Raw genomic sequence first — 56,689 nt, 5'->3', positions numbered from 1 at the left:
GCGGCACTGCTGATCGGATCACTCAGAAATGCTTCAGCCGTTGCAAAAGCCGCCAATGAGCTCCAATTGAAATCAGGAAAAGACATCACCCTCGTACCCTGTGGCGAACAGTGGAATGAGCCAATGGAGCACGAGGATTCATTACGTCCTTCGATTGAGGATTACCTTGGTGCCGGTGCAATCTTGTCCGAACTCACTGGATGCATCTCTCCTGAAGCCACTCTATGTAAATTGGCTTTCGAACAATCTAAAGACCAGCTAAGTTATCTGATTTACGATTGCGGGAGTGGCCGGGAACTGCGTGAGCGCGGCTTTGAGGCGGACGTGCACTTCTGCAGTCAACTGAACAAAGACAATGTTGTGCCTATATTGAATAAGGATCATTTTATAAAGTATTAATCCTGCCTGAATGCATCCTGACAGTAGCGCCGGAAATGTTCATCCTTTAAAATCGCTTTTTGAAATTCATTGAGAGATTTTGAGAGTCTCACCTGATCAAGCAGCATCAGCTGATCAGTAAAAAACGACGCTTCTGTCCGGTTTCCATCTAAATCGGTTGCATACATGGAGAATGTCAGCACCATGGCTGTCGATCCACCTTTTTTGCCGGCATGCTTCAGCCATTTCCGATTCTCCGGACTGCTCATCAGCGGCTCAAGCAATGGATCCAGATGCTCATGAATCCCCTGACTGAAAAATGTTTTGTCATTGAGCTTTTTCATAAAATCGGCATAGCTTTTTGCATTTGACCGCGGCAGGCGATCAGACCAGATTTTCTGAACATCCATAATCAGGCTTTTGACCAGCTCAAGCTTTTTATCTTTTGGCAAAGGCTTTTCCAGCCACTGATTCATAACCTCAACAGCTTTCGAACGATATTCATCCATCGACATATCGCGGACCTTTGCAATGGCACCTGTCAGCGTAATATTTTGTTCCTCCATCAGTACGTAGGGAATCGCAAGCGCTGGAACAAATGGATAAATATCTTCATGGTCTGTAATCCCCATTTCAGCAGGAATGGCATTCACCCGCTCCAATCCTAAACGATGTAAAAGATAATCCGTATTCGCATTCGAACTGTAATGCATCATCCCTTCTGCAACCTGAGCCAGCGTCACAGGGTCCTGGTTGTGGATTTCTGACAGCCATGCTTCATGTGCCCCTCCGTCTGTTTTGCGGATAAAAAAGGAGTTGAGCGTTGACAGTGAAATCCTTTCAGTCGGATCAATTTCACCGGAGGCCGCCTGCTTTGCATAGGCAACAGCAATGATCATCTTTGCTGTGCTGGCAAGAGGCAGCATCTTTTCCTCCTGATACGAGACGACCGTTTCATGATTTCTTACTATCTTTATAGCTGTGAACTCCTTATTGTTCTTAATAAAATCAACAAGTGCTTTTGGTGACAGTCCACGTGTTTTCATCATCAGAAATATAACACCAAACGCGATAAATGCAACGAGCAACACAGCCCCTATCGAGACCCAATTCATTTAAAAACACTTCCTTCATAAGAATCTTGGCCAAATAGCTAAAAAATCCGTCAATGCAACTCGACGGATTTTTACACATACAAACATTATATAATCTGCTTTCCCATTTGACCAATCGCGTAATGAATCCCGTGCTGTAAAGTTTGGAAACAGTCAAATCGGGTAAGATTCACTCCGGCTTGCGTAATTTCAACTGCAAGACTGGCGGACAGTCCTACAAGAATGGTTTTAGAGCCGATTAAATCTGCAGCTGAGCCTATTTTTTCGAGCAGACTTGTGGTGAGCTGATCTACACTTCCATCAAGACCTGTCAAATCAAGAATCAAATAATCAGCTTTATATTTCGGAAGTTTATTTAACGTGCTGTAAACCAATTCCTCAGACCTTTCTTCATCGTACCTCCCTAATAAAGGGACGACGACAATACCATCCAAAACCGGAATGACAGGAGATGAGATCTGTTTAATTACTTCTCTTAAGTCTCGGGTTTTTTCTTCAACCATTTGCTCCAATTCGTGTATTCTGGCTGATTCCTTCGCTCTTGATAACTGGTGAATGTTCTTCCCTACCGTTGTGCCGGAAGGAAAATAATTAACAACCATGTGATCATGACCGTGTAACTGATCCTCTTTAATCTCAAACCAGATATTTTCATCCAGCAGCCTTGAAAACACACCTGCATAGTGCGCAGCAAGAAAAGGGCCTGTCGAGCGCTTTCCCTGCGAATGATTAATCCTGTATTCCCAGCTATTTTTAATATGGATGGAAAAAGTCTTCTTCTCTTCATTAAGGTCCACAACCTTCGCCAATCCCCAGCCTACTGCAGCATATGTATCCGTAATTTTATGAGCCGCCTCTGTAGCAGTGAGTCCATCAAAATAATCTCCCACTACGGTTCCCTGACGAAAACCAGCTACCTCAAAAACCAGATGGGACGCTTCCTGGCCGGAAATTTCTTCGATAGTATCGAAAAACTCCTTCATCGCATTGCGAACCCAGAAAACGATCCCTTCCTGACCTTCAAAATGGAAGATTCCTTTTTGCATATCCCAACCAAACTTATTTCCTTTTACATCCAGCTCCGAATCGTACCCTGTCATGTTATTCACCTTTTCATTGTGACTTAAATTCACATTTCCCTCCTAACATAACAAAAAACCAGATGAAAAGATCTATTTTTGTAAAATAAAGATGATCAGGCCTGTTCTATTACTTCCTGGTATTCGTCCCAGACAAGCTCTTGCTGATGTCGAATCTGATCACGCTGCTTTTGGAGATTACCAATGGCTCTGGTGATTTTAGCTTTTGTATCCTTCACTTTACTGATTGACTCATTAATCCGGTTATGAATCGTCCATTCTGAGAAAATATCATCGAGAAAATAGTCTGCAAATGTAATAAACGATCCTCTTTCCACGTCCAAAGATTCAATCGATGCGTCTTTAACATCTGTTAACTCAGCCTCAAAGCGACGAAGGTTCAGCTGAGCCTGATGAAGGGCATTTTTCGATTGATCCAGATCATTATGCTTCATGGCAGTGACAATCATTCCACCGCCAAGAAATGTATCCCACGTAGACATACCATGGGCAGAATTCAGTTTGCTCAACGCAAAATCCAATGATGATTCCGCAGCATGACCCGCCTGGATCGCTTCTTCAATCTCATCAAGAAGCGCACCAAGGTCTGCATATTGATTTAAATGCAGATCAATTTCCCTCGCTTCTGCAAAATCATTCAGCTTAATCCATCGCTCTTTTTCTTTTAAAAATGCTTCCCAATCAGATTCTGCTGATTCATATAATCTGAGTTTTTCTTCAATCCCGGCCAGATCACTTTTTAAATCTTCCAGCATCTGCTCATGCTCATTCAGCTTTAATTCAGCCTTAGCCGCTTCATCATACTCTTTTTCACGAAGCTCTTCGTGAGTACCACTCCACTTACGCACGACGTTCACTAAAGAAAAGCGATCCATTTTATGCAGATCAAGCTGCTCCTTAGTCAGGCTTTTTTCAAGCTCTGTTTTTTTCTCCTCATGCTCCCTGACCTGCTTTTCAACCGTCAGGAAACGCTTTTCAAGCTTGCCTTTTTCATCAACTCTTTTTCTGAGCTCAATCTGTTTTTTGTCCATATTTGTTTTCAACATAATCTCCTCCGTCATCAGTGTAGTAATGATACGGATTAAAATGGAAGAAGTTTCTGATTTAATGGAAATATTCTAACTTCTCACAGCTGACTTTGATATACTGAAATTACCATCTGAAAGGAGGACGTCTGATGGAACGTTCCAAACTTATTCAGACAAGCTGGATCATATACGGTACTGCGCTTTTTATCGGGTTGATTTTTGTTGGTTTTATCTTTGTGGAGGCAGCAGACACAGAAGCAGGTTCAGATGGTGATCAATCATATTTCGCGTTTTCAGCAGAAGAAATCAGCCTGTATGCAGGAATCTCACTCTTCTCTATCGCATTGCTTATGATCCTGTGGAACAGAATGAAACCTCCATACCATGTGGCTGCCTTAACTTTTGTTACTTCCCTTTTCCTTCATAACCTGATTCTTTCCGTTACTGTGGGGTGGGTTGGATTAGGAGCCATGATCGTGCTGATGTTCGGTACGCTTCTGACTGCGGTGATGATCGTGTATATATTTATGGCTAACCGGAGGCTGAAAAAACAACTAATTGTTGAGGGGTGATTGGATGTACTGGGAAACAATGCCTGAATGGTTCTGGATTGCTCACTATTCTTTTTTTCTCGTAACCCTTGGTACCGCTGTCTTTAGCTTATTTAAACGACAAAGGATCAAGCTGGCAGTCTTCACGATGATTGTTCTTGTGTTATTGCCTGTCGTCGGGTTCTTTTTCAGTGCTTCTCCTTCAAGGGCATTAACACAAACCGAATACAGATTTTTATTCACTCAGATTCAGGAAGGCTCAGTAACAGCCATCTTAATTACCCTTGGTTATCTGTATTTATTGTTCTGGTTAATCAGCTTTTTCATTAAAAGTGCGCCTGCTTTTATTGGCAGGACGAATGGTGAACTGAATAAATAATAAAACCTCAGCCGGCAGCTGAGGTTTTTAATGTTTTTACATTTTCAGAACTGTATCTGATCATTCCGTCTTTAATGAAATAGGATAGTCATAGCGCCGGGACCATCCGCAGACTCCTGTGGCGGAAAGGGACAGGTGAAACCATTGTGCGAAGCGCAAGGGGTTCACCGCCCGGCCACGGAAAGCGTAGGATGGTTCCGGCGCGGTTTTTTATTCCATCAAGTAAAATAAAGCAAATAAATCACAAAGGCCAACACAATCCGGTAAATCGCAAACGGAATCAAGCGGATCCGGTTAATCAGCTTCAGGAAAAATTTAATCGACACAAGCGCAAACACAAATGCACTCACAAAACCAACCGCAAAAAACGGCAGCATATCCAGCGTAAAGTACTCCCATTTACTAAGCAGCGAAATACCGCTGGCCCCCATCATAATAGGCACTGCCATAATAAACGTGAAGTCAGCAGCCGCCCGGTGGCTCAGCCCAAGCAGAACGCCTCCTGAAATCGTAGAGCCGGACCTTGAAAACCCAGGCCAAAGTGATAAACATTGAATCAATCCGATCGACAGCGCCTGCTTATATGTAATTTTATCAACCGTTTCAACCTTCGCTTTTTTGCCGCTGAAAAGATCCGCAGCAATCATCAAGAAGGCCCCAACAACAAGTCCGATCAGCACCGTTTCAAGCGAAAACAGATTTTCATCAATATAATCTTCAAACAAAAGACCAAGCACACCAGCCGGGAACAGCCCTACAATGACATGCGTCAGACGAAGCTTTCCAGTCTCTCCCCTCGTCTCTTTATTCAATCCCAACAGATCAATAAACCGCTGCTTGAAGATCACAACAACTGCTAAAATCGACCCCAGTTGAATGACGACTTTAAAGGTATTGGCGACTGGACTTCCCAGAAACTCTGAGGATTTCAACCATAGGTCATCGACAACAATCATATGCCCCGTTGAAGAAACCGGAGCAAATTCAGTTAACCCTTCCACTAAACCGAGCAAAAATGCAACAAACAGCTCCCACACACTCATTTATTTAATCTCCTTTAAATTCAGTGAATTGATGATAAGATGTAAAGAAGAAAATCATACTTTATTTTCTATGGATAAAACAGATAAAATAGACCTTAATTTGTGTCCACTATTTTACATTTATACTGGAGGCTGAACATGAACATTTTATGGGATTTTGACGGAACCCTGTTTGATACATACCCTGCTTACGCTAAACAATTACATCACGTACTGAATGGTAAGGCATCTCAGGACGAAGCCTATGCTCAATTAAAAATTTCAGCTTCCCACGCTTTAAACTTTTTTGACCTTTCTGAAGAACAATGCAATATGTACGATGACTTAGTAAAACAGATTTCTCCGGATGAGATGCTGCCTTTTGAGGGTGTGGAAGCTGTCTTGAAATCTGCTGATAAAAACGTCATTATGACACACAAAGATAAGAAGGGTGCGTTTGAGGTTCTTCAACATCATGGTTTTATGGACTACTTTACAGAAATCGTTACGATCGACCATGGCTTTCCGCGCAAACCGGATCCCGCTTCTTATCAGTACCTTCACGAAAGACATCATATTGACTTGGCAATCGGAGACCGTGAACTGGATATCATTCCGGCAAAAAAGCTCGGCATTGCAACATGTCTGTTTCAAAATGACAGCAAACTGGCAGACTTCCATCTTGAAAACTATCACGACTTTTTCCGTGTATTTAAAAATGGACTTCCCAAGTGAGAAGTACATTTTTTAGTAAATTAGATCAAGAGCTCAGGAGCCATAATCAGCTATTAACAGATTCTCTGATACTTTCAACATAACTTGCCGTGCTAACGACATTAATCAGCGGTCTTTCCACGATAATGACTTGGCTAGCGACCGATTGACCCAGCCAAAACAGTCTATCAACATAAATCGGCTGCCGATCGACAGAAATAGTCGTGCTATCGACATGATCAGAGCCATCTAAATGCACTCCTCCTTGAGAAGTCCAATTTTATTTACCCGCACTCCAATAAGCTCCGTCTTCCATATGAACAAATGGCAGGTCCGTATTCACTTTCCCGTGAATCTGATCCAGCCTGAAGTCCTCTCCCTGAAGCCACCGGGCGAAATCGAATTCAACAGGCTCCTGATTGCCGCCGAGTGCAAACCATGTTTTCATTTCATGAGGCAAATAACCTGCTGTGTGAATTGTTCCGGCCCACTGATCATAGAGCTCAGAAAAGACGCCTTTATCCTTGTCATTCATCAGACGAAACGCATCATAGGCGGTTTTGATCTGATCCCTCTGGCTGTTCATCGCCTCCATCCGCTTCATGGAGTCAACGAGATGATGACGGTTTTCTTTTGTCATGATTTCAAAGTGATTTGTGCACACATCCGCTTCTCTGACGGCAACCCCACGCGGTGACGTCTCCACTACAATCGACTGGTTGCTCTTATCAAAAACCGTATAGCTGAACGAATGTCTGTGCGGAATTTCCTTCAGCATATCAACTACTTCCTCAACGGTTGCGCAGGACTCCAAAATCAATCTGCCAATCGCACAGCAGATAAACCCATCACCCGGTTTCTTACGGTGCATAAAGTTATATCCCATTGAAAGCCCATGTTCATTCATCCCATCCATTCGTCCCGTAATACGCTGGGTAGGTCCTGCGATCGCATAACCGGTGTCGGTCGGCTGAAAAAAACTGTACCGTCCTTCATACGTTTTCGGCATATAATCATAATTTCTGATTAAATAACCTTCACCCGTTAAAAATGAGCACCCTGACCGCTTATAATCCACGCGATAACCGCCGAACTCCATCAGAATTCTTTCCATCGGCCAGTCAAGTGCATCCCGGAGTCCATTCAATTCCTCCCATTAACCAGGTGCAAATCTGACAATCGCCTGTCTCGCTTCCTCTATTTCAACCGTAAATCTCGGCTTTCTGACTCTCCACTGTTTTTCACGATTTTTGACAGTCCAGGAATCCTTCAGCTTCTCTCCCTGGAAACGACCAAAATCATAATGTGTTCCACGAAATTGCAGGATCTCGCTATAAATTGATTTCATGCTGTTCCCTCCAATATTTGGCTCCCCATCAGTCTAAAAGAGATTCATCATGAAATCAAAACATAATCATCGAGCTGTTATTCTTGATTGTTTTACTCGGAAATGAGATAACCGAAACAGAGTATTGATAACTTTCAGATAAGTGAGGGAATATCATGTCAAAAAAACCGGTTGAAATCAGTAAAGACGGTTCATTTAAACGCCAGACGAACCGTTTTGTTACACCATTTGGATCGAACGACGGCGAGCTCCCTGTTGAAGCTGGCCGCTACCGTTTACTCTGGTCTGCCGCCTGTCCATGGGCGCACCGTGCAGTCATTGTAAGAAAGGTGCTGGGTCTTGAAGATGCGATCACCCTTGGCAAAGCAAGTCCTCTTCGTCCGAAAATCGGTCGTGTTGACTGGGCATTTACGCTTGATGAAAACGATCAGGACCCGGAACTTGGAATTCAGTATGTAAGTGACGTATATCTAAAAGCAGATCCTGATTATACAGGGCGTCCGACTGTGCCTGTGATGGTCGATACCACAACTGGAAAAGCTGTGAACAATGATTACTTTAAACTGACCAATTATTTTGAAACGGCATGGCGTCCATTTCACAAAGAGGATGCACCCGATCTTTACCCAGAAGCCCTTCGTTCCCAGATTGACGAGCTGAACGAAATCATTTTCCACGAGGTGAACAACGGCGTTTATAAATGTGGGTTTGCCCAGTCACAGGAGGCATACGAAGCAGCATTTGATACACTTTTCGCCCGGCTGGATCAGCTTGAAGAACATCTGAAAACGAATCGCTTTCTCCACGGTGACTTCATTACAGATTCAGATGTCAGACTTTATACGACACTGGCGCGCTTTGATGCCGCTTATTATAACGGCTTTAACACGAACCGGAACCTGCTCCGCGAGTTCCCGAATCTGTGGGGCTATGCACGCGATCTTTATCAGACAGAAGGCTTTGGCGATACGACAGAATTTGATGCGATCAAGGAGCATTATCATCTTTCTATTACGATTAATCCTGATCAGACAGATGAGCGTATTTTGCCTAAAGGACCTGATCTTTCTGTCTGGAATGAACCGCACGATCGTGAAAGCCTGAGTAGCCGCAAAGACAAATTTCTGCGTTTCGGGGAGCAATAAGCGATGATCATACGGAACGCACGTAAAGAAGAATTATCATTCATCAGGAACCAGCGGGTTAAGGCTTATGAAGAACACAGTTCAACTATTCCAGAAGAGCATTGGTCAGCGTTAAAAAAAGCCATTTCCTCAGATGCCGATCAACAGGAAGGCGTTGATCTGATCGTTGCTGAAATAAATGGCGTTATATTAGGAAGTGTCGCCTTATTCCCTGCAAAAACGGATGCTTACGAAGGGTATGTGGATGAGCTCGACTATCCTGAAATCCGCGTCCTTGCCGTCAGCCCGGAAGCACGTGGAAAAGGTGTAGCCTCTGCTCTTATTGATGAATGCATTAAACGCACAAAAGCAAAAGGCTATGACTACATCGGCCTCCACACCGGTGAGTTTATGAAAAGTGCCATCGCTCTTTATTCAAAATACGGCTTTGAGAGAATGCCGGATTATGATTTTGAACCCGCTAATGACGGGATTATTGTGAAAGCATTCAGAAAAAAACTTTAATCAAATGAAGGCAGGCATTTAGCAAAAAAAGCTAAATGTCTGCTTTTTTAATTTGCACCTACGGGATTTTTCCCATGTGAGTTGATCTAATTGATATTTATTTCACTCTATAATATATTTAACTCATAAATATCTTAGCAACTAAGATATTTATGAAAGGAGGTTCTTATGAATTTATTTGAAGAATTACTGACGTCATTACAGAAAACAAGCGAAATGAGTATTGCCATTATGAAGCCAAGAGATAACGGAGCTGTCAATCACGGATTAATGGTATTTCTATTTATGCTCTATCATCAGGGCGAAATTAAAACAAGCGAAATATCAGACCATTTTGGCGTCACTTCCGGTGCAGCAACAGGTATAGCAGATAAACTGGAACAGCTCGGTTTGATTGAACGTGTGAGAAGTAAAAAAGACCGCCGAATTGTCATTGCAACCTTAACGGATCAAGGTAAACAGCTTGTTGAGAATAAAAAGAAAGAACACGTAGAGCTGTACCAGGAGATTTTAAATGATTTCAGTGAACAAGAAATTCGCGAAACCATTCAGTCCTTAAATAAAATCGCAACAAAAATTGACCATTACACTGCAAAACAAAAGGAGGAATAACAATGAAAATCGCTATATTTGGCGGTTCAGGACGCACGGGGATTCCCCTGATTGAACAAGCCCTACAAGAAGGTCATGAAGTAAAAGCACTTGTTAGAACCCCAGGCAAGTTGAACATAACCCATAGGAACTTAACTGTGTTCCAGGGAGATGTTACGAAACCGGAGGATATTAGAAAAACAATTGAAGGAACAGATGCAGTACTCAGCACTCTTGGTCATGTGAAAAATAGCCCTGAGCACCTTCTCACAACAGCAACACAACACATTATTTCAAGTATGAATCAGTACGGTGTCACCAGACTGGTTAGCCTGACAGGAGCCGGTGTCAGCAGTGAAAAGGATGTGCAGCAAAAACTTTTCAGCAGAATCATTCAAAAAGGGTTGAGAACGTTTGCTAAAAAGCTCTGGCTCGACTCGGTGGAACAGAAAAATATCATCATGCAATCCGGACTAGACTGGACGATCGTCAGGGCTCCAAGACTGCTGGATGGCCCTAAAACAGGCAGCTACCAAACCGGTTATTTTGTTTTTTCAAAACCAATGATTAATCGTGCGGATGTAGCGGATTTCATGCTTAAAGAAGTAACAGACAGACAACATGTACATGAGTATCCGTTAATCGGCGTTAAGTCTTAATGACCACTACAAGTGCATAACAAATAAACCGTGGCAGAATCCTGGATCATCGTGGTTCATCTTTACCACTATATCTCAGGAATTCTGTCACACTGTTTGCATTACCACTCTACCTCCTGCACAACACCAACCGGACGATCTCCCTCTGTGTAAAGTTCTGAAGGAATCACGTTAATCGTTCTGATGTTTGTCGGGTTCTTCTGCAGACGCTGAATTAATTCACTGTGCTTTTCACGATCCAGCAATAGTGTCCAGTGCTCTACCTGGTAGATCAAATCGACATACTGGTTAACAAATGGGTCATATTTAAGCCGGATTGGCACATATTGTCCCTCAAGCCCATTCAGCTTTTCATTTCCCGGGAAAACATCAACCAATTCGGCTGAACCTTCTACAAAAAACGGCTTATCTAAATGGTTGAACACTTCATAAAAAATATCTTTTCCTTCAAGTGTGATGTTGTGCTGCTTCATAAAGTCAGTGCCTTGCTCTGAAACAGGCGTGAATGCAGGCTTTACCACGTCGTATTCAACATCCCTGACGATCGCTTTTTGTAGGTCGTATCTTGACGTGATGTCATCTTCATACAGTCCAATCGCCTTCATCCGGACAAATCCGTCTAGCGCATCCTTATAAAGATCCGCAAACTTTTCACGGTCAAAATATAATGTCCAATGATCAGTATAATCCGAGCTCCACGAGGATACTCTCATCTTAAAATGCGTTTTCATTAAATGATCAGCTTCCGATCCATCCAGGTGCTGCAGCAATTGCCCCTGTCCTTCGAGCGCAAAATAACGTCCATCATACGCAAAAGGATCATACTTCACATCCCTGGCAGAAGTAGATGCTCCCTTCTCATCCATAAACATCTGTAATTCCTCTGACGGTTCAAAATCTCTGTCTTTTGTATACTTCAATACTTTCAGATCAGTGATAAATCCCGTTGCTGAGACGTCTCCAGTCCTTCGCTCCGGTGGAAAATACCCCGTCAGATAAACGTCAGCACGCTTTTTTTTCAGTTCTTCATAGAATTCCTTATATTTTTGTCGATCAAGATAAAAGGTAGATGTGCGGCCACTCTCATGCTCCGTGACATCAATCGCAAAACTGACTCCCTCACTGCCTTCACCGACACCTTTATAAGTAGTCGTCAATTCAACCGTTCCTCCCATATAAAATGGAACAGAAACATAGCTCTCTAAATCATTAAACACAACTTTAGCCGGCACTTCAGCCGTCGTTTCATCTGTATATTCTTCAATTGGATATAATAAATTCTTTGGTACTCCCTGCTTCTCCAAAGCAGAGAACGGAATTAAACGATTATGATGATCTTTTGGATTAAATGGTTCTGCTGCCTGACTTTCCGGCATACAGCTCGCTAATAGCAGTGCGAGTCCCGCAGTTACAATCAATTTATAAAACATATATAAAATTCCCTTCTTTAACACTGCAACAAGCGTAACAGAAATTTTACATAAGTTGAACGGTAAATGTCATTTTCGAAATAGAATGGTAATTATGTAACACGGGGACGGAGCGAGTGTTACATTCAACCATCTCCGTCCCCACTCTATTATTTAACAAATTTCCGAAAAGAGGTGTTGGCTATTCCACAAATCACCGCCACCCCAATGAAAGTAAACAAAAATAAAAAAGGTGACCTAGCCACTCCAAAAGCAACTTCATTTTCATATATTTCGATGTTGCCCCGGTAATGTTCAACATCAGGAACATAATTCATTGTTTTGATATACCCGATTCCTACAGTTCCGAGAAAATAGACGACATGAATGACAAAGGAAATAATGAGCGATTGCGTGATAATCTTCAATTTAAGCTACACCTCCAGACATTCAAAAACATCATTCTCACGTCTGATCCAGCCGTTACCTGTCCCGTTCTCATCAGCAGTTTTATTTAACGCGATCGCTTCCTTCAATGTCATCCAAACAGGCGTAAAATCCAGTTCTTCTTCATATTGATCTAGCTTTAAAGAGGACTGATAAGAAGCATCAATCTCACAAATATAATAGTGAGAGATCATTTCAAACAACGTATCTTCTTCAAAAAGATCCCGGTGATGCTCAATGACTTCTCCAACTTTTTCACCGACATGCGTGCACGTAAAGCCTGTTTCTTCTTTGATTTCACGGATAAGCGCCTGTTTATGCGTCTCTCCAGTCTCTACCCCACCGCCAGGCAGCTTAACGTCATGACCATTTGACAGCTCCACGAGAATCTGATTTCCTTTAAAAATAATGGCTCTTACAGCCGTTCGTATTTTCTTTTTAGATAAATCAGGCAAATGCTCCTGCTCGTAACATTTTCTAAACACCTTCCATTCCCCCATATCATTCTTTACGTAAAATACCTGGACTTTGTAATAATTCCCGGATATCATAAGATTTTTTTAAGTCAATTGCTCTTTTTTCTTTAACCGTTCAAGAATTCTTCTCTTCTGATACAGCATCGTACCTGCCTCAGCCAGATCCCCGATTAAAAACCGGTTGGAAATCGCACCAAAAAGAATGCCGGCAACAGGCACCATCTGCAGCAGCTTTTTAAAGCCGAACTGTTCTGTAAAGGTAAGGGTCACCTCTCTCCAACCCTGCAGCTGCGAAGCCATATCCCTTGATTTCGCTTCAGAATCAAACTGGGACAGCTCCTTTAAAATCGCTTCCTTTCCCACCACATCAGCGAGTGAAAACTGAAGACATTTTAAAATAAACACTCTTTCTTTTTTATCCTTCGGATCATAGCCGTGAAGCATGGCAATTTCCTGAAGGGTGGTCAGTGACATCGCAAGAATCGCTGGAATATCAATCGCCAGTGTGAACACACCACCGACTCCTGTACTTGCCCCTTGAACCGTTGCCGTCTGCTTTCTTCGCCCACCAAGCTTCAAAGATGCCTCTTTCATGACTTCAATCGGCACATGATCAAAATCAGAAAGCTGCGTCACTTCCCAGCCGGACGTCTTCTCAAGAAACCGGAACACCGCTTTTTCACTGAACAAATACCGTCCACCCGTCTGGATAAAACTGCCCAGCTCATCCAGCAGCTCACCAATTTTATTCTGAATAAACTTCGGCGTAAACTTATCCAGCAGCTTAAAAGGAAGGCGGATCAGCTTATCCCAAATCCAGCCACCCTTCTGCTCCTTCTCCCACTTTTCAATCTCTTTCAATCCTGCTAAAAGCTCCTGCTGTGACTCCATTTGCATTCCCGCCCTTTCCGTAGTGATTATGTTACGGATGAAGACTGGCTAAAGATTCAAAACGGGGACGGAGCGGGTGTTCTTTTTTCAAAAAAGGAACAACCGCTCCGTCCCCCTGATCACACCTCAATCCACCTCTCCTCCTCATGACTCCTCAAAATCGCATCCACAATCCTCATATTGTAATGACCATCCTCAAAGGTCGCAAAATGACTTCTTGCTCCCTGGTTCCTTACTGACTCATAAAATGACAGCATGAGGTTTTTCAGACAGTCCGGCCAGCCTTCCTGATGACCGCCTGGATAGTGAGCGTAAGTCCGGGCACTGTCTGTCAGCAGGCCTGGATCCTTCATTAAAAGCTGATTAGCCTCACTGCGCTTCCCGATCCACAGCTGATTAGGGCTTTCCTGATCCCATTCAAGCGTTCCGTCTGAAAGCGAAATGGTAAAGTGAAGGTGATTTTTCTTTCCGGCTGTCACCTGCGAAACGCTGAACATCCCTTTTGATCCATCTTCAAACTGCACGAGTACATTTCCAGCATCCTCTGAGCCAATTTCAACCTCTTCATACCGTCCCGCTTCTTCGTTTGAAAAAGTGGAAGAGTCTCCTTCAAGCGGTTTCTTTCTCACTGGATGAACGATGGACAAGTCTGCACATACACGCAAGATCCGCTGACCAAGTATGTGTTGCACTGTGTCACACCAGTGCGATCCGATATCCGCAACCGCTCTCGACCGCCCATTCAGGTCCGAATCCATTCTCCAGCTGTAATCTGTATCGTATAAGCACCAGTCCTGAAGATAGCCTCCTCCTATCAAATGGGGGTTTCCATATGAATGTGACGAAACCTTTACTCTGGCTTCCTCGATCATCGGATAATGCCTGTAGTTAAAGCACACACCATGCACCAGATTTTTTGATCGAGCCAATTCTAGCAGCTCTTCTGACTCCTCACTATTTAACGCCAGCGGTTTTTCTGAAAGCACATGTTTACCTGCCAGCAAAATCTTCTTATTCAGTTCATAATGCAATACATTTGGCGTACAGTTATGTACTACATCAATCTCAGGATTATGTAACAGTTCGTCAATCGAGTCATAAGCAAAAGCAAGCCGGTACTCAGCAGCAATTTCTCTGGCTTTCTCCAAAGAGCGTGACACAATCCCTGCCGCTTCAACCCCAGGCAACCGCTTAAGCGTTTCCAAATGTGCCATCGCCGAAAAACCAGTGCCCACAACAGCTGCCCGAATCATCTTTCCCATCTGCACTCCCCCTGTTCTGAAATCTACTACTATTTTAAATGATTTTGTAAGATTTTTCAGATAATAATAGGTGGAGCTTTCAAAACAGCATAAGGCGGAGCACACATATGCGCTCCGCCTTTCCAATCCATTATTTAACGGGAATCCAAATCTCGCAATAATAATCCTCACTCATCGGATCTCCATCCGGATAAACCTCAAGATCCGGCGTTCCAGCATGTTTATAGCCACTGACAGGAAACCACTCTGAATAAATTCGTTTCCACATTCCCTGAATAGCATGCGGCATCGCACCATTCACTCCGAAGACAGCCCACTTGGATGGAGGGATCTCAAGCTTTTCAAATCGCTCATTTCCTTCTCCATTATGCGAGGCGGCAACCCAGTAATCCAATAAATAAGGCCTTTCACTGCTTTTATCCACACATACACCGAGCACCCCTTTGATTTCACCATCATTCATAGCCGCAAGCTCGGCTGTCGTTCCATCCTGATTCACTTCCTGCCAGAGCTTCGGGATCTCTCTTGTATTTTCTCCGTTTTCCATCGATACCTCCCGCTTCACCCCTGTCAGTCTGATAGCCCCTTTTTCAATCATCTCAACATTCATCGCCTTTTCCCCTTCCAATGTCACCTGGATCACCAGGCGGTTATAGTATTTCAGCTTTCCACTGCCACTTTTTGCTTCTCTCGGTGAAAGACCATGCTGTTTTTTAAATGCTTTCGAAAATGCTTCAGGAGTGTCATAACCAAACTTATAAGCAGCATCAATGATTTTAATTTGATCCCTGACAATCTCGTGCGCAGCGAGCGTCAGCCTTCTTTTTCGAATATACTCCCCGACAGGCATATTCGTCAGCAGGGTAAACATTCTCTGAAAATGAAACGGCGAAACATTGGCCTGCTGTGCAATCCTCTCTGTCGACAGCTCCTCTAAAAGATGATCCTCGATATAATCAATAGATGCCTGTAAAGACTGGATCCAATTCACATTCATCACTCCCTGATTTCATCTTAATTCATCCGGGAAAAGAAAACCTGTCCGTTATTGCTATGTGTGAACAGGGTACACAAAACTCTATAAAGGTTTTATTTTATAAACGCGTAACCCCTGCTTCTATATAACTCCTGACTAACTTCCATTCATCAATGCTATTTCTTTTAAATGTCTGAAAAAATAAATGAGATCTGTCCAGCAAACTTCCGTCTATCTCCATCGTAGCGGTTATTATGACTAACGTTTCATCGTCTTTTAAAGGGAGCAACGATTTTTCGTTTATAATCCATTTCGCATCATTGTTCAGAACAAAGTCAAAACCCTGCTTCCATCCTTCTATTGATTCCTCATATCCAAAATCCACTATCTTCCCCTCATTAATTTCCCTTGCCTGATAATCTATTGAGATAATTGTTTTTAATTCACCTAAAGAACATGTTCTCCAAATGTTAAGATATGTATCGAGAAAATTCCTGAATGATTGATTCATTTTGTTCCTCCTTATCCACCATGAGTGAAGATCCCGTCACTTTTAAACAAAAAAACGAACCCCATCTTAAAAGGGTTCGTCTTTTTCCATTCATTTTCCTGCATACACATGAATCGCATTTCGTAAAAACTCTGTACCGCCTGGAATGTGTTGATCATAATAAGCGGTGAATCGCTCATCACTGACATACATATCCCCAAGTCCAGCGTGTGCTTCCTTTGAATACTGTGGCCAGGTGAAGCTGAGCCATTTTTTGTGAAGCTCAACGGCTTTTTGCGCTTCCTCTGACGCAGGGTCACCCGTCTCAAACCCGAGCTTTAGCTGTTCAAAAAAGGTTTGTTCAACCTCCTGCATTTCCTTATAGTCAGCCTCAGACAGCCCCATCATCTTTGCATTGCTGTCATCTACCACCTGATCCCCGTACTTCTCACGCACTTCTTTTCCATATTTCGCTTCATTATCCTGAATGAGTTTTTCTTTAAACCCTTCAAATTTTTCACGATCTGACATCGGAATGCCTCCTTCTTTACTTTCAATCGTCTTTTTCACGGTTGAAATGACTTGTTCAAGACGGGACTGTTTTTCAAGCAGGCGCTGATAATGCTGCTGCAAAGCCGAAACCTGATCAAATTCCGGATGATAAATAATCCGGATGATCTCCTCCAGACTCACCTCAAGCTCCCGGTAAAATAAGATCTGCTGCAGCAGATCCACTTCTCTCTGCCCGTAAATGCGGTAACCGGACGAGCTGACCCTGGCCGGCTTTAACAGCCCAATTTCATCATAATATCGCAGAGTCCGGCCGCTGACTCCCGATAACTTCGCCAGCTGATTAACGGTATATTCCATATGATCCCTCCTGACAATCTCAGCATAAGGCTTGACGCAACGTGAAGGTCAACAGGTAAAAATAAAAAATTTTAAAAAGCCATTTCGGTTTGTGAAATGGCTTTTCGGAAGGCTATTCTGGACATGAAGCGGGCTATGCCAAATGTCACAATTCTACGAAACACGCATGAAATCCTGCGAACCGCCGCCGATATTTTGCGAACCAGGCGCAACATTCTGCAAAACCCAGCACAAATTCTCTGAACCTCACCTCAAATCTTGCGAACCCCCTTACTCCTCAGCCAGCTTATAGCCGATCCGCTTAGGCGGTTCGTCCTCCTTCAGCTTCGGCAGCGCCATTAAGATGAAGCTGATCTGATTCACGTGCTGGATCAATTCAATACGCGATCCGTTATCCAGTGTCCCCATAAACCGAATCAGGCTCGGATTATAATAGCCGAGATCCTGAATATGAAACTGAACAGACTGACCATAGTTCACTAGCCTCGCTCCCACTTCATGATCTCGATCCAGCCCTTTCTCAAACTCTTTGATCATATCAACAATTTTTGTGTAAAAAGCACTCGCATAATTTTCTTCAGCCAACCGCTGTTCAATCGGCTTTATAACGGAAGGATCCGGTACATTCGGCGGTTTAAATTCCATAATAATGCACTCCTTCTTTTTGTGACCTTGTACTCTATAACTATATTTTACCACGATAAACTGAAATCGCCTCTGATCATCACACTAAAAAAACCGCCCCATCAAAGAAGCGGTTCATTATTTTAAAAACACTTCATCTCATCAGCAGATTATTCCACCACGACAATCTCCTGATTATTGTACAGCTTTTTCACATTCGCGTTGACGTTCTCTGTAACCAAGTAGGTTAACTCGCTTGTCGGACAAATAATATGATTGGAAACAGTGTCTAATTTATCTGATGTCACCATCGCGAGTATTTCAGTTGAGATATTGGCCATTTTTCTTTTAACAAGTGCTTCGGAAATGCTCGGTACGCTTATCCCAATATGGGGATCGATGTTGTATACACCCATAACATAAAGGTCAGCTCTCATTGAATCCAAAGCTTCAACAGTATCTATACCTAAATTGACCATGGATTGTTTGAATAACGTTCCGCCCACCATGATGACTTCGACATCCTGATGTTCTCCAAGCGCCATCGCGATTGGTGGACTATTGGTGATAACCGTGGCTTTTAATGATAGAGGAATTTGTTTAACAAATTGTAAGTTTGTTGTCCCTCCGTCAATCAGGATCACCATGTCATCATTAATGAAGTCCATCGCTTTTTTGGCCAGTCTCGTTTTGATGTCACTGGAAATATGCTGACGTGTAGTGAAATCAACCACAGGTGGCCCTATCCTGAGCGCACCACTATGAACTCTCTTAATTAACCCCTTTTTATCAAGCTCTTTTAAATCCCTGCGAATCGTATCTTCTGAAACGGATAATCTCCGGCTCATGTCACTTGCGATAATTTTATGTTCTTCATTTAGTATCTGCAGAATATTTTGCTGGCGTTCTTCTTTAAGCATGTTTGTTAACCCCTTTGTTCATGAAATATCATTCTTATTTTACCACATTTCATGCATTTAACAGCAACAAACATGCACAAAACGTGCTAAAAAACGCAAAAACAGGCTTTACATATTAATTGAAAGCGCTTATAATAATTAAAAACAAGCAAAAACACTTATAAGGAGGCACTAACGTGCATAAAAGAAAAATCGATATTGCGCCGTCCATTATGTGTGCGGACCTTTGCAATTTAGAGAGCAGCGTAAATGAAATTCAGGATTTAGGACTTGATCTTTTACATGTCGATGTCATTGACGGATACTTCAGCCCAAGCATGCCTCTTGGAATAGATACAATCAAACAATTAAAAACACGCACAAGCATGAAATTCGATGTGCACATTATGGCAAAAGAAAATGAGTATTTTATTCAGGAAATGATTCAGCTTGGAGCTCACCAGATTACGTTCCACTTAGAAACAAGCAATCACATAGACAGACACCTGCAGCTGGTTAAAAAAAGCGGACTGAAAGCGGGAATTGCACTAAATCCTGCCACACCGTTGTCAGAGCTTGAGTACATCCTGCCTTTATGTGACACCGTTTTACTCATGCTGATCAACCCGGGCTTCGCTACTGATAAGAACGAAAAACAAGTTTCGTATGCTGCACAAAAAGTTCAGGATCTGCGTCAACTGATTGATGCGAAAGGATTAAATACACGCATTGAAGTAGATGGAAGAGTTTCTTTTGAAACCATTCCTGAATTAGTGAAAGCTGGTGCAGATATTCTTGTCGCCGGAAGCACAAGTCTTTTTGCTGCGAACCAGAGCCTTGAGGAAAATAAAAAGCTGATGGACGAGCAAATTATGAAAGGTTTATACGAGGAGGTTAAATAAATGAACCAATACCTTGAATCAGTTGATGAGATCACGAAAGAGCTTACGACTACATTACAAAGTATTAATAAGGAAGAAGTGACACTGCTGCTCAATGAAATCAGCAAGGCTGATAAAGTATTTTTTGTTGGCGTCGGAAGAGTGCTGCTATCACTTAAGTCAGTAGCGAAAAGACTTGCACATCTCGGAGTTAACACGTATATCGTAGGCCAGATTACTGAACCTGCTATTACGGAAAAGGATTTGCTGATTGTTGGTTCAGGCAGCGGAGAAACAGCCTTCCCGCTCATCATTGCTAAAAAAGCCAAGCAGCACAATGCAAGAGTTGCCCACATTGGCGCAAACCCTGAAAGCTCTATGAGAGAATTTGCTGACGTCTTTGTTCGGATCCCAGTGACTACGAAGTTAAACAAACCTAATGAAATCCCATCCGTTCAGCCAATGACGAGTCTGTTTGAACAAAGTCTGCTGCTTCTCGGAGATACATTAGCCTTGATCATGATTAAGGAACAGCAAATTAACATGAAAAATCTTTGGGAGTTCCACGCTAACCTCGAGTGAGTGAAAATCTTTTACAAGGGAGACATGAAGATGCGCGCATTACACTTCGGAGCAGGGAATATCGGAAAAGGATTTATCGGTTATGTGCTGAGTAAGAATGGCTATGACGTTTGCTTTGTGGATGTTAACCAGCAGATGATTGACGACATTAATCAACACAACCGTTATGAGATTGAAATTCTAAGTGAAGAGCTTCGTATGGAAACGATCTCCTCTGTTACAGCTTTAAACAGTATCACCCAACAAAATGAGGTGATAGAGGGCATTGTTCATGCTGATATCATTACGACATCTGTAGGTGTACAAAATCTTTCGAAGGTCGCAGTGATTCTCGCTGAGGGATTGAAAAAACGAGTTAAATCAAATCCCAGGGAAATCAATATTATGGCGAATGAAAATGCCATTCATGCAAGTTCAACCCTGAAAGCGGAGGTTTATAAACTCTTCACTCAGGATGAGGCCGATGCCATTGACGAAATGGCTTCTTTTCCAAATACTGCGGTTGATCGATTGGCGCTGTCAAGACCAGGCGATAATGGGGATATTCCTATGGTAGAGCCATTTTACGAATGGGTTATTGATCAATCTGAAAGAATTGAAGATAACCTGCCCCTTCTTCAGGGCGTTACCTATACAAATGATTTGCTGCCTTATATTGAACGGAAGCTTTGTATCGTCAATATGGGACATGCCGCTACCGCTTACCTTGGACATTTAGCTGGATACCGCACCATCAGGGAAACGCTTGAAGATGCTGAGATCGCAATCCTGGTTAAAGGATCAATGCAGGAAGCAGCCCGTTATATTGAGATGAAATTTGATGCAAACCCTGCGGAACTGAATGATTTTATTGATAAAATTTTGAGCCGCTTTAAAAATCCCCAGGTGAATGATGATGTGAAAAGAGTAGGTAGATCCCCTATCCGTAAGCTTGGAAATAATGAAAGAATGCTTACGCCAACGTTGTCATTACATGATTCAGGGATACGTGTTAAATACCTGACAGAAGCGATTGCTGCCGGTTTTCTATTTGATGTTCCGGAGGATGAAGAGTCAGAAAAACTTCAGGAATTCATTTCTGCCAATGGAATTAACAAGGCTGTTGAAGAAATCAGTGGTGTTAAAAACATTGAACTGATTGAAGAAATAAGCAATACGTACAAGACTTTAAAGAAAAAAAGATTATCTGTTTAGTCATGAATTAGAGGAGGAACTTGAGAATGTTAGCTGATCTTTTAAAAGGAAATATTTATTTTACGGATGAATTGCCAACGTGGGAGGAATCAATAAAAGTTGCAGCTGAACCCCTCTTAAGTAAGCGCTTTATTACAGAAGATTATGTTCAGGATATGATCAAAAATGTACAGATCAACGGCTCATATATCGTGATTGCGCCTGGTATTGCCATGCCACATGCTCAAAATGAGGGAGGGGTTTTAAAGACCGGGATCTCGTTTTTAAAAGTTGAAAATAGCGTAACTTACCCTGAAGACAAAGAAGTAAACATTTTGTTTGTCCTTGCAGCTGAAGACAGTAACGGTCACCTGGAGCTGATCTCAGACCTGTCATCACTGCTGATTGACGAGGACGTCATGGAGCAGTTGAAACAGACCAAAAAAGAAGAAGAGGTTATTAGTCTGATCAATTCACTTGAATAAACAATAAAGGGGATGTGAAAGAAATGACAAACGTGGCGAACTTTGAGGAGCACAGTCATACTGAAGACAAAAAGCCGTCTGTCCGTGCAAAAATTCAGGCCGTCGGGGGATTCCTGACGAACATGGTACTCCCTAACATCGGCGCATTTATTGCATGGGGTATTTTGACCGCGCTGTTTATTCCTACTGGCTGGATTCCTAATGAACAGCTTGGTGAAATCGTCGGCCCGGCGATCACCTACCTCCTTCCATTGCTTCTTGCCTACACCGGAGGAAGAATGGTTGCCGGCCAAAGAGGAGCTGTGATGGGTGCGATCGGGGCCATTGGATTGATCGTCGGCTCTGATATTCCAATGTTTCTTGGTGCAATGATCATCGGACCTTTAGGTGGATATGTGATTAAGAAATTTGATCAGCTGATCGAAAACAGAATTCCTGCCGGTTTTGAAATGATCGTCAATAACTTCTCAATCGGTATACTCGGTTTCGGTTTGATGATCGTATCCTATCTGTTCATTGGACCCGTGATTGAAAATGTGAATGATGCCATGACCTCGGCGATTCAAGCTCTTGTACAGACAGGCTTCCTGCCACTGCTTTCGTTAGTCAATGAACCTGCGAAAGTATTATTTTTAAATAACGTTATTGATCAGGGTATTTACTATCCGCTCGGCATGCAGGATACGCTTGACGCTGGAAAATCAATCTTCTTTACAGTTGCTTCAAACCCTGGACCGGGTCTTGGACTACTGCTTGCTTTCACGCTCTTCGGAACTAAAGTCGCAAGAAGAACAGCACCTGGTGCGATCGTCATCCACTTCCTTGGCGGTATTCACGAATTGTACTTCCCGTACGTATTAATGAAACCACTTACAATTATCGGAATGATTGCCGGTGGTATGTCCGGGATTGCTGTTTTCAGCTTTTTCGATGCCGGACTTGTAGCAGGACCTAGCCCTGGCTCTATTTTCGCTTATCTTGCCCTGACACCAAGAGGAAATTTCCTCGGCATCATTTCAGGTGTCTTAGTCGCTGCTGCTGTAACGTTTGCAGTAACATCGGTTATTCTAAAGCTTGATAAAAACACAGGTGATGAAGCTGACTTAACGAGCTCAATCGCTAAATCAAAATCGATGAAGGCTGAAGGAAAACAGTTAATGAACTTTTCAGCTGACGCTTCAACAACACAGGAAATCAGCAAGATCTCGTTCGCTTGTGATGCAGGTGCTGGAAGTAGTGCATTAGGCGCGACTACGTTTAGAAAAAAGCTGCAAAAGAAAGGTATTTCCAATATCGAAGTCAAGCATTACCGTATTGAGGATGTACCTGAATCATCAGACATCATTGTTGTTCACAAGAATTTATCGGATCGCGCAAGAATGGCACACGGTGATAAGAAAATCATCACGATTGAAAGTTACCTGAATGATCCGAGTCTCGATGAGCTTTTAGATCAATTAAGTAAGGATTAAGCCTTTGCCTCTCATTTTATTCGTAAACGCAAAGCTCCCTACCAGACTTTATCACGATGAAGTCTGGTAGGGAGCTTACTTTTTATTCATTTGTCACAAATAAACGATTCTTCTAAATCGCTCAGGCTAATTGCTAAAAAATACTCCACATCTCGTCTTTATTGACCTTACGTTTTCTTACCCGCTTTGCCAATCTCTGCTCCTCAACCTGCTTACGGCGGTCATTCATCTTGCTTTCGATGAGGCTTCTGTCCTGATAGTACATCTCTACGTTCACCTGCCTTCTGTTTACAAGCTGAGTTCACCATAATTCGCAACATCATAGTCAGAATCAGCCGGCTGTTCAGCACCTTCCACACTACCTTCTTTTAATCGGAGAAGCGCTTTAACCGCTCCTCTGATCTCGGGTGTATCTGCTATCATTGTGCCCAAAAGGTCGATGTGTTTAATCGTCGTTTTGAGTTCTGAGATATCCAGATCTTCTCCAAATCTAAGCTTTCCAGCTACAATGAGCGTGACCGGTTTATCGTAGGCTGCATACTCTTCTGTGGCCCACTGTTCTTCGTTTTCAATCAGCACGTATTGTCCCTCATATGATAGGATTTCAGCCTCAATATTTGTCTTCTCATAGAGCAGATCCTCAAGATTTTCATCTACAACCACAATAGAGGTCGTCTGGATTTGATCAATCGCCTGCTCCAACTGCTCACGGGTCACATCTTTTTCGAAATAGATCGGTTTTGATGTCATGAGCTTTGCTCCTTTGAGGCGGCGCAACGTACGTGCTGAATAAGACTGTGATGAAGTCAGTAAAGTAAAACCTTCCGGGATTTTGACTGTTTCCCCGTTAACCGTGTGTGAAAGAGCGAATACAGCTGATTCCTGAGATTCATGGAAATACAACAATCCATTTACAGTGAGGTGTTCAATCTTTGTTTTTAATTGTTCAAGAGATAAGTCTTTTGCAAGAGTCAACTTTCCATTTACCGTCAGCTTAACAGAAGACTGTATTGAATCGAGGTATGCGTTATTCAGCTCATGTTTCCCATTGATTGTTCTTGGCTTTTCACCTGAATACGTTTCAGACATGCCAGTCATATGCTTTACTTTGCTTTGAATGATTCCCTGCAAATGTACCGGGGAGACTATCGAGCCAACAACATATAGTCCTTCGATTTTACCTTGAAGGTCTTCTTCTTCAATGTCATCATCGAAAATAACACTTCCAACTGTAAGTAATTGAACGGGGTCCGCAATTGACTGAAGGTATTGCCGTGACAGAACGGTTTCACCTGTAAGGGTTTGAAACTCTCCATTTATTTCAATGCTTGCCCCAACGTTTTTACTTTTTAAAGAAGATAACAAGTGAGCCGTCTCTCTCGAATAAATAATACAACCTACATTTTCAATGCTTTCGATTTCAGAGACCGTTTTCTCCGTCGCTTTCGTTAAATTGATGACTCCTACATTCCCAATTCGCTGCTTTTTCATGTTAATCTTCCTCCAATTTCTTTTTTAATTGTTTCAACGCCTGACTTAATTTGTAGCGGACCGTAGCGGCAGGCAGATGCAGCTGTTGACCAATTTCTTTACTTGATAATCCAATCCAGTACCGCTTAAAGATAATATCCTTGTATTCCTGTGACAGATCGGCAAGTAATTCAGTGACCTCAATATGAGTAAATCGCTGATCCAGTCTGATTTGCTCAAAGTCATCCTCCCACCCTGTCAGCCGCTGCTCTTTTCTCCGTTCATCAACCAGCTGATTTTTCATCACCCGGAAGAACCAGGCACGCTGTTTATAAACAGGCAGTTCCTGAAGCATACTTTCATGAGCAAGCGATTTGATCACAGCCTGCTGAATCAGGTCATCTGCTTCCTGTTCATGTCTTGCAATTGACCTGGCAAACCTGCGCAGATTAGTTTCCAATTCCAGATACAACTCACTGGACTCCATCGGCTTCACTCACTTTTTCGTGGTTTCATGTATATAACGTTTCGGCATCGGAAAGTGTTGGACCTTTTTTAAAAATAATTTTCCCCATAGAAAAAAGCTCCCCTCAAAGAGAGAAGCTTTTCACCTTAATCCTCCACCACACCAGGTGTTTTAAATCTCGGGAATTGAATAGCGATCGCAATGATTCCTGACAATGCGATCAGCATTGGATAAATACAGAACGGTACAATCTCCACAGGAGAAATGCCCGCTACACCTGCTACTGCAAGCAGCTGTGCACCGTATGGAATCAGCCCCTGCACAGAGCTTGAGAAAATATCAAGCAGACTCGCAGATCTTCTATTGTCGATACCAAAACGTTCTGAGATCTGTCTTGCAAGCGGACCTGCCGTAATAATTGAGATCGTATTGTTCGCTGTTGCGAAATTCACCGTACTTACGAGGCCGGCAATCCCTGCCTCTCCACCGCGCTTGGAATTGACTCGTTTTGTAACAGACTGAAGCAGAAATTCAATGCCGCCATTCTGTTTGATGAGTTCCACCAGTCCACCAAGTAAAATCGCAATCATCGCAAGCTCAAACATATTAGAGAATCCTGTTCCAATCAGTTCGATCAAGGTCAGCAAACTGAATTCACCAAGTCCTAGACCTACAATTCCAGCAAAAATAATACCGCCAAGCAAAACAAGAATGACGTTTGCTCCTGCAATCGCAAAGATCAGTACGCCTAAATACGGAAGCACCTGCAGGAGATTATAAGGATTCGATTCCTCCAATGAGGCACTTGATCCCGTTGTCATCACAGCGAAAATGATTGCTGTAATGATCGCAGCCGGAAGAACGATTTTAACATTTGCTTTAAACTTATCCTTCATCTTCGTTCCCTGCGTGCGTACTGCTGCAATGGTCGTATCTGAGATAATGGACAGATTATCACCAAACATCGCGCCACTCACAATCGCACCCATCGCCAGCGCAACACCGATATCTGTCTGCTCTGATACACCAAGTCCGATCGGTGCCAGCGCCACAATCGTACCTGTAGAAGTCCCCATAGAAATAGAGATAAAACATCCTATAATAAATAATCCGACGATCAACAGATTCTGCGGTAAAAAGGACAGTCCAAGATTGACCGTCGAATCTACTGCACCAGCACCATCAGCAACGGATGCAAAAGCTCCTGCTAAAAGAAAGATAATGACCATCAAAATAATATTCGGATGACCTCCACCCTTAGACAGCTGCATCACCTTCGTCTGAAAATCAGTTTTGCGATTCATCAGTAAGGCGACCAAAATCGCAATAAATAAAGCAACCAGCACAGGCATTAAATAAAAATCACCCGTGATTACACCTGAACCAATAAATAATAAAATAAATATGCCAAACGGAATCAGAGCAAGCGGATTACTCTGAGGTATTTCCTGATTCGTCATAAGAATGCACCTCCAACCTTTTGTTTTAACAAATCCTATAAACTTCAAACCTGCGGCCAAACAAAAAAGCTTCTCCCATAAGAAAAGGAAGAAGCTTTTAATCAAAAGCAAACCACTTTTCTTATCTCCCAGGCTCATGCCTGCTGGAATTGGCACAGTACTCATCCAAGTCTGCTGCCGAGGCTTCAAAGGGCCAGTCCCTCCACCTCTCTTCATAAGAAGGTCTTGCAGGTATTTAATTTATTGTTGAATGATAAAAGATTTAAAAAAGGATGTCAACGGATCTTGATAACTTCGGAAGATTCATATTATTTCGTCGCTGATTACCTGAGCGGCTGAAACCGTTTCCTTCCATAATACATTTCTAAGGGTAAAAGCAACCATCCCTATAAGCAAGCAAAATAACCCCACAAACATAAAAACCGCACCTGCACCGAATAACCTGACAAGTATCCCACCGATTAATGGGCCAACTACAACACACAAGCTGCATATGGTCTGATTAATACCTGATACTCTCCCAATATTCTCTTTCGAAGTATGCTTATGGATGATATATTGAAATCCCACCGAGTATAAACCCACACCAAGACCAATGATAGCACCGAAAATGATGGGCTGCCATAAAGGGAATCCTGCCTCAAGTAATCCAATTCCTCCAAATCCAATTCCAACGCAGGCAAGACTTCCACCCATGAGCCAACCGTAATCCCGCAGATTTGAAAATCGATTTAACAGCACAATCATGACAACGGCACCCGCTCCGGAAGAGGCAAACAGATAACCGATTAATTCAGGTTGATCAGGTGACAGCTCTCTGAACCATGTAGTGAATTGAATATCAATCATCTGGATTGTAAGTAAACCTAAAAAAGCGAGCATAAAGCTGACCCATAGTGGACGGCTGGTAAAAATGATCAGCCAGCCTTCACGCCATGAAATCCAAAAATCACCTCTATTATTGTGAGCCATAGCATAAGAATCTTTTTCAAACACTGAATATTCTCTTCTCATACTGAATAAAACAAAACACGAAATAATGAGCATTATTGCGTTGATCAAAATACATATTTGCGGTGATACTGCTCCTGCTATCACTCCTCCAATTAACGGTGCTGCAATTTTAGAAAACTGCAGCATGATTCCATTTAAAGAAAAAGCCTGGAAAAGCTGATGCTCTGGCACCACCTCTTTTACCATCCCCTGTTGAGCAGGATAATGAATCAAATTCACCACTGATCTGCACGCAATGATGAGTAGCGCGAGCCATGGACCCGAAACGAAGACCAGCATAAGCGTCAACACCACACTGATAAGATCAGCCAAAAACATCATTTTCAGCTTGTCAGTCCGGTCGGCAAACACTCCTGAGAACTGACCTAATAGCGCTTGCGGCAATGCCATTGCAACGGGAATTAAAGCGATTAAAAAAGGATCTGCCTGCCAGACGAATCCAAATAAAATCATAATCGCGACAGCATCAAAATAATTTCCCATGACAGAAATTGAATAAGACGAAAACATCTTTACAAACAAACGATTGCCCCAAATAGAACGATCTAATTTACCTGCTGACATATAACAATCACCCTGCTTCCTGATTAATATCATCAGTTTAGTGGCTCAATGTCAGAGGATGATCAAATGAACAGATTCAGACGCTGTTTTACCAGACTTACCTTTCGATCCGGCAAATACTCCCGTTTCATTTCGTCTGCATTTGCTTTTAAAAGCATAAATAATTCTTCATCCAATTTAAGTTTATCTAGTAAGAGAAGCGTGATTTCAAAGTAAAAAAAGAGATGAGATGTAAACTTTGTATTTTTCACCACATGATATCCCTGCTCTATATCCTCACGACCTTTTTTAAACGAGCCCCGCTGGAGATGGAGAATTCCAGTGATCACATAAAATATGCCAAGCTCCCTTTGCAAAGGATTATTCTGATAAAACTGTTCCATCTCAATAAATAGTCGATTAAATTCACTCGTTTCTCCACCGCATAGCAATAGAATCAACTTAAAATTCATAAGGGAAGGGTTAAATCCGTGATCAGATTTCAGCAGTTCAGGGTATTTTAACGTCATCGACTTAAACTGTCGATCAGCTTTTTTAAGGTCTTGATCCATTACAAATAAATAAAACAAACCTAATGTCTCAGCTTCAAAATGTGATCTTTCAGAAAACACCTCTTTCTCGAGTCCACGCTGAATATACTGAATGGCTTCACGAAAATTGCCAGTCTGAGTGTGATAAATATGAATCATGTAATACAGTTTTTGATCCATATTGGCATGATCATTGATGAACCAGTCAATATCAGCCTTCATAAAGGCAAAAACAGGCTTATATTCTTCCGGAACCATAAACCCTAAATGCTTTTCCTCAATAAACGTTTGCATGGCTTCTCCATGACCAAATAGATGATATCGCTTAATCAGACCTTCAAGCATCTTATTTATTTCCGGATCCTGATAGGCTGCGTCATCCATTCCAACATCAATTTTCTTCAACACATACCCATGACCTTTTACGGTCTCTATCACAATAAAATCAGACAGCTTCTTCAGTTTCTTCCTCACACGGTAAATATGATCATCCACCGTTCTGTCTGTAGGCGCATCCATCGGCCAAACCGCATCGAGCAGCTGAGACCTCGAAAATACCTGGTCGGCACGTTCATAAAGAAACTGTAAAAGAAAAAATTCTTTTCTTAATAATTGAACTTGAGTGCCTTTATACGATGCAGTATAGTCTGCAAGATTAAAGGTTAGTTGAGACATAAAATCACCTTTTATAACAAGTTTTCTTTTATTATATCGATAATTCTTGATTACGTGGAAATTAAAGGAGATTTCACCCGGATAACAGAATAGTAGCATGAGGAACAGGAAAGGACCAGTCAAATTGAAACATGCTTTAATCGTCATTGATGCCCAGCAGGAGCTGATTGAAGGAAATGAACAGGAAGCTGGCATTGTAAATAAGGAATTATTGATCAAAAATATCAACTTTGTCATTCAAAAGGCGCTTGATGCTGAAAGTAAGATTATTTTTATCTGTGATAAAGATGTAGCCAATGGAGAGGGAGATGGGTTCGAGGTACATCAGGACATTAACATTCCGCAAGGGGCAGTGAAATTCGAAAAATATGCAACGAATTCATTTCACGGGACGCCTTTGCTTGAGTATTTGAAGGAGCAGGAAATTGGCCACCTCGTCATTGCCGGCTGCAAAACGGAGCATTGTATTGATACTGCTGTTCGCACTGCTACCATTAATGGGTTCGATGTCACCTTAGTGGGAGATGCCCATTCTACATCAGATTCAGCTGCCTTATCTGGTGAACAGATTATTGCGCATCATAATTCGACACTCCATGGACACTATAACGTTGAACACTTTTCTCTTGTCCGTCAGTCGTCTGAAGAATTGTTTACTCCGACACACGATGAATATCGTTAACGCGAAAAAAGTTTCCCTGCAAACTGGGAAACTTTTTTAAATATAAATATTCATTCCTGTTGTCAGGGTTCACTGGCCATGTGTTGTACTAAATTCATAAACCTGATATTTCCCAGTGTCTGAAGAAAATTTTAAAACATTTCGATCCTCAGGTATTCCTTCAAAATAAGCACCGATACAGCCCGTTTTGCAACGATGTCCAGACAATAGGATATTTACATTATCATTTCCATGTTTCTTCTCGATTTCATGCATGAAGCTGAAAATCCGTTTTGCAAACAACTCAGGATCTTCTACCCCTTTATACACGTCAGGATCGGGTAACGGCCCTTTCATATGTATATCTTTCACTGGTAATTGATCAGCCTCACCTACATCAATCACATTTAACCTTTCATCTGTGAGTGCCTGTTTCCCTGTCACTATCTCCGCTGTCTGGACTGCTCTTTCCTGTGGTGAAGAATATACGAAATCAAATTTCACATTCTGTAGTTCAGTCTTCAATGAATGTGCTTGTGAAATACCGTTTTCATTTAACGGAAGCCCTGTTCTGCCCTGCATTTTTCGTTGCAAATTTAAATCTGTCTGGCCGTGCCTGATGACATAAATCATAACCCTATCCCCCATTTTTGGTCTTTGTTAACAGAATACTGAAATTTCTTTTTACATATTTTATCATACAATGTGTGCAAGTTAGATGGATGTCTAATGAAAGTCCCGATCCTTGAATTGGAAGTGATGGAATTAAATTTTGAAACGATTGAATGACGGTCAGGAATGAAGGAATTAACAGGGTGTTGTGATGGAAAAAATGAGGCTGCTTGAGGTAGTGAGGGAATTAATTTCTCAAAAGACTGAAATAATTCCCAGAAAGATGGAATAAAATTCTGAAACGATTGAATCTCTCACTCAAGTGATGGAATCCCGCGGAGCAGCCCCACAATCAAACCACACAGCCGCTTCCGCGTGATCCTCCTTCATGAGGTGACCCCTGCACAAATCTAAAAAACCTCCCCACATATACTGTGAGAAGGTCAAATCATCACCTGAACAAATCCACTAAACGATCCCAGAAGCTTTTCTCTTCCTGAACCGCATCCTCTGTCTGCTCTTCATCCGGCTTCTGAATCGCCGCTGTCTTAATGACAAACTGAACGGTTTCCACGTTTTCATTCTGCTCGGATACAAATGAAACCGGCTCGAAATCGGATTTGTCAAACTCTCCGATCAGTTCATTGATTTCGACTTCAATCTGATCCGGCAGGTCACTTGTGGCATCAGCGAGTTCAGCTGTGCCGTCGTTTAGCTGGACAGCGCCGTTTTCAAGCTCTCCTGTTCCCTCATTTACACCGGCTAAGCCGTTGTGCAATTCACCGTATGAGCCCGCAAGCTCTCCAACGCCGCCGGTATATGAAACCAGTCCTGAATGAAACTGATCATAATTCGCAGACAGTGTCTGAAGCCCCTCCTGCAGCTGTTGCAGGGATTCGTCCATGCTGGTTGCAGAAAGGCTTGTTTCAAGCTGATCTGCCATTGTGTTCAGCGTGCTTTGAAGATCAGTGAGTGCCCCTGCACTCGTTTCCAGTGCCGGTGAAATCGCATCAAATGCCTGGCTGACTGCATTATATGTTTCTTTTACAGCCAGCGATGCCTGATAGCTCTGTACCAGCTGATCAACCGTTGCCGGATCCGCTCCACTTTCATAAAGGGCCTGTATGTCAGCCTCTGATACGAAAGCCTCCGGAATCGCTGCTACTGCCTGATCCAGCGCGCCATATGCCTGGCTGTACTGGCCGCTGAGTTCCGTTAAACCACCCTGAACTTCACCAAGACCGCCGGCAATCTGACGTAAGCCGCCTGTCAGTTCTGTAAACTGGCTGAGATTCATATTACCGGATCCCGCTCCGACTGCCTGACTCAGCTGCTGCAGTGCTCCTTTAATGGAATCAGAGCCTTCAACGAGGGATCCTGAATTTGCCTGGAGCTGGTTAATGCCGTCGAGATACTGTGCTGAGCCGTTGTAAAGACTGCCTACACCATCGTTCAACTCAGCTACTCCATCTCTCAGCTCGCCGACCCCGCGGTTGACCTCTGATGTGGCATCCGCAAGCGGCATCACTTCTTCCTTCAGGTTTTCTGTATCCGGTGCTTCGATCGCCATATTGGATGGTACAGCTGCGATCTGAATGGAATCCATTTCAAGATCTGTTACGTCTGCGTTGACGGTAAAAGATTCCTCGGATTCAGGTAGCACAGTAAAGGTTACCTGTCTGTCCTTACCTGCATTGGCAATCGTGCCATCCGGTGCCTGAATGTTTTTATACCGCTCAGAGTCAAAGGTCATCGTGATCTGAAGCAGGTAATTGTTAAAGAATACTTCCTGTCCCTCTTCATTTTTAGCGGTATCAATCTGAATCTGAAGCTCGCCTTCTTCCCCGGCAAGCTCTTCAGCAGTCATTTCTTCACCGTTCAGTTCGTAGGTGATATCAAATTCCCATGGCAGAGCCTGATTATCAAGGTTCCCCTGGTAATAGAATTCATCCTCCTGTGCTGTGAACTCTATCCGGTCATCCTCCTGCTCGATAGCAGTCAGGTCTGTTAAGTTCTGCACGCTCGAATACGATCCGTAATCCGTGATGGTGCCTTCCTCGCTAACCGTGAAGTTATTGACGACGTAAAGATCCTGTTGCGCGCCTGATGAATCCAGATTCGCATAAATGACTTCATCTTTTTTATCAAAAGCACCCGGTCCCTGAGCAGAAGAGTCCTCTGCAGGCTCCTCTGATTCAGCAGATACGAGAATCGTTGGCATAGCCAGAAGAAATGCCGTGAAGGTGGCTGTTGTGCGCTTTAATTTCATGTTCATTTCCCCTTATAAAAGTTTGGTTTCCATGACGTTTTTTCTATGATTTTATCAAAAACAACAAGCATCGCCGGCAGGACGAACACGACCATGACAAACGCCAGCAGCGCTCCGCGGCCGAGTAACAGACCGATCGATGATACAACTGGATTCGTTGATGTCAGCCACAGGATAAAACCGACACTTGATAAAATGGAGGCTGAGATAAAAATCGCAAACAGCTTTTCATCAATCGTCTTTTTAATCGCCTGCATCGCGCTCATTTCCTGTCTCAGCTTGTAATAGTTTTCAGTAAACAGAATGCCGTAATCCACCGTTGCAGCCAGTTGAATCGTACTGATCAGCAAATAGCCGATGTAGACAAGCGGCGCATCTGTAAAATACGGGATTGCGAGGTTAATCCAGACGGACGCCTGAATCGCCAGCAGCAGTACGACCGGTATAGATAAGGACCGGAAAGTGATTAATAAAACCAGCCCCACCGTCACAACGGTCATGATGTTAACGAAAGTATTGTCTTCCTGTACAATCTCTCGTATATCGTACAGCGAAACACTTTCACCCAGCAGGTGTGTGTCATCATAATACTGGTCTGCTGTCTCCTTCACCTGTTCGATCAGCGAAAAAGCAGCTTCTCCTTCAGCATCCGTTTGTGCAAAGATCGTAATTCGCGCATAATTGCCGGAGTAAAACTGTTCAGTCACAGCTTCATCTAGATACTCAGGCGGAACGGCAGCACCCACGACATTTACGTAAGACATCACGCTTACAACATTCGGCAACCCTTCAAGCTCCTGCACAAGCGCTTCTTCTGTCCCGCGGTCCTCTTCCGGAACAAGCAGCACCATCGGCATTTCTTTCCCAAACACTTCCTCTGTTTTCACCACGTCCTGACCGGCACGTGTATCCTCTGGAAATTCACCCGCTCCATAAATGAATGTCGTATTACTCTGCGCCAAAAAGGCCGGCACAATCAGTAACATGACAATAAGCAGACTCGGAATTCTCAGCTTCATCACTTTTGACCCGACGTTTTTAAAGTCAGGAATAAACTGACGGTGCTGCGTTTTATCAATCCATTTATAAAACATCAGTGTAAGCGCCGGCAGGAAGATGATGACGCTGATAAAGCTTAGCAGTATCCCTTTCACAAGGTTAATACCTAAATCAGAGCCAATCCCAAAGTCCATAAAGGTCAGTGCCATGAACCCGAAAAAGGTCGTAGAGGCACTGGCAATGATCGCCGGGAAGGATCGCTTCATCGCAAGCTTCATCGCCTCTGTAGGGTCGGATACCTGCTTGCGGTAATCTGAGAAGCTGTGCAGCAGGAAGATCGCATAATCCAGTGACACGGCCAGCTGCAAAATCGGCGCAACTGACTGCGTGATAAACGACACTTCTCCCAAAAAGATATTCGACCCCAGATTAATCAGGATCGAAACCCCAATGGCCGTTAAGAACAGTACCGGTTCCACCCATGAGTTCGTTGATAAAATTAAGATGATGATAATAATCGGTACGAGCAGCAGCGCGGCATACATGGATTCATCACCTGCCATCGTCTGCGAAACAGCCGTTGTCACGGCTTCACCCGTGATCGTCCCATCTTCTCCAATCAGATCATAGATTTCATTGGTCACTGCGACTTCCTGCTCTTCTTCAATCGTGACCGAAATCAGAGCCGCTCCATCCTGATAATAAGAAGAAAGCATGTCCTGATCGGCCATTTCAAGCGGCACCGTGAGATCCATCACATCGTCAAGCCAGGTGACGGCGCTGATCCCTTCTATTTCTTCAAGATTCTGTTTCATCTGAAGTGCTTCTGTAACCGTCACATCCTGAATCATAACCCTGGCATTTGGAACAGGCTCATCAAATTCCTGCTCCATCAGCTCCACCGCTTCAATCGACGGTGCATCATCCGGTAAGTAGTCAGCCATATTGTAGTTAACCGAAACAGCGAACTGAGCGGCTACACTCACGAGCGCTAAAATGAAAAATACGATTACAATACTTCTTTTATGTTTAATGACCCGGCTAGTCCAGTCGATAAGTCGTCATCCTCTCTTGCAAGTCCCATTTCTGTACTCTACTATTGTATGGACACCGTGTTGGATATTCAACAAACAGTTTGCAAACGCATGTCAGTTATCCAACACATTTTAAAAAAGTGTTGGAATTTCACAAATTGTTAACAACGGGAGGGATCTCTCTAATGAAAAAAAAGCTCGATCACCGCAAACGTTATACACGGAAAGTATTAAAAGACAGCCTCATTTCACTGCTGGCAACAAAACCAATCTCCTCTATTACCGTCAAGGAAATCTGTGAAATGGCTGATATAAACCGGTCTACCTTTTATACGCACTATGCGGATCATCTGGATCTGCTCAATAAAATCGAAGAAGAAATCATTGAGGATATGAACCAGTACCTACAAACCTACAGTTATGAGGCGGAAGAGGAAGCCATTCAGATTACACAGAAAATCCTCAATTATATTATTGAGAACAAGCTTGTACTGCAAACTTTGTTGCAATCCAACGGTTCACCGACTTTTGAAAAAAAGCTGATGGAGCTGACCCGCCAATATATGATCAATAATTGGATGAAGGAAAACGTAGTAAATGCTGAAGAATCAAGATATTTAAGTACTTTTGTGATCAGTGGTGCCATTCATGTCATTAAAGACTGGATCGAACAGGACATGGACCAGTCTCCGGAAGACCTCGCTAAAATGATTAACAGCTTTGTCAACTACGGATTTTCGTATCTTGAGTAATGAAATTTTACTATATTCATATTGTTTTACTTCTGTAAATCAGCTAGTATTTAGAAATGGTTGACAATATCAGGAGGAATATAGAAATGAATCAACGTGGAATTAAGTCAGAAAGAGAAACCATTTATTTTGTTATTGCCATTGTCTTTAGCATCATGGTGTATATCGGAGCTGCCATCTCCATTGTCGGAATCGGCATCGCACTTGCGGTTTTAATGGTTGTTTTATTTATGAACGCACTCATGCTTGGATCGATCCGTGGAAACGGCGTCCGGGTCAGCGAGCGTCAGTTCCCGGACGTCTATGAACGGGCTGTTGCGTTATCAAAGGTGATGGGGCTGAAGAACACACCTGATTTCTTTGTCGTTCAAAGTGAAGGTGCGCTCAATGCTTTTGCGACGCGATTCTTCGGTCGCAACATGATTGTGGTGTATTCAGAAGTGTTTGAACTTGCCAGACAGAATGGTTCAGAGGAGCTTGATTTCATTATTGCACACGAGCTTTCTCATATTAAAAGAAACCACATATGGAAAAACATCCTGACCATGCCTGCCCAGTTCATCCCGTTTCTCGCACAGGCCTACAGCCGTTCATGTGAGTACACATGTGACCGCGAAGCTGCTTACTACACACAGAATGCGGACGCAGCGAAACGTGCATTGACACTGCTTGGCGTGGGAAAAGTGATGTATCGTGAAGTGAATGAGGATGCTTACCTTGAACAGATCGAATCAGAATCCCACGGAGCGGTCTGGATCAGTGAGATCTTATCCACTCATCCGAATTTACCGAAACGCATTTATTCAGTTGAGCGTTTTATGAATCCTAATTCAATGTATGCCTATACACAAAAGCCGGGACGTATTGCGCTGGGTGCCGGATTGTTAGTTGGTGGAGCAACAGGCGCCTATATTGCCGTTCTGGTTAGTATCACGCTTGCTGGTGTGGTGTTCGGGTCCTTGATCCCGGATGAACTCGCAGCATCTGAGGACGCACTTTTTGAAGACAGTAATTTTGATTATGCAACAACACCGTTAATCGATGCCGTCAATTCAGGTGATAGTGAGGCTGTTTCAACTTTGATTAATGAAGGCGCGAGCTTAGAAGAAGGAGATTCTGAAGGTACTACGCCGTTATTATATACTGCGTATAATTCCGATCTCAAAATGATGGAAATGCTGCTGAATGAAGGCGCAGATCCTAACACAATCGACATCAGCACAACACCACTGATGCAGGCTGTTTTCTATGATGATAAAGAAATGGCTGCACTCTTATATGAATATGGCGCAGACCCTGAAATGGCCGACCCATACGGTGACACCCCAATTAATTATCTTGGATTGGACAGTGTGGAAGAGTTTGAGATGTGGATGATGCAATAATGGATTGAGAAAGCACCGGGTGGGGGCCCGGTGCTTTTAATTTTGAAAAAAAGTTCATCCCTATTCAGTTACTCCTCAAGTTCATCTTCAAACGCCTGAGGTAATGTCGTAACATAACTACCACTCATATAGCTTCCACCACTTGCTTCTATTACACTTGTTATATTTCCATCCTGATCAAATGCCTGCCATTCATAAAGAAAAGAATGAGTTGAGGGAAGGATTCCTGCATCCGCTCCAAGCTCACTTGAAATATCTGCAAAAGTTCTCCATTTGTCAGACAGCATGGTTATGCCGTAACTCGTATCTCCAACCTCTATAAGTTCAACGATTTCAGTTTCCGGATAATAAATTTCCTGCTGTTCCATGCCATCTAGAGAATAGAACAAATAATTCCGATCAAATTTCATTGATAAACTCCAATGATTCACGCCGTTTTCAGGACGCACATTCCAATAAACATACTCCTCGCCTGAGTCAGTTTTTAATAAACTGAGTCCCTCAGTAGTTCCATCTCCAACGTTTTGCCAGTCCCCATTCGTCCAAACCCAAATGCTGGTCCCATAAGACTGGTTTCCGGTTGTATAAGGAACGAAATAAGTTCGATCATCCACCTTCATTACATTCTGAATGGTGCGATCCTGCTCTACTAATGAGAAATTCTTAAGCAACTCCTCTTCTGTCAGAAAATCATCTGGAACCATCTGTTCATAAACAAAATACGCTGAAATCGCCAGCACGACGGAAAAGATCCCTGCAAAAAGATACGGTTTTCTCACGATTCAGCCTCTCCCTTCATCAGAAAATCAGCTTCATCAGAGTGGAAGTAAAACTGCTGCTCTTTTGTTGTCACAAGAATTCCTTTCCCATCTGTTTCGATATGTATCAGGTAATGCTCATTTTGTTTACCTTTCGTCTTAACAAGTAGATAAGGGAAACGCTCATTTTCTTCCTGCTCAGTTTGTTCATTCGTATTCCAGTCACCCGATGTTTCGTACCATTCCATCACATTAGATGAAACCAGATCAAAGTTTGATATAGATCTCTCAAGCTTATCCTGATCAAGTGTTGCTGCCTCGCCCGTTGGATGCGACACAATCAGCTCTGCGGCAGATACATCTGATAAATAGGTCTTCAGCTGATCCTCAGGATATAGCAGACTGGACAACAGAATCGTGATGACGGACACTCCAAGAAATAAAAAATTGCTAAAAAATCCAGCCCAGGCATATTTGCGATAATTCTCCCAGCGGTTGCGATTATTCAAAACAGCGTAAGCAATCCATACACCCAGCGGCAGAATTGAGACCTTGACCAGCTCATCCCAAACATGAAAATTGAACGAAAATGAAAATAACCCAACCCAGAATATAATGATCAGTTTAAGAATTTTTGGTCTCTCTTCCTCGACCTGATTAACGTATATTTTGCGAATAACAAAACCGATTATCACCCATGTAAAACTCGTCAAAATGAATGAAATGAGACTGAAATCCATATCCAATGTAAAATTCACTTCATACTCCTCCAACAATGTAATTATATTTACAATATCACGTTAAAATCCCAATTAAAACCTGAAAAAATAAAAACGACCCTCTCAGATCGTTTCAGCATGGTCTCTATCACATTCAATTGGATTTTTATCATCTTGTGCAAAATCTTCAGCTATTTCAGTCTTAATCGGAGCCCGTTTTTATTTGGAATCATTCATGTCTATCATTTGGATGCTCAATTCTTCTGTATAAGCCGGCTCCGTATAAACAAACCGGAAATAACCGACAACACAGACAGCGGATACAATCAGGAGCATCACCAACGCCTTCAACCAGATTTTCATCAGAGACCTCCTCTCAAAATTACATCTTATTCCTTATTCCATCAGGCAACTTTTTCAACCCTCCACCCTGATGTTGAGTTTTTGTGTTTCTTTTGAAGCTGATCAAGCTTCTCTTTTCTCGTTTTCGTTTTTCTGACGTGCGTGCTGATTCCGGCAGTACCACGTTTCATTTCCACATCAAATGCTCCATTACGTCTGGCATGAAGCCGTTTCTTTTTAGCTTTACTTGTACTCATATGGTCATCCTCCTTTTATTATGATCTATTATACCAAATACAGGGATTTAATGGTACAGCCTCAAACCAAAAGCTGACCCCATTTTTTGGAGTCAGCCAGGTTGATTAAACCGGTATTTTCTGTTCTTCCTCATGTACAACCGAAACGATGACATTCCCTGCCTTCTGATCGGCATCGACATAGCGGTGGGCTGCAACAATTTCCTCCATTGGGTAAATTGAATCGATGACCGCTCTCAGGTTACCCGCTTCAAACATCTGATTCAGCAGGGTCAGGTCTTCTTTAAACTCTGTTGCTACACCCTGTCCGGCTACCGTGCTGAATAACCCCTGCTCATTAAGGTGTTGTCGGGCTGACTGCTTATTGATCTTCCCTGAGGCATCAAACACAGCATCATAGGTCGTCAGTTCGCTGTCATACCCCTCTTTTGTATAATCAATGACTGCATCTGCACCAAGGCTTTTTACGAGCTCTACATTACGTCCACTGCAAACACCCGTCACGTGGGCACCATAATATTTAGCGATCTGAACTGCCATAGAGCCAACCGCTCCGGAAGCCCCGTAAATCAACACCGTATTCGCCTGTTCAATTTTCACCCTTCGTAAAAAATGCAGAGCCGTTGTTCCGCCAAATGGCAGACTGGCCGCTTCAGTAAAGCTTGCGTTCAGAGGCATGAGCTGCACACATTTATGCTCCTTAATACACGCATATTCCGCATATCCGCCAAATCGCATTCCAGTCAGCCCGTATACACGATCCCCAACCTTAAAATGCTGTACGCGACTGCCCGTTTCCACGACTTCACCTGCTACTACAACGCCCAAGACAGGTTTCCTTGGCGCTTTAAACCCGAGCGCAATCCTCATCGGAAACTTTCCGGCTGCCGGTACATCAAGCGCACGAACGCGACGATCTCCTGACTGAACAGCTGATGCATGAACTTTGATTAAAAGGTCAAACTCCTTCGGTACAGGCTTTTCAATCTCCTGAAGTTTCAACACATCCGGCGGGCCATATGCGGTACAAATCACTGCTTTCATCGTGTACCTCCTCGCAAAGCTTTATTTTGTTAAATAGGTAATACGACGCACCGCGGGCATAATCCTGCAAAAATTCGACAGTTTTTTCGAGATGATTCGAAACCATCTATTTCGAACATACGTAAAAAAGATAAGAGAACATGGAGGCAGGAGGCATAGATAATGGCAGGGGCAATTGTTAATTTTATCGTAATGATTCCACTTTTAACGATGGCAATCGTATTATCAAAAGGCAAAGGCGCATTTTTAATTGCAGGGTATAACACCATGCCTAAAAGCGAAAAAGCACAGTATGACGAAACCGCTATCTGCAAATTTATGGGGAGGGTTCTGTACGTAATAAGCTTCAGCGTTTTCCTGATGGGTTTGAGTGAGCTGATCGAACAACAAACTCTTCTTATCATTGGCCTGGCGCTGCTTTTCAGTACCATCATCTTCACCCTGGTTTACTCAAATACCGGTGATCGATTTAAGAAGAATCTTTCCTGAATAAAAAAACAGGTGAGCGGATCACCTGTTTTTTTATTTTAAAAATGTTTCCAGCATCTCGAGTGATTTTTGTGCATCCTGAGAATGATCGTGAAACGCAACATGACCATCCGGACGGATCAGTAATGCATTGCCTTTATCCATGCCAAGGTTACGTTCAATATTCCGGTGCACATCATAAATGATCGGTAACCGGTCTTCCTCTATCTGAACGGTTCCTCCTCTGGCAACGAGAAATACTTTGATCAGGCCCGGATAAAATTCACTGAACAATTTCGACAGTGAATGTGCGTAATGAATGAGCTTTTCATCATAGCAGTCAATATAGATCAGGCAGACAAATCCATGTTTGTGAATAAACTGATACAGCCTCGCAGATGACTTCCCTTCAAAAAACAGCTTCTGATCAGGAACGCGCTGCCCCGGCTGAACGGCTTTTCTGGATAACCCTGTGTTTTTCATCAGTTTATTGCGTTTCACTTTATGGTATTCATGATGAATGTGAGACAGGTAATTCGCAATTCGCGGCTGCACCCAGCTTTGACTAAGCGCTGCTTTTCCTGACCAGTTGCGTACCAAACCAACCGGACCCTTTAAATCAATGGCTTTCAGCTCACGTGTCGTATCCCGGATGACGCCCTGTGCAATCGGATAGCGTTCGTCGTTATAACTGTCCAAAAATGACTCATCTGTCAAACCTCTCAAAACCGTATCGATCTTCCAGCAAAGGTTAGAGGCATCCTCAAGACCAAGATTCATCCCCTGACCACCAAGCGGATTATTAATATGGGCCGCGTCACCAAGGAAAAACACATTGCCAATCCGGTAACGCCGGACCTGCCGATGAGCAGTACCGAATGAGGACAAATATCTCGGCTTTTCCACGCGGTAAGGAACTTCAAGAATCCGGTCCAGACTTTCCTGCAGCTCCTCAAGCTTCAGCTCTTTTTTATAAGGGGGACCCTGTTTCGCACGGTCCATTCCCACAACGCGATAGCTTCCGTCTTTATAAGGAAAAACCGCGACTGCTCCACGGTCATTCAGGTGCATGTTAATGTATATTTCATTTAAGCCGGGGATCTCAACGTCCGCGGTGAAAAAGGTGTAACCTTCATCCTCTCCGACAAAGTCAATGCCGAGAAGGTCGCGAACCCTGCTGTGTGCGCCGTCACAGGCGAGTGCATACTTTGCAGCATATTGCTTCTGCCTTCCATTATGGCTGACCGTAACCAGAATGCCGTCACGGCTCTGGCTCATGTCAACAACTTCATGCTCCATCTGAATCGAACCGCCTGATTTCTCCAGATGCTCTATGAAAAGCGCTTCGATCTCGTTTTGAGGAAGAATAAATAAATATGGGTAACGGCTTTTGATATGAAATAACTCAACGTAAGATGGCTTCTCTCCAGCTAAATGAAGCTTCGCCCCCGGGCCAGGATACCCCTCTTTAAGAAACTGTTTATGAATTCCGAGAAACTCAAGCAGTTCTAACGTTCTTGCCTGAATCCCAAGCGCCTTTGACAGCTTTGTCGGACCCGGTCTTTTTTCAAGACATACAAAATCAACATTTCGTTTTTGCAGTTCATTGGCCGCCATCAGACCAGCGGGGCCGGCACCAATGATAAGGACATCTGTTTCAATAATAGAAGTCATGAGGGTGCTCCTTTCCGTGATATGGATATTGAGCCTGTTGTAATAAATTATATAAACAATTGCGGGGTATGGCTAGGAACAGTGCTGAAATTCATTGTGGATATTGATGGGTTTAAGGTACGATACCCGTATTTGAGGAGAACAATCAGGCTGGATGAGGTTTTTTTGGATTTTGGATGAATTTGATGCGGGATTGTAGTGGCGGATTGCTGGCTGGGATTTGTACCGTTTGCGAGGAGCAGATACGACTGCCTGGATTTGTATCGTTTGCGGGGGAGCGGGTGCGACTGCTTGGATTTGTATCGTTTGCGGGGGAGCGGGTGCGACTGCTTGGATTTGTATCGTTTGCGGAAGTTTATGTACTGTTCCAGATTTTTTATGTACTGTTTCCCTTTATATATTCATCGTTTCAAAAATTAATTGTATCGCAGACCCTTCCAAGCACTCTATTTGTCGTGTTCCGCAAACTAAATGTACTGTTTCAATTCAAAATTGTACTGTTCCACAAAATAATTGTAACGCTACTTTTTGACGCGACGCCATACGATCTGACATCAATCAGCCTGCATCCGCGGCAAACAAAATCACTTTTCCCCATATAAAAAAAGAGTGAGGCATCCCCACTCTTATTTCTCCAGCGCTGTACGCTCGCCTGAAGATGCTTTCACTTTAGACTGAACAGCTGCTTCTTTTTTAGCAGAGTTCAGATACGTGTAAAGCACTCCAACGAAAAAGGCACCACCGACAATATTCCCAAGCGTCACGATCACCACATTTTCAATCGCAGCCTGCATCGTGACAAGCGCTGTATGCGGAGCCGTTAATGCAATAGAAAACAGTGCCATGTTGGCAATGCTATGCTCATAGCCTGAAATGAAAAACGTAAATACAAACAGAATCATCAGTGCAATTTTTGCGATATCATCCTTTACCTGAAGCGGAATCCAGACAGCCAGACACACAAGCCAGTTTGCTAAAATAGCTCTGAAAAACATTTCGGAATAAGGAAGATTCATCTTCTTTTCAGCGGCTGTAATCAGATACGATTCAGACGGATCCATTGTGGCAAACAAACCGGTCATGATAATAAGACCAGTGAAAAATAAAATGCCAACCAGATTTCCAAGATAACATGCACCCCAAACGCGCAGCGTATCCATCCAGTTTGTCGTTTTCTTCATCGCACCAACGACCATGTACATTGTATTAGATGTAAACAGCTCTGTTTTCCCATATAAAATGAGACAGAACGCGACACCAAAGAAAATCGCATTGATAAAATATGTCGCCGGAGATCCAGCTTCATAAAAAGGCTGTGCAAGGCGGAATGCCATCACAACCGCCATTCCTACATACATACCCGCAAGCATCGCACGCACGATATAATGATTCGGCTGCTCTCTCAGTAAATCGCGTTTCATCGCCGCCGCGCCCAATAACTTATCTATCGTAGAGGTTTCCATCCTTCACCATCCTGAAATCCATGTAAATTTTTGTGATTCAATTCACATATAAGTGTAGGATGGTAAGCGCTCACAGTACAATAGGGTTTATTATTGTCGGAGTAGTAAGTTAATTCAGGCATGAAAGAACGTTTATTTTAGTTCACTTAAAATAGGTATTATCCATTGGGGTGAATTCTCTTTAAAATAAATTAATTCTCCATTTTCTATCTCAGCAATAATTTGAGCATTAAAATCTGTATTATCTACAAGGTATATACTATCTACCAAATGAATGCATTTCAAAAGGTTCTTTATAGATCTGTCTTTCCTTCTTAGTACATCCTCCGTAGGTATATGATGTCCTCCATTTCTTACACGCAATGCAATTCGATCAATATTAATTTCTATATTTTCAATTCCAAGATAGTACATGATTATTTCATAACCAGCTTTTTTAGCTTGTTCCATTTGCCTAAGTGGAAGATTTCCGGACAGAGTCGTTTCGATAGAAAAATCCTGACTTCTAATTATTTGCTCTTGAACTAATTTTATGGAGTCTCTACCTGCTTTTAGTTCCGGATTAGCAGTGTATTTTCTTGCTAATGCATCTGGATCAATATTTAGTAGAATTCCGTGTTTTTCAGTTATTATGCTTCTAAAAGTACTTTTACCACTTCCATTATTCCCAGCAAATACAATCATGGTTGGGTTAAAATCAACTGATCCCATTACACTATTCCTTCAACTCAATTTTTCCATCTGGATATTCTCTTACAATCTTACCTTTACTATTCCTGTAAACGATATAAGAGTCAAATGTCTTTGCATCAATTTTTGCTCTTTCACCAGTCATACTCGCCAACTTTATTAAAAGCTCTCGCTCAAGTTTCGCCATAGTGAACCTCCTCATATATTTATAATATTTATTTTATCTGTAAAAGGTCATTACGTAAAATTCCATTTATTTTGTTACAATCTTCACCTCATCCACCACCCGCTCAGCCGATCTCAGCGCACCTTCCAGATGTCCACCGAATTCTGATGATGTTTCCGTTCCTGCGAAGAAGAGCTTGTTTTCCCATTCACCCTCTGCTTTTAGCGGGCCATATGGTGGAAACTCAGTCAGAGGAATGACATCTTTTTCTGTTGAGGAATATTTTTCGAGTGACCAGTCCTGATAAAGTAAATGACTTGGCTCTACTGCATGTTCACCAAATAAACGCACAAGCTGTTCTTTTACAAGGGTGAGGAGTCTCTCTTCCCCAAGCTCATAACGCTGATGTGCGGGCAGACCAAAAAAGCCAAAGATTGCACCTTTCTCACCTGAATACGGAGAAGCATCATGAATCTCCTGCATGGGGCCGGCCCAGCTCACCCCGTGTCCCGACAACCCGTGCTCACGCCAGAACGGACGATCATAGACAGCGATCACCTTTGCCTGGCCGCCCATCCATGTTGCCTGACTGTTTAACTGATGCCTCAGGTCGGCAGGGATATCTGGCGTGAAGGTAATCCGATTTAAAGCAAGACGTGGCGGGATCGCCATAATGACGGCACTTGCCCGGTACTCTTTTTCCGCACCATCAGCGGATAGAGCCCTCACTTTTACAGCATCCCCTTCACCACAGATTTCCGATACCCGTGTTCCAAGTTCGATGATGTCTGGTGGAATCGTTTCTGAAACAGCGTATATCAACGTCTTCACACCACCAGCGAAACAAACGGAACGCTCTATTGCGTGGGCAGGAAGCTCATGATACTGAACCGGTTCATGAACAGAAGTTTCAAACACCATTGCTCCTTTTGCATGCTGATCAAATGTTTTTAAACCAAGCTCATTTACAAGCCCGGCGATCATCGATTCATGATTCGGCCAAAACCAGGTCGGCCCAAGATCAAAAGAGTCACCATCTACTTCTTCCGTAAGCACCCTTCCCCCAACGCGATCGCGCGCCTCAAGCACCACGCAGTCGATCCCTTCCTTTAAAAGCAAAGACGCCGTGCGCAATCCGCTCAATCCGGCACCTATAATCATGACTGGATGTTTCAATGCAGACACTCCTATCCTAAAAGAAAGAACAGGGGGACGGTTCCCCTGTTCGTTTTTTATTCAAAACATAGTTTCATTTTATAGGATGTCGTGTGCCAATTCGATTATTTGGCTCTATATGTACGTTTAAAAATCAATATAAAATGGATGTTTGCTTTCATCTAGACAATATTCGATACGCTTTCTGAAATTTTTATAATCCACCATTTCCAGCGCCTTTTCAACAGGAAAAAACCCAGTTTCCAGACTTTCCGGTGACGTTGTCAGCTGTCCACCAACCGGTCTTGCTAAGAATAGTGTATTACAAACAGAGCGCGTTACATTCTGAAACACACCGCAAAACTTCGTAATCTCCACTTCGATTCCCGACTCTTCAAATGTCTCCCGGATCGCCGCCGCTTCAAGCGACTCCCCTTCCTCAACCTGACCGCCTGGCATCTCCCATCCTCTTCTTGGTCCTTTGATAAGAAGTAATTCATTTCTCTCGTTTAACACAATGGTTGCTGCCGATACAATATGTTTTGGTGGTGTGTACGTCATCCTCTCAACCTCTATTCATCATTAGTTTTGTTGTGGAGTAGACGTTTTTCAGAAAAATAAGTTACAGAAGATGTAAAAAATATTGGAATTGATCCGTTTTTTCATCACTTCCTTCTCAAACTCACGGGTGTTCAGCAAATAACTCAAAATTCTCTTTCACTCATCTAATCCCTCTTCACAGAAGTCGAAAAGGTCAGTTGTATGGTTTCACTTCTACCGTTCCAATCCAGCACCAATTCAATGGGTTTTGTGACATAGTCATCCTTATTTTTCTTTTGGTCAATCAGTTTCGAAAGCTTAGTTTGATTTAATTCGATGGTCATATCACCTGAATGTTTTAAGACAAATTCATCGGCGATTTCTGAATCTTTGATTTGCATCGCAACCTCAGATTCAGGAGTTTCTTCTTTATAATTTAATCGGAGGTAGTCTTCAGGACGATCTCCTTCACTTGTATCAACAAATTCAATCGTGGCATCCCAGCTTTCACTTTCCCCTTCAAATAAAAGAACAGTATAACTCTCTGGATCTCCAATCGTACACCCGCTTAATAATACACAGGTGAATAATACTGAAAGCAGCTTTAATTTCATTGTAAAACCCATCCCCTGAAAATAATTCTTATAAATAAAAGATGATTTTATTGTATCTGCAGATTGGACTCGCTCTATCTGACCGATTCTTTTTGGACTTGTGTCAGACTAAAGCAAATCCGATTATTGAAATATTAATATTTCATATTCAATCTAAAGATGGTCGCTCCTAAAAAGAAATTCGCCAGCAGAAGAATGGTAATCAGACCAGTCCTGAAGTCCTCGAAGGTCAGGTCCACTGTTCTGTTTGCTACAAACAAAATTAAGATCCCTGCAAGGCAGAAAAAGTATGTAAATTGGTAAGCCGTGCTGGTGATTTTCTGTCCCCGTTCATCTTTTTCCCTGCCTGAAAACACGATGGCATACATCGTTGGAATGATGGATGCAAACACAAGAAGGGTTAAATATTGTTCTTGAATCTGACTAAAAATCGTTGAAACCTCACTCATTTTTCTTCCTCCAATTCTGAATAACTGAATATGTCCTGAATGTCTACTTCAAATAAATTCGCCAGCTTAAACGCTAAAATCAAAGACGGGTTATACTTATTCGCTTCGATTGAAATGATTGTCTGGCGGCTAACACCCACAATCGTTGCCACATCTTTCTGCGACAGTCTTTTTTGAGCCCTGAGAACATACAGTTGATTACTTAATTGCCCTTGGTGTTTCACCATTTTTTTCACCTCTTACTATAAAAGTAAAATATTCCAAACCAAAAGTAAAGTATTTTTTACATAAAGTTATAAATACTTTACTACTTTACGATCAAAACTCTTTATATTCAATAAAAAAACAGCTCTTATGACCCGAGCTGTTTTTGTTTATCTATTGATTAATTTTCCTGCTATTTCAAATACTCCTCCAACCGATCCATCTGCGAACTGAATCCTTCAACCATTCCCATTTCGCTCAACTTCTCAAGGGATTCAACGGAATCAAAGAATGTTGTGGTTACAAGTTTTGTGCCACCTTCAACCGGTACAAACGCCACTTCGATATCCATCCCCGGCATATCCGGATTCACATTGCCTGCTTCATCAGAAAACATATCTTCATATAAGAAACGTTCAGGTGCCTGGATCTCCTTGAATTTTGCCAATCCCCATGACTCCATGCCGTAAAAATCCCCCTGGTTCTTATCTTCGCACGTCATGCAGTAGTGCCAGAAGCCACCCTCTTCAAATTCAAACCGTTTATTCACTGTTTTCCAACCCTTTGGACCCCACCACGCCTCCAGCTGATCTGAGTTTGAAAAAGCCTGAAACAGTCTTTCCTGTGAAACGGAAAATGTTTTTTCGATAATTAATTTAGTCCCCTCTGTTTGAACGTTCATCATTCTTCCTCCTCTTTTAAGTATGCATCCAGCCGGTCAAGCTGGTCCTCCCACCGTTGAATGTACGACGACAGCCAATTCTGCAAAACGATAAATCCATCCTTCTCTAAATGGTAAATCCGTTTGTTCGCAACGGCCTGAACGCGAACCAGTCCCGCCTGATGCAAAACCTTCAAATGCTTGGAGGTCTGAGGCTGAAGGTAGCCAAGAGAATCAGCAATCTCACCAACCGTCCTGGCCCCTCCCTGCAAAAGCTTCAACATCTCAAAACGCTTCTCATCCGCAACTGCATGGAACACCCTCATATACTTCGCATCCGACATCAACATCACCTTCTTAATGTTAAATATAACTCTATTAGAATATTCGTCAATAAGAATATTTAAAGGTGGAGATAAGGGACAGAGCCCAAACTCTACGGTAGAGTTTGGTTCTGTCCCTTTTACTACAGTTCTATTCACCCTGACTAAGCATTTGTTCAGCCATTTCTTTCATTTCAGGAATTCCAGAAACAATTGCGTATTCTGCTACGGTCAGCGGGCTGGCTGCGAGAAGTTCTTTGATGTGCTCCTTCATCTTTGACCAGGTGATGCCTCCTGCATTGTCATAGGCGTTAATGAGTTTGTCCAATCCCTTTTCGCCAAAAATCTGATAGTGTGCTGTGAAGTCGATTGAAACATCATCAACAGCCATTTCTGTCCAGTCAATTAAACCGGTTACGGCATGCTGCGCATTTATTAAAATATGACCGGGATGCAGATCGCCGTGTCTTAAGCCAGTATGGCTTGGCCAAAGTTTTTCATTCGACAGCCATGCTTGCCAGCGTTCCCATAAAGAAGGATGGATTTCGAACTGTTCATTTATCTTATCCATTCTGATCTTCATGGAACTTCTCAGATCCTGCGCTTGAATGATTGGCACCCCGGTTTGCTTAAACATGCGTACATCCGCTGAATGTAAGTCCGCCATGACTCTTCCAAGAGACTCGTAAAAAATCTCCGGTGGATTCTGCTCATCGAGTTCCCATACATAAGCCTGCTTTTCCATATCAATTGTTGCGGCCGGCACACCATCAAGCTGTTTATATGCAATCAGATGATCTGTAAAAATTGACCACTTAGGAACCTGAAAACTCACTAATCCTGATAAAGTATCCAATCCCAACTTTTCCTTCCCTGCATGCCTCATCGACTCCTTTCGCCGCGGCATTCTCAAAATCCACTTTTCACCTGACTGATCAACTCCCGAAGCTACCCTGAAATCCACACCCGACTCATTGATTTTAAGACCTTCTTCAGAAATAACCAGTCCTTCTTTTTTCGCTGAATTTATCACTTCAATTGGATTCATGTTTGCTCCTCCTCTTGTTATTACCTTAGAGTTTGTAGAGTTTGGGGTCTGTCCCTAAACTCTACCCTTTTGTCTGCACTAACTTCTTTTCCTTTATTTCATAGACCACATCCGCTGTCTTCTTGATGAATTCGCGGTCGTGGCTGACGAGCAGGACGGTGCCTTCGTAATATTTCAGGAAGGCTTCGAGTGCCTGAATGCTGCTGAGATCCAGGAAGTTGGTTGGTTCGTCCAGAATCAAGATGTTGTAGGAACCAAGAAACAGTTCACAAAGCTTGAGTCTGATGGATTCACCGCCACTCAGTTCACCGACTTTTTTGATGAGGTCATTTCCTGTGAACTTCATTTCGTGTAAGACAGCACGTATTTTCGCTTCATCATACGCACTGTTCCTTTTCATCAGTTCAAGCACGGTTTTATTCCCGTCCAGCTGATAACCAAGCTGCTGGTACACACCAAACACAGCTTTTGGCGAAACCGTCAATCCATTTCCTCGCTTTAAAATATAGTGAAGCAGTGTTGATTTCCCGCAACCATTTGTTCCATTTATGGCGATCGTTTTACCTAAAGGAAATTGAAAGCTCGTTTCATCCAGCAGCAGTTTATCACCTGCTTTCAGTGTTACCCTGTCTGCCATAATAGGGAATCGGTTGTGAAGCTGGATGGTTTCTGACTGCGGAAAATGAACCGCCTTTTCCTCCTGAACCGCTTTAACCTGTTCAAGCTGCTCCACTCTTTTCTCCAATGCTTTCGCTGCCTTTTCAACAGATTTTTGACTCGTATCTTTTTGCTTGGTCATGAACATCCGATTCGCTTTTGCACGGGCCTGCCGTTTAGACATCGACTCGTTTGCCTGATTGATCTTACTGGCTTTCTTCATCTTCTCCTCAGCAGCTGCAAGCAATCTTTGCTTTTCTTTCAAATACCGTTCATGCTGCTCCTGCTGCCGGGATTGCTCAAGCTTTTTTGTCATCTGATAGTCAGAATAATTCCCCGTGTACTCCTTAACACGACCATTCTGAACCTCCCAGATTTTTGTCACGAGCCGATCCAGTACATAGCGATCGTGACTGACGAGCACGAGCGCACCGTAATAATAAGTCAGCTCTTCAACAAGAAAATCAACCCCCGCCGCATCTAAATGAGTGGTTGGTTCATCAATCAGCAATCCTTCATAATAATCCGTGAACAGCTGTGCAAGCTTCAGCCTCGTCTGCTCACCCCCGCTCATCTGATGGGTCGAACGATCTGGAACATTAAGCTGCCCGAGCAGTTTATAATCCGGCTGATGATTTTGAGAAGGAGCTTCCTTTTGTTTGAAATAGCCGAATTCAATCTGTCTATTAATCGTTCCTTTTTCCGGCATGATCTCTCCATTGATCACTTTTAACAGCGTACTTTTACCACTGCCGTTAGTCCCGACAATACCAATCCGGTCAAACTGATGAATACGCAACTGATCCACATTCAAAACCGTTTTATCTGAATACGAGACTTCAATATCATTTAATTCGAGAACAAGACGTTCCATGATAACACTTCCTTTTGATGAATTTAAAAGGAATGTAATCATAAAAAACCCCGCAACAAGCCTGTTTGCGGGGGTAGAGTAAACGGGCGTACGACAAATAATCGCCTCCCTTTAAACGCAAAAAGAAAGGCAGACAACAGCTGCCCTTCTCCACGTAAAAACTGATCCGTTGAAGATTATTAAAAATGTGCAGACTACTCCCGTTTACTCTGCTTATGAAAACAGAGCCTTTGAACATATGAAATTACTGATTGTTCAAAGAATCCTGTCGTAGCCTACCTGAATACATCATTAATAACCCTCCTATCACTAAAGTTAACTATTACTATACCCCATTTTTAGAGCTTTGTCATCTGAGTGTAGAGTTGGAGTCTGAGGGTCTGTCCCCAACTCTACACTGATGGAACTTTCTCCTTCTATATCCGTATAACTACTATCCAATCAAAGGAGGAATTTTAACATGTCTAAATACTCCATTAAAGAATTTGTGCAGGAAACAAAGCAGGAGGAGAGTTCACGGGACTTTTTTGAGCTTGAGACTGATAGGATTTTAGAGGTTAATTTGAATGGCAAGGTCTGGGCGAAGGCTGGTTCGATGATTTCTTATGAAGGCAACATCAAGTTCGAGCGTGAGGGTATGATGGAGCACGGTCTTGGACGGTTTGTTAAGAAGGCGCTCAGCGGAGAAGGTGCCCAGCTGATGAAGGCCAATGGTCAGGGTCGTCTTTATGTTGCAGACCAGGGTAAAAAGATTACAGTGCTGGATCTTGAAGGCGAGAGCGTTTTTATTAACGGCAATGATCTGCTTGCCTTTCAGGACGGGCTGGAGTGGGATATTAAGCTGATGCGTAAAGTGGCTGGAATGATGGCTGGCGGACTGTTTAATGTTCGACTTGAAGGTCAGGGCCTTGTTGCTTTCACCTCTCATTATGAGCCACTGACATTACTTGTGACTCCCGACAGACCCGTATTTACGGATCCAAACGCAACCGTCGCATGGTCCGGAAACCTCGAGCCTGAGTTCGTCACAGACGTCCAGCTGAAAAGTTTATTCGGCCGTGGCAGCGGAGAATCTGTCCAAATGAAATTCTCCGGCAACGGATTTGTTGTCGTTCAGCCATTTGAAGAAATTTATCAGACTCAGCAAAGCTGATTGAATGAGAAAACGCCGCACTGATGAGGAGTGTGGCGTTTTAACTTTGATCGTGCAGACTTGGAAATTCTATCCCTGAATTCTACCTTCTTAAAGCTTCTTTTACTGCCCACTTTTGATGGTCATGAATAAGACATTCTACAGCATGATCAGGCTCCAACCAAACTAATTCATAATCATCTTCTGTTGGTTTGTCGGCTTCTTTGACCTTGCAGCAAAAATAAAAGTGACCTTCATTCAAGTAATGAATGTCTTCATTCACAGAATAAAAATACCTTCTGGCACTGCCAATGAAGGTACTTATTTCAACTTGAAATCCCAGCTCCTCAAGGGCTTCTCTTTTTAAACACTCCTCATGCGTTTCGCGGTTTTCTATTCCGCCACCAGGAAGAAAATGCTTACTATCACTTTTTCGGATGACCGCGATTTTTTCTCTCTTGTTATTAAAGATCAGACCATATACTGCAGGTCTCAAAACATAATCTATTCCACTTTCCTTTTCTCCAAAGGTAATCATATCAATGTCGACTCCTGTTATATGTTTAATGCTAAAAACTTCAAAGCTTAGTTTTAGGGTCTGTCCCCATACCTCAGGGACAGACCCTTGTTCTACCCTTCCCGCTCAGCCCACTTAATTGTTCGCTCAAGCGCGCCGGTTCCATGGATCCAGACATCAGGTTCGATGCCGATTGCTTCTCTCTGATAGGAATACGGACTGATCGAATAAGTAGATGGCATATTGATCAGGACACCTGAATTCGGCAGGTAGAATGGTGCTCCTGCATCACTGGTGAAGGCACCTGCCGTTGGCGTTCCAATCAGGACGACGTTTTCATATTCCATGAGTGCCTCAGTCATCCACTCGGCTGCTGAAACCGTATTTTTGTTCACCAAAATATAAAGCTTCGTGTCAAGTGATGGTTCTTTATCAATCTCCACTCCTGTTCCAGCCCAGGAAGTTCCAAAAGTCTCCACTTTTGAATCCGGTTCCACTGGTATTACATCAGTAGTATGCCAACCATAAAGAACTGATGGCATATGATCATAAAACATCTCAATGTTAAATCCGGCCTCTTCATAAAGATCTCGGACATTCGATAAAAGTACATGTTGGGTATTTGTATCAATAATCATAGATTCATGATTTGAAGGTGGGGAACCAGTTAGATCGTGAATGAATTTCATCACAAAGTTTCCATTTCCACCGTTGTTATTTCTCAGATCCAAAATCGCTTCAGGTGATTCTTTTATCAGCTCTCCCGCTTCAAACATATCATCATACGTAAACTCATCCTTCTCATTCACCATTATTGTTCCAAACCGAATCACAGGAATTCCTTCTTCCGTTTCGCTGATTTCAAACGGCTCTAAGCTCTCAGGGTTGGTGAAGAACTGCACTGGCGTTGACTTGTAAGTATCAGACTCTGTTTCCAGCGTCCACTCTCCCCCACTGCTGTCAGCCATGGTAATCGCCTGATAAATCAGTTCTCCATCTTCACTAAATGAAGGCTCGATAAACGATTCAAGATGTTCTCCATTGATCAACACAATCTTTTCATCATTGAAGAAATAATCATCATTTTCTTTCGTGAACTGCCAGGACTCTACTCCATAAGGAACCATTTCCTTCGTAAAAGCGTGCACACCCTGTATGAAAAAATGCTGATCCTTGATAAATGAAAACGCATTTCTCAGCTTACGGGCATACTCCTCCCCGCTTACCGGTCCTTCAGACGAGTTGATCCACTGATTCATCTCCTCTGCTGCAGCCTTAAAAGCTTCGTCTCCACCATAAAATTCATATGGTCCATAACCGTATCTCATCGTTCTGATAAATATTTCAAAGTCAGCAAACATCTCATCCTGCGTTAACGCCTCAGCAAGCTCCTTCTCCTCAGTCAACGTCATAAGCACCTCAGGCTCCAGCTCAGGTATTTCCGTCTCATCAAACTTTGGCAAATAAGCCGCAACACTCGGCGGATCCTCAACCTCACGACTGATCACAAGCTCACCAGACTGTTCATTCTCCTGAACAGCACGATCAGCCTCCTCACAAGCCGCCAGCAGTAATACCACCGCCAAACCAAACCCCATCACCTTTCTCATCCAATCCCCTACCTCTCTATGACTTATGTACGTGGAAAAGATTAGAAAGGTTTCGGGTTTATTGAACGAGTGCAGACTTGTGGTCTGTCCCTGAAGTCTACGCTACCCTTGAAAATCCGGCTCTAAAAGCGAAAACACCACCGCATCATGCGACTTACTATTTTGATAGAGATAGCCCCGCAAAATCCCTTCCTTCTCAAAACCGAACCTTTTCAACAATTTCATGGACGGTTCATTTTGAGAATAGGTGACTGCACCGATTCTGAACAACCCGAGCTCATGAAACGAATACCTCAGCACCTCTTCCACAGCTTCACTCGTAATTCCCTGTCCCCAATAATCAGGAGCCAGCTCATATCCGATCTCTGCCCGCTTCCCTGGAATATTCAGGTTGTTAAGCCCAAGCGTGCCGACAAAATCACCTGTCTCTTTTAAGACCATGCCCCATCTCATGCCACGCTTGCTTTCATATGTATTTTTCATAGATGAAATGATCTTTTTTGCATCATCTTTATGCTTCAAAGAATCCATCCCGTAAAATTTTGTTACTTCATCGTTAGACATAATCTCAAAATAAGGATCAATAAAATCCTCACGCATCATCGTCAACTTTAATCTATCCGTTTCTAATTCAGGAAAACTCATGATATTCATCCTTTCTACTTTAGAGCTAGTGTCACACCCCGACTCTACACTACTCTCGTCTTACATAAACTTTTCCTTGAACAGCGATCATCTCTTCAACCGGTTGCCCTTTTACTGAATAAATTTCACTTCCTGTTGAAGCAAAGGTGGCATCTCCATTTTTGAAAGAATAGTTGCCGTTTGTTTCTTCTTCACTCCCAACAAGTGTGAAGGTTACCTCGCCAATCACCTGATCCAGTGAGTCTTCATCAAAATCACTGGTTAATTCGTCATCATAATAATATTTAGTACCATTCCACTGAACAAGATTTATCCATTCAATGGAAACCTGCGGGGATGATGATTGAAAAGCCTCTGAACATCCGGCCAGCAGGAAAACGATCGCTATAAGTTGAAGCTTTTTTTTCAACTGCATAGCACACCTCTTTTCACGATTTCGCTTAAATGCCAGTCACATTATCAAAGGGGACCGTTTCTCCATTAATAACTGCCTCAATCACTTCGTGTTCAGGATCAACAGTGAGCTTGTATACTTTACCCATAAGATTTTCATTATTCGCATTGTCTTCATCAAGTTTGATCATTAACGTATCCTCTATCGTTTCTAAAGAAGTGCTGACTTCACCTGAAGACCGGAAAAACAAGTAATAGGTCTGATCATCCTCTTCGATCAACTGAAGATTATACTCCAAGTCAATCGCTTCCTTTACTTCATTCGGCACAGTATCAATCTCGCTAATACTCAATATTGAAGATTGTTCATTGCAACCCAAGAGTAGAAAACCAGATGCCAGCACAACGCTCAACAAATACTTCATCCTTGATCCCTCCATTTACCATCTATTTTCACTATCATTCTACAAAACATTTCCAAAATCCTCTAAGACATAGACTGTAGACTTGGGGTCTGTGCCTGAAGTCTACATCCTATTACTGAGATTAAATTCAGTCTTTCGGACCGTCATGCGCAAGCCTGCTTATTTTACACTGAAACAAAAGGAGGGTTTTTGATGAGGTTTACATACTTTGATGCCGTACAGATCAGAATGGCAAGACCGACTGATAAAATGGAAGATATCATTCATTTCTATGAAAATGGACTCGGCTTAAAGAAGGTGGCCGCATTTCAGGGACACGATGGGTATGATGGGGTGATGTATGGTTTGCCGGGTACAGCAGTGCATCTGGAGTTTACGAGTCACGAGTCAGGCAGCCCATGTCCGGATCCGGGACGCGATCAATTGCTTGTGTTTTATATTCCTGATGCCAAACAGCTGGAGGAGACAGCGAGTCGGCTATTGAAAATGGGCTATCCTC

66 protein-coding genes, 1 pseudogene and 1 riboswitch (2 of these 68 only partly in view) are annotated in these 56,689 nt (G+C 42.8%); of the genes and pseudogenes, 20 read left to right on the top strand and 47 right to left on the bottom strand.

The annotated features are described in order from the left end of the window. Window positions 1-399, top strand: partial view of a 2-phosphosulfolactate phosphatase gene (locus H7968_RS16025; RefSeq protein ID WP_227397088.1) — the 3' portion only. Its footprint begins 348 nt before the window's first position; the window shows 399 of its 747 coding nt (coding positions 349-747); the start codon falls outside the window, past its left edge; its stop codon occupies window positions 397-399. Here the strand turns inward: H7968_RS16025 and H7968_RS16020 are convergent. The 3 genes from H7968_RS16020 to H7968_RS16010 all read right to left on the bottom strand — a co-directional run bounded on the left by H7968_RS16020 (window position 396) and on the right by H7968_RS16010 (window position 3,636). Next, on the bottom strand, window positions 396-1,493 hold the full coding sequence (locus tag H7968_RS16020; protein ID WP_227397087.1) for a serine hydrolase: 1,098 nt from the start codon (window positions 1,491-1,493) through the stop codon (window positions 396-398). The genes H7968_RS16025 and H7968_RS16020 overlap by 4 nt on opposite strands. Before the next feature lie 86 nt (window positions 1,494-1,579). After that, window positions 1,580-2,593 carry an STAS domain-containing protein gene (locus tag H7968_RS16015; protein WP_227397107.1) on the bottom strand — a complete coding sequence of 338 codons (1,014 nt, stop codon included), beginning with the start codon at window positions 2,591-2,593 and terminating at the stop codon, window positions 1,580-1,582. Window positions 2,594-2,688: 95 nt separating this feature from the next. Further along, the gene (locus H7968_RS16010) at window positions 2,689-3,636 is read right to left on the bottom strand and encodes a hypothetical protein (protein WP_227397086.1); all 948 of its coding nucleotides are present in this window, start codon (window positions 3,634-3,636) and stop codon (window positions 2,689-2,691) included. Window positions 3,637-3,770: 134 nt separating this feature from the next. Between H7968_RS16010 and H7968_RS16005 the strand changes: the two genes are divergently transcribed. Beyond that, complete coding sequence (locus H7968_RS16005; protein ID WP_227397085.1) at window positions 3,771-4,193, top strand: hypothetical protein; 423 nt, start codon at window positions 3,771-3,773, stop codon at window positions 4,191-4,193. A gap of 4 nt (window positions 4,194-4,197) precedes the next feature. Continuing rightward, on the top strand, window positions 4,198-4,551 hold the full coding sequence (locus H7968_RS16000) for a hypothetical protein (RefSeq protein WP_227397084.1): 354 nt from the start codon (window positions 4,198-4,200) through the stop codon (window positions 4,549-4,551). Window positions 4,552-4,769: 218 nt separating this feature from the next. On the opposite strand, the gene H7968_RS15995 is transcribed toward H7968_RS16000, so the two are convergent. Further along, window positions 4,770-5,594, bottom strand: coding sequence for an undecaprenyl-diphosphate phosphatase (locus H7968_RS15995; RefSeq protein ID WP_227397083.1), 825 nt, complete (start codon window positions 5,592-5,594; stop codon window positions 4,770-4,772). A gap of 138 nt (window positions 5,595-5,732) precedes the next feature. On the opposite strand from H7968_RS15995, the gene H7968_RS15990 reads away from it, so the two are divergent. Next, window positions 5,733-6,308, top strand: a complete 576-nt coding sequence (locus H7968_RS15990; protein ID WP_227397082.1) for an HAD-IA family hydrolase — start codon at window positions 5,733-5,735, stop codon at window positions 6,306-6,308. A 259-nt stretch (window positions 6,309-6,567) separates the two neighbouring features. On the opposite strand, the pseudogene H7968_RS15985 reads toward H7968_RS15990, so the two are convergent. Further along, window positions 6,568-7,635, bottom strand: a pseudogene (locus H7968_RS15985) (C45 family autoproteolytic acyltransferase/hydolase). Window positions 7,636-7,790: 155 nt separating this feature from the next. Between H7968_RS15985 and H7968_RS15980 the strand changes: the two are divergent. The 4 genes from H7968_RS15980 (at window position 7,791) to H7968_RS15965 (ending at window position 10,534) form a co-directional block, all read left to right on the top strand. Next, window positions 7,791-8,780 (top strand): glutathione S-transferase family protein, encoded by a 990-nt coding sequence (locus H7968_RS15980; RefSeq protein ID WP_227397081.1) that lies wholly within the window; start codon window positions 7,791-7,793, stop codon window positions 8,778-8,780. Window positions 8,781-8,783: 3 nt separating this feature from the next. Continuing rightward, on the top strand, window positions 8,784-9,284 hold the full coding sequence (locus H7968_RS15975) for a GNAT family N-acetyltransferase (RefSeq protein WP_227397080.1): 501 nt from the start codon (window positions 8,784-8,786) through the stop codon (window positions 9,282-9,284). 168 nt (window positions 9,285-9,452) lie between these two features. Further along, complete coding sequence (locus tag H7968_RS15970) at window positions 9,453-9,896, top strand: MarR family winged helix-turn-helix transcriptional regulator (protein WP_227397079.1); 444 nt, start codon at window positions 9,453-9,455, stop codon at window positions 9,894-9,896. 2 nt (window positions 9,897-9,898) lie between these two features. Then, entirely contained in the window at window positions 9,899-10,534 is a 636-nt protein-coding gene (locus H7968_RS15965; RefSeq protein ID WP_227397078.1) for an NAD(P)-dependent oxidoreductase, read from the top strand. 101 nt (window positions 10,535-10,635) lie between these two features. Here H7968_RS15965 and H7968_RS15960 read toward each other — a convergent pair whose 3' ends face one another. From H7968_RS15960 to H7968_RS15915, 10 genes are all read right to left on the bottom strand, one after another. Continuing rightward, a complete protein-coding gene (locus H7968_RS15960) occupies window positions 10,636-11,964 on the bottom strand; it encodes a hypothetical protein (RefSeq protein ID WP_227397077.1) in 1,329 nt (442 codons plus the stop codon). A 149-nt stretch (window positions 11,965-12,113) separates the two neighbouring features. After that, complete coding sequence (locus tag H7968_RS15955; protein WP_227397076.1) at window positions 12,114-12,371, bottom strand: hypothetical protein; 258 nt, start codon at window positions 12,369-12,371, stop codon at window positions 12,114-12,116. Window positions 12,372-12,377: 6 nt separating this feature from the next. Then, window positions 12,378-12,875 (bottom strand): NUDIX domain-containing protein, encoded by a 498-nt coding sequence (locus H7968_RS15950; RefSeq protein ID WP_227397075.1) that lies wholly within the window; start codon window positions 12,873-12,875, stop codon window positions 12,378-12,380. A 75-nt stretch (window positions 12,876-12,950) separates the two neighbouring features. Then, window positions 12,951-13,763, bottom strand: coding sequence for an EcsC family protein (locus H7968_RS15945; RefSeq protein ID WP_227397074.1), 813 nt, complete (start codon window positions 13,761-13,763; stop codon window positions 12,951-12,953). Between the two features lie 113 nt (window positions 13,764-13,876). Continuing rightward, complete coding sequence (locus H7968_RS15940; RefSeq protein WP_227397073.1) at window positions 13,877-15,019, bottom strand: Gfo/Idh/MocA family protein; 1,143 nt, start codon at window positions 15,017-15,019, stop codon at window positions 13,877-13,879. A 130-nt stretch (window positions 15,020-15,149) separates the two neighbouring features. Continuing rightward, a complete protein-coding gene (locus H7968_RS15935; protein WP_227397072.1) occupies window positions 15,150-16,010 on the bottom strand; it encodes an AraC family transcriptional regulator in 861 nt (286 codons plus the stop codon). A 103-nt stretch (window positions 16,011-16,113) separates the two neighbouring features. Next, window positions 16,114-16,506, bottom strand: coding sequence for a flavoprotein (locus H7968_RS15930; RefSeq protein ID WP_227397071.1), 393 nt, complete (start codon window positions 16,504-16,506; stop codon window positions 16,114-16,116). A gap of 90 nt (window positions 16,507-16,596) precedes the next feature. After that, window positions 16,597-17,355 (bottom strand): MerR family transcriptional regulator, encoded by a 759-nt coding sequence (locus H7968_RS15925; protein WP_227397070.1) that lies wholly within the window; start codon window positions 17,353-17,355, stop codon window positions 16,597-16,599. Window positions 17,356-17,625: 270 nt separating this feature from the next. Further along, the gene (locus H7968_RS15920; protein WP_134376296.1) at window positions 17,626-18,000 is read right to left on the bottom strand and encodes a DUF6173 family protein; all 375 of its coding nucleotides are present in this window, start codon (window positions 17,998-18,000) and stop codon (window positions 17,626-17,628) included. 149 nt (window positions 18,001-18,149) lie between these two features. Beyond that, window positions 18,150-18,899, bottom strand: a complete 750-nt coding sequence (locus H7968_RS15915) for a DeoR/GlpR family DNA-binding transcription regulator (protein ID WP_227397069.1) — start codon at window positions 18,897-18,899, stop codon at window positions 18,150-18,152. A 176-nt stretch (window positions 18,900-19,075) separates the two neighbouring features. Here H7968_RS15915 and H7968_RS15910 point away from each other — a divergent pair, with 176 nt between their 5' ends. Genes H7968_RS15910 through H7968_RS15890 form a run of 5 tightly spaced genes read left to right on the top strand, consistent with a single transcriptional unit; the run spans window position 19,076 to window position 23,471 of the window. Continuing rightward, window positions 19,076-19,780: a ribulose-phosphate 3-epimerase gene (locus H7968_RS15910; RefSeq protein WP_227397068.1), complete on the top strand. Its 705-nt coding sequence runs from the start codon at window positions 19,076-19,078 to the stop codon at window positions 19,778-19,780. Further along, window positions 19,781-20,341 (top strand): 6-phospho-3-hexuloisomerase, encoded by a 561-nt coding sequence (gene hxlB, locus H7968_RS15905; RefSeq protein WP_227397067.1) that lies wholly within the window; start codon window positions 19,781-19,783, stop codon window positions 20,339-20,341. A gap of 30 nt (window positions 20,342-20,371) precedes the next feature. Next, complete coding sequence (locus H7968_RS15900) at window positions 20,372-21,535, top strand: mannitol-1-phosphate 5-dehydrogenase (RefSeq protein ID WP_227397066.1); 1,164 nt, start codon at window positions 20,372-20,374, stop codon at window positions 21,533-21,535. Between the two features lie 26 nt (window positions 21,536-21,561). Beyond that, a complete protein-coding gene (locus H7968_RS15895; RefSeq protein WP_227397065.1) occupies window positions 21,562-21,999 on the top strand; it encodes a PTS sugar transporter subunit IIA in 438 nt (145 codons plus the stop codon). A gap of 23 nt (window positions 22,000-22,022) precedes the next feature. Beyond that, entirely contained in the window at window positions 22,023-23,471 is a 1,449-nt protein-coding gene (locus H7968_RS15890; protein WP_227397064.1) for a PTS mannitol transporter subunit IICB, read from the top strand. 133 nt (window positions 23,472-23,604) lie between these two features. On the opposite strand, the gene H7968_RS18060 is transcribed toward H7968_RS15890, so the two are convergent. From H7968_RS18060 to H7968_RS15865, 6 genes are all read right to left on the bottom strand, one after another. Continuing rightward, window positions 23,605-23,736: a hypothetical protein gene (locus H7968_RS18060; RefSeq protein ID WP_264476772.1), complete on the bottom strand. Its 132-nt coding sequence runs from the start codon at window positions 23,734-23,736 to the stop codon at window positions 23,605-23,607. Window positions 23,737-23,759: 23 nt separating this feature from the next. Continuing rightward, window positions 23,760-24,962 (bottom strand): hypothetical protein, encoded by a 1,203-nt coding sequence (locus H7968_RS15885; RefSeq protein ID WP_227397063.1) that lies wholly within the window; start codon window positions 24,960-24,962, stop codon window positions 23,760-23,762. A 1-nt stretch (window position 24,963) separates the two neighbouring features. Continuing rightward, on the bottom strand, window positions 24,964-25,413 hold the full coding sequence (locus H7968_RS15880; RefSeq protein WP_264476771.1) for an RNA polymerase sigma factor: 450 nt from the start codon (window positions 25,411-25,413) through the stop codon (window positions 24,964-24,966). A 140-nt stretch (window positions 25,414-25,553) separates the two neighbouring features. Beyond that, window positions 25,554-26,867 (bottom strand): Na+/H+ antiporter NhaC family protein, encoded by a 1,314-nt coding sequence (locus H7968_RS15875; RefSeq protein ID WP_227397061.1) that lies wholly within the window; start codon window positions 26,865-26,867, stop codon window positions 25,554-25,556. A gap of 118 nt (window positions 26,868-26,985) precedes the next feature. Then, window positions 26,986-27,088: riboswitch (SAM riboswitch) on the bottom strand. 82 nt (window positions 27,089-27,170) lie between these two features. Then, a complete protein-coding gene (locus H7968_RS15870) occupies window positions 27,171-28,445 on the bottom strand; it encodes an MFS transporter (RefSeq protein WP_227397060.1) in 1,275 nt (424 codons plus the stop codon). Between the two features lie 62 nt (window positions 28,446-28,507). After that, window positions 28,508-29,650, bottom strand: coding sequence for a winged helix-turn-helix domain-containing protein (locus tag H7968_RS15865; RefSeq protein WP_227397059.1), 1,143 nt, complete (start codon window positions 29,648-29,650; stop codon window positions 28,508-28,510). A gap of 124 nt (window positions 29,651-29,774) precedes the next feature. On the opposite strand from H7968_RS15865, the gene H7968_RS15860 reads away from it, so the two are divergent. Continuing rightward, the gene (locus H7968_RS15860; protein WP_227397058.1) at window positions 29,775-30,332 is read left to right on the top strand and encodes an isochorismatase family protein; all 558 of its coding nucleotides are present in this window, start codon (window positions 29,775-29,777) and stop codon (window positions 30,330-30,332) included. 69 nt (window positions 30,333-30,401) lie between these two features. On the opposite strand, the gene H7968_RS15855 is transcribed toward H7968_RS15860, so the two are convergent. From H7968_RS15855 to H7968_RS15845, 3 genes are all read right to left on the bottom strand, one after another. Continuing rightward, window positions 30,402-30,944: a histidine phosphatase family protein gene (locus tag H7968_RS15855; protein ID WP_227397057.1), complete on the bottom strand. Its 543-nt coding sequence runs from the start codon at window positions 30,942-30,944 to the stop codon at window positions 30,402-30,404. A 430-nt stretch (window positions 30,945-31,374) separates the two neighbouring features. After that, complete coding sequence (locus H7968_RS15850) at window positions 31,375-33,192, bottom strand: YhgE/Pip domain-containing protein (RefSeq protein WP_227397056.1); 1,818 nt, start codon at window positions 33,190-33,192, stop codon at window positions 31,375-31,377. Between the two features lie 2 nt (window positions 33,193-33,194). Then, window positions 33,195-35,135 (bottom strand): efflux RND transporter permease subunit, encoded by a 1,941-nt coding sequence (locus tag H7968_RS15845; RefSeq protein WP_227397055.1) that lies wholly within the window; start codon window positions 35,133-35,135, stop codon window positions 33,195-33,197. A 275-nt stretch (window positions 35,136-35,410) separates the two neighbouring features. Between H7968_RS15845 and H7968_RS15840 the strand changes: the two genes are divergently transcribed. Both H7968_RS15840 and H7968_RS15835 read left to right on the top strand, forming a co-directional pair. Next, entirely contained in the window at window positions 35,411-35,977 is a 567-nt protein-coding gene (locus H7968_RS15840; RefSeq protein ID WP_134376312.1) for a TetR/AcrR family transcriptional regulator, read from the top strand. Window positions 35,978-36,063: 86 nt separating this feature from the next. Then, window positions 36,064-37,362, top strand: a complete 1,299-nt coding sequence (locus tag H7968_RS15835; RefSeq protein WP_227397054.1) for a M48 family metallopeptidase — start codon at window positions 36,064-36,066, stop codon at window positions 37,360-37,362. A gap of 68 nt (window positions 37,363-37,430) precedes the next feature. Here H7968_RS15835 and H7968_RS15830 read toward each other — a convergent pair whose 3' ends face one another. The 5 genes from H7968_RS15830 to H7968_RS15810 all read right to left on the bottom strand — a co-directional run bounded on the left by H7968_RS15830 (window position 37,431) and on the right by H7968_RS15810 (window position 40,482). After that, window positions 37,431-38,141: a hypothetical protein gene (locus H7968_RS15830; RefSeq protein WP_227397053.1), complete on the bottom strand. Its 711-nt coding sequence runs from the start codon at window positions 38,139-38,141 to the stop codon at window positions 37,431-37,433. Continuing rightward, window positions 38,138-38,878, bottom strand: a complete 741-nt coding sequence (locus tag H7968_RS15825) for a hypothetical protein (protein ID WP_227397052.1) — start codon at window positions 38,876-38,878, stop codon at window positions 38,138-38,140. Before H7968_RS15825 ends, H7968_RS15830 begins: the two co-directional genes overlap by 4 nt. Before the next feature lie 180 nt (window positions 38,879-39,058). Then, on the bottom strand, window positions 39,059-39,202 hold the full coding sequence (locus tag H7968_RS15820; RefSeq protein ID WP_227397051.1) for a hypothetical protein: 144 nt from the start codon (window positions 39,200-39,202) through the stop codon (window positions 39,059-39,061). 41 nt (window positions 39,203-39,243) lie between these two features. Next, the gene (locus H7968_RS15815; RefSeq protein WP_227397050.1) at window positions 39,244-39,438 is read right to left on the bottom strand and encodes a hypothetical protein; all 195 of its coding nucleotides are present in this window, start codon (window positions 39,436-39,438) and stop codon (window positions 39,244-39,246) included. Window positions 39,439-39,543: 105 nt separating this feature from the next. Beyond that, complete coding sequence (locus H7968_RS15810) at window positions 39,544-40,482, bottom strand: NAD(P)-dependent alcohol dehydrogenase (protein ID WP_227397049.1); 939 nt, start codon at window positions 40,480-40,482, stop codon at window positions 39,544-39,546. A gap of 162 nt (window positions 40,483-40,644) precedes the next feature. Here H7968_RS15810 and H7968_RS15805 point away from each other — a divergent pair, with 162 nt between their 5' ends. Beyond that, window positions 40,645-40,971, top strand: a complete 327-nt coding sequence (locus H7968_RS15805; RefSeq protein ID WP_227397048.1) for a DUF3784 domain-containing protein — start codon at window positions 40,645-40,647, stop codon at window positions 40,969-40,971. 33 nt (window positions 40,972-41,004) lie between these two features. Here H7968_RS15805 and H7968_RS15800 read toward each other — a convergent pair whose 3' ends face one another. After that, complete coding sequence (locus H7968_RS15800) at window positions 41,005-42,624, bottom strand: FAD-dependent monooxygenase (protein WP_227397047.1); 1,620 nt, start codon at window positions 42,622-42,624, stop codon at window positions 41,005-41,007. 185 nt (window positions 42,625-42,809) lie between these two features. Between H7968_RS15800 and H7968_RS15795 the strand changes: the two genes are divergently transcribed. Continuing rightward, on the top strand, window positions 42,810-43,226 hold the full coding sequence (locus tag H7968_RS15795; protein ID WP_227397046.1) for a hypothetical protein: 417 nt from the start codon (window positions 42,810-42,812) through the stop codon (window positions 43,224-43,226). Between the two features lie 24 nt (window positions 43,227-43,250). Here H7968_RS15795 and H7968_RS15790 read toward each other — a convergent pair whose 3' ends face one another. From H7968_RS15790 to H7968_RS15735, 12 genes are all read right to left on the bottom strand, one after another. Beyond that, on the bottom strand, window positions 43,251-44,087 hold the full coding sequence (locus H7968_RS15790) for a formate/nitrite transporter family protein (RefSeq protein ID WP_227397045.1): 837 nt from the start codon (window positions 44,085-44,087) through the stop codon (window positions 43,251-43,253). A gap of 132 nt (window positions 44,088-44,219) precedes the next feature. Next, on the bottom strand, window positions 44,220-44,798 hold the full coding sequence (locus H7968_RS15785; protein ID WP_227397044.1) for a zeta toxin family protein: 579 nt from the start codon (window positions 44,796-44,798) through the stop codon (window positions 44,220-44,222). A gap of 4 nt (window positions 44,799-44,802) precedes the next feature. Then, a complete protein-coding gene (locus H7968_RS15780; RefSeq protein ID WP_227397043.1) occupies window positions 44,803-44,964 on the bottom strand; it encodes a hypothetical protein in 162 nt (53 codons plus the stop codon). Between the two features lie 66 nt (window positions 44,965-45,030). After that, window positions 45,031-46,119, bottom strand: coding sequence for a flavin monoamine oxidase family protein (locus H7968_RS15775; protein ID WP_227397042.1), 1,089 nt, complete (start codon window positions 46,117-46,119; stop codon window positions 45,031-45,033). A gap of 126 nt (window positions 46,120-46,245) precedes the next feature. Then, window positions 46,246-46,659, bottom strand: coding sequence for an NUDIX hydrolase (locus H7968_RS15770; protein ID WP_227397041.1), 414 nt, complete (start codon window positions 46,657-46,659; stop codon window positions 46,246-46,248). A 164-nt stretch (window positions 46,660-46,823) separates the two neighbouring features. Beyond that, window positions 46,824-47,252, bottom strand: coding sequence for a hypothetical protein (locus H7968_RS15765; protein WP_227397040.1), 429 nt, complete (start codon window positions 47,250-47,252; stop codon window positions 46,824-46,826). A 134-nt stretch (window positions 47,253-47,386) separates the two neighbouring features. Next, complete coding sequence (locus tag H7968_RS15760; RefSeq protein WP_227397039.1) at window positions 47,387-47,701, bottom strand: hypothetical protein; 315 nt, start codon at window positions 47,699-47,701, stop codon at window positions 47,387-47,389. Beyond that, window positions 47,698-47,928, bottom strand: coding sequence for a helix-turn-helix transcriptional regulator (locus H7968_RS15755; protein WP_227397038.1), 231 nt, complete (start codon window positions 47,926-47,928; stop codon window positions 47,698-47,700). The genes H7968_RS15760 and H7968_RS15755 overlap by 4 nt, the downstream gene beginning before the upstream one ends. Window positions 47,929-48,098: 170 nt before the next feature. After that, entirely contained in the window at window positions 48,099-48,587 is a 489-nt protein-coding gene (locus tag H7968_RS15750) for an SRPBCC family protein (protein WP_227397037.1), read from the bottom strand. Beyond that, window positions 48,587-48,892, bottom strand: a complete 306-nt coding sequence (locus tag H7968_RS15745) for an ArsR/SmtB family transcription factor (protein ID WP_406566423.1) — start codon at window positions 48,890-48,892, stop codon at window positions 48,587-48,589. Before H7968_RS15745 ends, H7968_RS15750 begins: the two co-directional genes overlap by 1 nt. A 148-nt stretch (window positions 48,893-49,040) precedes the next feature. Next, entirely contained in the window at window positions 49,041-49,937 is an 897-nt protein-coding gene (locus H7968_RS15740; protein WP_227397035.1) for a macrolide 2'-phosphotransferase, read from the bottom strand. 61 nt (window positions 49,938-49,998) lie between these two features. Further along, the gene (locus tag H7968_RS15735) at window positions 49,999-51,468 is read right to left on the bottom strand and encodes an Msr family ABC-F type ribosomal protection protein (RefSeq protein ID WP_227397034.1); all 1,470 of its coding nucleotides are present in this window, start codon (window positions 51,466-51,468) and stop codon (window positions 49,999-50,001) included. A 460-nt stretch (window positions 51,469-51,928) separates the two neighbouring features. Between H7968_RS15735 and H7968_RS15730 the strand changes: the two genes are divergently transcribed. Further along, the gene (locus tag H7968_RS15730; RefSeq protein ID WP_227397033.1) at window positions 51,929-52,621 is read left to right on the top strand and encodes an AIM24 family protein; all 693 of its coding nucleotides are present in this window, start codon (window positions 51,929-51,931) and stop codon (window positions 52,619-52,621) included. 82 nt (window positions 52,622-52,703) lie between these two features. Here the strand turns inward: H7968_RS15730 and H7968_RS15725 are convergent, their stop codons facing one another. From H7968_RS15725 to H7968_RS15705, 5 genes are all read right to left on the bottom strand, one after another. Further along, window positions 52,704-53,138 carry an NUDIX hydrolase gene (locus tag H7968_RS15725; RefSeq protein WP_227397032.1) on the bottom strand — a complete coding sequence of 145 codons (435 nt, stop codon included), beginning with the start codon at window positions 53,136-53,138 and terminating at the stop codon, window positions 52,704-52,706. 92 nt (window positions 53,139-53,230) lie between these two features. Then, entirely contained in the window at window positions 53,231-54,727 is a 1,497-nt protein-coding gene (locus H7968_RS15720) for a S41 family peptidase (RefSeq protein WP_227397031.1), read from the bottom strand. A gap of 102 nt (window positions 54,728-54,829) precedes the next feature. After that, window positions 54,830-55,372, bottom strand: a complete 543-nt coding sequence (locus H7968_RS15715; RefSeq protein ID WP_227397030.1) for a GNAT family N-acetyltransferase — start codon at window positions 55,370-55,372, stop codon at window positions 54,830-54,832. A 49-nt stretch (window positions 55,373-55,421) separates the two neighbouring features. After that, window positions 55,422-55,781, bottom strand: coding sequence for a hypothetical protein (locus tag H7968_RS15710; RefSeq protein WP_227397029.1), 360 nt, complete (start codon window positions 55,779-55,781; stop codon window positions 55,422-55,424). Window positions 55,782-55,812: 31 nt separating this feature from the next. Beyond that, window positions 55,813-56,190 (bottom strand): hypothetical protein, encoded by a 378-nt coding sequence (locus tag H7968_RS15705; protein WP_227397028.1) that lies wholly within the window; start codon window positions 56,188-56,190, stop codon window positions 55,813-55,815. 192 nt (window positions 56,191-56,382) lie between these two features. On the opposite strand from H7968_RS15705, the gene H7968_RS15700 reads away from it, so the two are divergent. Further along, window positions 56,383-56,689 carry the 5' portion of a VOC family protein gene (locus tag H7968_RS15700; protein ID WP_227397027.1) on the top strand. Its footprint extends 101 nt past the window's final position, so the window shows 307 of its 408 coding nt (coding positions 1-307); the start codon lies at window positions 56,383-56,385; its stop codon lies beyond the right edge, outside the window.

The sequence above is a fragment of the Jeotgalibacillus aurantiacus genome, assembly GCF_020595125.1.
GTDB classification, from domain to species: domain Bacteria; phylum Bacillota; class Bacilli; order Bacillales; family Jeotgalibacillaceae; genus Jeotgalibacillus; species Jeotgalibacillus aurantiacus.
The sequence above is the reverse complement of the archived record's forward strand: the minus strand, read 5'-3'. Positions and strand labels throughout refer to the sequence as shown.

Bases quoted from the DNA above. Each gene is read 5' to 3' on its own strand.
- H7968_RS16020 (WP_227397087.1), bottom strand. From the start codon at position 1,493: ATGAATTGGGTCTCGATAGGGGCTGTGTTGCTCGTTGCATTTATCGCG.
- H7968_RS16015 (WP_227397107.1), bottom strand. From the start codon at position 2,593: ATGACAGGGTACGATTCGGAGCTGGATGTAAAAGGAAATAAGTTTGGT.
- H7968_RS16005 (WP_227397085.1), top strand. From the start codon at position 3,771: ATGGAACGTTCCAAACTTATTCAGACAAGCTGGATCATATACGGTACT.
- H7968_RS16000 (WP_227397084.1), top strand. From the start codon at position 4,198: ATGTACTGGGAAACAATGCCTGAATGGTTCTGGATTGCTCACTATTCT.
- H7968_RS15995 (WP_227397083.1), bottom strand. From the start codon at position 5,594: ATGAGTGTGTGGGAGCTGTTTGTTGCATTTTTGCTCGGTTTAGTGGAA.
- H7968_RS15990 (WP_227397082.1), top strand. From the start codon at position 5,733: ATGAACATTTTATGGGATTTTGACGGAACCCTGTTTGATACATACCCT.
- H7968_RS15980 (WP_227397081.1), top strand. From the start codon at position 7,791: ATGTCAAAAAAACCGGTTGAAATCAGTAAAGACGGTTCATTTAAACGC.
- H7968_RS15975 (WP_227397080.1), top strand. From the start codon at position 8,784: ATGATCATACGGAACGCACGTAAAGAAGAATTATCATTCATCAGGAAC.
- H7968_RS15970 (WP_227397079.1), top strand. From the start codon at position 9,453: ATGAATTTATTTGAAGAATTACTGACGTCATTACAGAAAACAAGCGAA.
- H7968_RS15965 (WP_227397078.1), top strand. From the start codon at position 9,899: ATGAAAATCGCTATATTTGGCGGTTCAGGACGCACGGGGATTCCCCTG.
- H7968_RS15960 (WP_227397077.1), bottom strand. From the start codon at position 11,964: ATGTTTTATAAATTGATTGTAACTGCGGGACTCGCACTGCTATTAGCG.
- H7968_RS15945 (WP_227397074.1), bottom strand. From the start codon at position 13,763: ATGCAAATGGAGTCACAGCAGGAGCTTTTAGCAGGATTGAAAGAGATT.
- H7968_RS15940 (WP_227397073.1), bottom strand. From the start codon at position 15,019: ATGGGAAAGATGATTCGGGCAGCTGTTGTGGGCACTGGTTTTTCGGCG.
- H7968_RS15930 (WP_227397071.1), bottom strand. From the start codon at position 16,506: ATGAATCAATCATTCAGGAATTTTCTCGATACATATCTTAACATTTGG.
- H7968_RS15925 (WP_227397070.1), bottom strand. From the start codon at position 17,355: ATGGAATATACCGTTAATCAGCTGGCGAAGTTATCGGGAGTCAGCGGC.
- H7968_RS15920 (WP_134376296.1), bottom strand. From the start codon at position 18,000: ATGGAATTTAAACCGCCGAATGTACCGGATCCTTCCGTTATAAAGCCG.
- H7968_RS15915 (WP_227397069.1), bottom strand. From the start codon at position 18,899: ATGCTTAAAGAAGAACGCCAGCAAAATATTCTGCAGATACTAAATGAA.
- hxlB (WP_227397067.1), top strand. From the start codon at position 19,781: ATGAACCAATACCTTGAATCAGTTGATGAGATCACGAAAGAGCTTACG.
- H7968_RS15900 (WP_227397066.1), top strand. From the start codon at position 20,372: ATGCGCGCATTACACTTCGGAGCAGGGAATATCGGAAAAGGATTTATC.
- H7968_RS15895 (WP_227397065.1), top strand. From the start codon at position 21,562: ATGTTAGCTGATCTTTTAAAAGGAAATATTTATTTTACGGATGAATTG.
- H7968_RS15890 (WP_227397064.1), top strand. From the start codon at position 22,023: ATGACAAACGTGGCGAACTTTGAGGAGCACAGTCATACTGAAGACAAA.
- H7968_RS18060 (WP_264476772.1), bottom strand. From the start codon at position 23,736: ATGTACTATCAGGACAGAAGCCTCATCGAAAGCAAGATGAATGACCGC.
- H7968_RS15885 (WP_227397063.1), bottom strand. From the start codon at position 24,962: ATGAAAAAGCAGCGAATTGGGAATGTAGGAGTCATCAATTTAACGAAA.
- H7968_RS15875 (WP_227397061.1), bottom strand. From the start codon at position 26,867: ATGACGAATCAGGAAATACCTCAGAGTAATCCGCTTGCTCTGATTCCG.
- H7968_RS15870 (WP_227397060.1), bottom strand. From the start codon at position 28,445: ATGTCAGCAGGTAAATTAGATCGTTCTATTTGGGGCAATCGTTTGTTT.
- H7968_RS15865 (WP_227397059.1), bottom strand. From the start codon at position 29,650: ATGTCTCAACTAACCTTTAATCTTGCAGACTATACTGCATCGTATAAA.
- H7968_RS15855 (WP_227397057.1), bottom strand. From the start codon at position 30,944: ATGATTTATGTCATCAGGCACGGCCAGACAGATTTAAATTTGCAACGA.
- H7968_RS15850 (WP_227397056.1), bottom strand. From the start codon at position 33,192: ATGAAATTAAAGCGCACAACAGCCACCTTCACGGCATTTCTTCTGGCT.
- H7968_RS15845 (WP_227397055.1), bottom strand. From the start codon at position 35,135: ATGGCTGACTACTTACCGGATGATGCACCGTCGATTGAAGCGGTGGAG.
- H7968_RS15840 (WP_134376312.1), top strand. From the start codon at position 35,411: ATGAAAAAAAAGCTCGATCACCGCAAACGTTATACACGGAAAGTATTA.
- H7968_RS15835 (WP_227397054.1), top strand. From the start codon at position 36,064: ATGAATCAACGTGGAATTAAGTCAGAAAGAGAAACCATTTATTTTGTT.
- H7968_RS15820 (WP_227397051.1), bottom strand. From the start codon at position 39,202: ATGAAAATCTGGTTGAAGGCGTTGGTGATGCTCCTGATTGTATCCGCT.
- H7968_RS15815 (WP_227397050.1), bottom strand. From the start codon at position 39,438: ATGAGTACAAGTAAAGCTAAAAAGAAACGGCTTCATGCCAGACGTAAT.
- H7968_RS15810 (WP_227397049.1), bottom strand. From the start codon at position 40,482: ATGAAAGCAGTGATTTGTACCGCATATGGCCCGCCGGATGTGTTGAAA.
- H7968_RS15805 (WP_227397048.1), top strand. From the start codon at position 40,645: ATGGCAGGGGCAATTGTTAATTTTATCGTAATGATTCCACTTTTAACG.
- H7968_RS15800 (WP_227397047.1), bottom strand. From the start codon at position 42,624: ATGACTTCTATTATTGAAACAGATGTCCTTATCATTGGTGCCGGCCCC.
- H7968_RS15795 (WP_227397046.1), top strand. From the start codon at position 42,810: ATGCGGGATTGTAGTGGCGGATTGCTGGCTGGGATTTGTACCGTTTGC.
- H7968_RS15790 (WP_227397045.1), bottom strand. From the start codon at position 44,087: ATGGAAACCTCTACGATAGATAAGTTATTGGGCGCGGCGGCGATGAAA.
- H7968_RS15785 (WP_227397044.1), bottom strand. From the start codon at position 44,798: ATGGGATCAGTTGATTTTAACCCAACCATGATTGTATTTGCTGGGAAT.
- H7968_RS15780 (WP_227397043.1), bottom strand. From the start codon at position 44,964: ATGGCGAAACTTGAGCGAGAGCTTTTAATAAAGTTGGCGAGTATGACT.
- H7968_RS15770 (WP_227397041.1), bottom strand. From the start codon at position 46,659: ATGACGTACACACCACCAAAACATATTGTATCGGCAGCAACCATTGTG.
- H7968_RS15765 (WP_227397040.1), bottom strand. From the start codon at position 47,252: ATGAAATTAAAGCTGCTTTCAGTATTATTCACCTGTGTATTATTAAGC.
- H7968_RS15760 (WP_227397039.1), bottom strand. From the start codon at position 47,701: ATGAGTGAGGTTTCAACGATTTTTAGTCAGATTCAAGAACAATATTTA.
- H7968_RS15755 (WP_227397038.1), bottom strand. From the start codon at position 47,928: ATGGTGAAACACCAAGGGCAATTAAGTAATCAACTGTATGTTCTCAGG.
- H7968_RS15750 (WP_227397037.1), bottom strand. From the start codon at position 48,587: ATGAACGTTCAAACAGAGGGGACTAAATTAATTATCGAAAAAACATTT.
- H7968_RS15745 (WP_406566423.1), bottom strand. From the start codon at position 48,892: ATGAGGGTGTTCCATGCAGTTGCGGATGAGAAGCGTTTTGAGATGTTG.
- H7968_RS15740 (WP_227397035.1), bottom strand. From the start codon at position 49,937: ATGAATCCAATTGAAGTGATAAATTCAGCGAAAAAAGAAGGACTGGTT.
- H7968_RS15735 (WP_227397034.1), bottom strand. From the start codon at position 51,468: ATGGAACGTCTTGTTCTCGAATTAAATGATATTGAAGTCTCGTATTCA.
- H7968_RS15730 (WP_227397033.1), top strand. From the start codon at position 51,929: ATGTCTAAATACTCCATTAAAGAATTTGTGCAGGAAACAAAGCAGGAG.
- H7968_RS15725 (WP_227397032.1), bottom strand. From the start codon at position 53,138: ATGATTACCTTTGGAGAAAAGGAAAGTGGAATAGATTATGTTTTGAGA.
- H7968_RS15720 (WP_227397031.1), bottom strand. From the start codon at position 54,727: ATGAGAAAGGTGATGGGGTTTGGTTTGGCGGTGGTATTACTGCTGGCG.
- H7968_RS15715 (WP_227397030.1), bottom strand. From the start codon at position 55,372: ATGAGTTTTCCTGAATTAGAAACGGATAGATTAAAGTTGACGATGATG.
- H7968_RS15705 (WP_227397028.1), bottom strand. From the start codon at position 56,190: ATGAAGTATTTGTTGAGCGTTGTGCTGGCATCTGGTTTTCTACTCTTG.